At 65.9% G+C, this 44,404-nt stretch carries 35 protein-coding genes and 3 tRNA genes; 11 read left to right on the top strand and 27 right to left on the bottom strand.

Annotation, left to right across the window (positions count from 1 at the left end; genetic code table 11):
- Window positions 1-57: 57 nt before the first annotated feature.
- From VFW69_RS17830 to clpX, 6 genes are all read right to left on the bottom strand, one after another.
- Window positions 58-498 (bottom strand): transglycosylase family protein, encoded by a 441-nt coding sequence (locus VFW69_RS17830; protein ID WP_526502988.1) that lies wholly within the window; start codon window positions 496-498, stop codon window positions 58-60.
- 1,096 nt (window positions 499-1,594) lie between these two features.
- Window positions 1,595-2,212 (bottom strand): molybdenum cofactor guanylyltransferase, encoded by a 618-nt coding sequence (mobA, locus tag VFW69_RS17825; protein ID WP_526502986.1) that lies wholly within the window; start codon window positions 2,210-2,212, stop codon window positions 1,595-1,597.
- A gap of 1 nt (window position 2,213) precedes the next feature.
- Entirely contained in the window at window positions 2,214-3,293 is a 1,080-nt protein-coding gene (locus VFW69_RS17820; RefSeq protein ID WP_526502984.1) for a thiamine pyrophosphate-dependent enzyme, read from the bottom strand.
- On the bottom strand, window positions 3,290-5,251 hold the full coding sequence (locus VFW69_RS17815; RefSeq protein WP_526503000.1) for a 2-oxoacid:acceptor oxidoreductase subunit alpha: 1,962 nt from the start codon (window positions 5,249-5,251) through the stop codon (window positions 3,290-3,292). Before VFW69_RS17815 ends, VFW69_RS17820 begins: the two co-directional genes overlap by 4 nt.
- 245 nt (window positions 5,252-5,496) lie before the next feature.
- The gene (locus tag VFW69_RS17810; protein WP_526502998.1) at window positions 5,497-6,765 is read right to left on the bottom strand and encodes an MFS transporter; all 1,269 of its coding nucleotides are present in this window, start codon (window positions 6,763-6,765) and stop codon (window positions 5,497-5,499) included.
- 22 nt (window positions 6,766-6,787) lie between these two features.
- Window positions 6,788-8,068 (bottom strand): ATP-dependent Clp protease ATP-binding subunit ClpX, encoded by a 1,281-nt coding sequence (clpX, locus tag VFW69_RS17805; protein ID WP_526502982.1) that lies wholly within the window; start codon window positions 8,066-8,068, stop codon window positions 6,788-6,790.
- A 328-nt stretch (window positions 8,069-8,396) separates the two neighbouring features.
- Here clpX and mmuM point away from each other — a divergent pair, with 328 nt between their 5' ends.
- Window positions 8,397-9,287 carry a homocysteine S-methyltransferase gene (gene mmuM, locus VFW69_RS17800; protein WP_526502980.1) on the top strand — a complete coding sequence of 297 codons (891 nt, stop codon included), beginning with the start codon at window positions 8,397-8,399 and terminating at the stop codon, window positions 9,285-9,287.
- Here the strand turns inward: mmuM and clpP2 are convergent.
- From clpP2 to VFW69_RS17780, 4 genes are all read right to left on the bottom strand, one after another.
- Entirely contained in the window at window positions 9,284-9,919 is a 636-nt protein-coding gene (clpP2, locus tag VFW69_RS17795; RefSeq protein WP_526502978.1) for an ATP-dependent CLP protease proteolytic subunit ClpP2, read from the bottom strand. The genes mmuM and clpP2 overlap by 4 nt on opposite strands.
- A complete protein-coding gene (gene clpP1, locus VFW69_RS17790) occupies window positions 9,916-10,506 on the bottom strand; it encodes an ATP-dependent CLP protease proteolytic subunit ClpP1 (protein ID WP_293047785.1) in 591 nt (196 codons plus the stop codon). The genes clpP2 and clpP1 overlap by 4 nt, the downstream gene beginning before the upstream one ends.
- Before the next feature lie 125 nt (window positions 10,507-10,631).
- Window positions 10,632-12,026, bottom strand: a complete 1,395-nt coding sequence (gene tig, locus VFW69_RS17785) for a trigger factor (protein ID WP_526502976.1) — start codon at window positions 12,024-12,026, stop codon at window positions 10,632-10,634.
- 77 nt (window positions 12,027-12,103) lie between these two features.
- Window positions 12,104-12,180: transfer RNA gene (locus tag VFW69_RS17780), tRNA-Pro, on the bottom strand.
- 148 nt (window positions 12,181-12,328) lie between these two features.
- Here VFW69_RS17780 and VFW69_RS17775 point away from each other — a divergent pair.
- A tRNA-Gly gene (locus VFW69_RS17775) sits at window positions 12,329-12,399 on the top strand.
- Window positions 12,400-12,431: 32 nt separating this feature from the next.
- Entirely contained in the window at window positions 12,432-13,622 is a 1,191-nt protein-coding gene (locus VFW69_RS17770; RefSeq protein WP_526502974.1) for a serine hydrolase domain-containing protein, read from the top strand.
- A 74-nt stretch (window positions 13,623-13,696) separates the two neighbouring features.
- Here VFW69_RS17770 and VFW69_RS17765 read toward each other — a convergent pair whose 3' ends face one another.
- The 4 genes from VFW69_RS17765 to VFW69_RS17750 form a co-directional block, all read right to left on the bottom strand.
- Window positions 13,697-13,984 carry an Mtp family mycobacterial-type pilin gene (locus VFW69_RS17765; protein ID WP_526502972.1) on the bottom strand — a complete coding sequence of 96 codons (288 nt, stop codon included), beginning with the start codon at window positions 13,982-13,984 and terminating at the stop codon, window positions 13,697-13,699.
- A 164-nt stretch (window positions 13,985-14,148) separates the two neighbouring features.
- Window positions 14,149-14,955 carry an Fpg/Nei family DNA glycosylase gene (locus VFW69_RS17760; RefSeq protein WP_526502970.1) on the bottom strand — a complete coding sequence of 269 codons (807 nt, stop codon included), beginning with the start codon at window positions 14,953-14,955 and terminating at the stop codon, window positions 14,149-14,151.
- A gap of 18 nt (window positions 14,956-14,973) precedes the next feature.
- Entirely contained in the window at window positions 14,974-15,453 is a 480-nt protein-coding gene (locus VFW69_RS17755) for a ribose-5-phosphate isomerase (protein ID WP_526502968.1), read from the bottom strand.
- 71 nt (window positions 15,454-15,524) lie between these two features.
- On the bottom strand, window positions 15,525-16,148 hold the full coding sequence (locus VFW69_RS17750) for a mycothiol-dependent nitroreductase Rv2466c family protein (RefSeq protein WP_526502966.1): 624 nt from the start codon (window positions 16,146-16,148) through the stop codon (window positions 15,525-15,527).
- A 91-nt stretch (window positions 16,149-16,239) separates the two neighbouring features.
- Between VFW69_RS17750 and pepN the strand changes: the two genes are divergently transcribed.
- Window positions 16,240-18,846, top strand: a complete 2,607-nt coding sequence (gene pepN / locus VFW69_RS17745) for an aminopeptidase N (RefSeq protein ID WP_526502964.1) — start codon at window positions 16,240-16,242, stop codon at window positions 18,844-18,846.
- Window positions 18,847-18,952: 106 nt separating this feature from the next.
- Here the strand turns inward: pepN and VFW69_RS17740 are convergent, their stop codons facing one another.
- The 3 genes from VFW69_RS17740 to VFW69_RS17730 form a co-directional block, all read right to left on the bottom strand.
- Window positions 18,953-19,420 carry a DUF5130 family protein gene (locus VFW69_RS17740; RefSeq protein ID WP_526502962.1) on the bottom strand — a complete coding sequence of 156 codons (468 nt, stop codon included), beginning with the start codon at window positions 19,418-19,420 and terminating at the stop codon, window positions 18,953-18,955.
- Window positions 19,407-19,643, bottom strand: a complete 237-nt coding sequence (gene ctaJ / locus VFW69_RS17735) for an aa3-type cytochrome oxidase subunit CtaJ (protein WP_526502995.1) — start codon at window positions 19,641-19,643, stop codon at window positions 19,407-19,409. Before ctaJ ends, VFW69_RS17740 begins: the two co-directional genes overlap by 14 nt.
- Before the next feature lie 67 nt (window positions 19,644-19,710).
- On the bottom strand, window positions 19,711-20,358 hold the full coding sequence (locus VFW69_RS17730; protein WP_526502960.1) for an HNH endonuclease signature motif containing protein: 648 nt from the start codon (window positions 20,356-20,358) through the stop codon (window positions 19,711-19,713).
- Window positions 20,359-20,500: 142 nt separating this feature from the next.
- Between VFW69_RS17730 and VFW69_RS17725 the strand changes: the two genes are divergently transcribed.
- From VFW69_RS17725 to VFW69_RS17715, 3 genes are all read left to right on the top strand, one after another.
- Window positions 20,501-20,896 carry a globin gene (locus tag VFW69_RS17725; RefSeq protein WP_526502958.1) on the top strand — a complete coding sequence of 132 codons (396 nt, stop codon included), beginning with the start codon at window positions 20,501-20,503 and terminating at the stop codon, window positions 20,894-20,896.
- 25 nt (window positions 20,897-20,921) lie between these two features.
- Window positions 20,922-22,487, top strand: a complete 1,566-nt coding sequence (locus VFW69_RS17720) for a glycoside hydrolase family 13 protein (RefSeq protein WP_526502956.1) — start codon at window positions 20,922-20,924, stop codon at window positions 22,485-22,487.
- Between the two features lie 86 nt (window positions 22,488-22,573).
- Window positions 22,574-23,590 carry an NAD(P)/FAD-dependent oxidoreductase gene (locus tag VFW69_RS17715; RefSeq protein ID WP_526502993.1) on the top strand — a complete coding sequence of 339 codons (1,017 nt, stop codon included), beginning with the start codon at window positions 22,574-22,576 and terminating at the stop codon, window positions 23,588-23,590.
- Between the two features lie 78 nt (window positions 23,591-23,668).
- Here the strand turns inward: VFW69_RS17715 and VFW69_RS17710 are convergent, their stop codons facing one another.
- The 10 genes from VFW69_RS17710 to lipQ all read right to left on the bottom strand — a co-directional run bounded on the left by VFW69_RS17710 (window position 23,669) and on the right by lipQ (window position 41,209).
- The gene (locus VFW69_RS17710) at window positions 23,669-24,340 is read right to left on the bottom strand and encodes a DUF8185 domain-containing protein (protein ID WP_526502954.1); all 672 of its coding nucleotides are present in this window, start codon (window positions 24,338-24,340) and stop codon (window positions 23,669-23,671) included.
- Entirely contained in the window at window positions 24,328-24,741 is a 414-nt protein-coding gene (locus tag VFW69_RS17705) for an acyl-CoA thioesterase (protein ID WP_526502952.1), read from the bottom strand. Before VFW69_RS17705 ends, VFW69_RS17710 begins: the two co-directional genes overlap by 13 nt.
- Entirely contained in the window at window positions 24,738-29,588 is a 4,851-nt protein-coding gene (locus tag VFW69_RS17700) for an NAD-glutamate dehydrogenase (protein ID WP_526502950.1), read from the bottom strand. The genes VFW69_RS17705 and VFW69_RS17700 overlap by 4 nt, the downstream gene beginning before the upstream one ends.
- Window positions 29,589-29,666: 78 nt before the next feature.
- Window positions 29,667-31,343 (bottom strand): energy-dependent translational throttle protein EttA, encoded by a 1,677-nt coding sequence (gene ettA / locus VFW69_RS17695; RefSeq protein ID WP_526502948.1) that lies wholly within the window; start codon window positions 31,341-31,343, stop codon window positions 29,667-29,669.
- Between the two features lie 79 nt (window positions 31,344-31,422).
- Window positions 31,423-31,902 (bottom strand): single-stranded DNA-binding protein, encoded by a 480-nt coding sequence (locus VFW69_RS17690; protein ID WP_526502946.1) that lies wholly within the window; start codon window positions 31,900-31,902, stop codon window positions 31,423-31,425.
- A 130-nt stretch (window positions 31,903-32,032) separates the two neighbouring features.
- The gene (locus VFW69_RS17685; protein WP_526502944.1) at window positions 32,033-34,099 is read right to left on the bottom strand and encodes a bifunctional copper resistance protein CopD/cytochrome c oxidase assembly protein; all 2,067 of its coding nucleotides are present in this window, start codon (window positions 34,097-34,099) and stop codon (window positions 32,033-32,035) included.
- A gap of 28 nt (window positions 34,100-34,127) precedes the next feature.
- On the bottom strand, window positions 34,128-36,482 hold the full coding sequence (locus VFW69_RS17680) for a glycerol-3-phosphate 1-O-acyltransferase (RefSeq protein ID WP_526502942.1): 2,355 nt from the start codon (window positions 36,480-36,482) through the stop codon (window positions 34,128-34,130).
- Window positions 36,479-38,359: an HAD-IB family hydrolase gene (locus VFW69_RS17675; RefSeq protein ID WP_526502940.1), complete on the bottom strand. Its 1,881-nt coding sequence runs from the start codon at window positions 38,357-38,359 to the stop codon at window positions 36,479-36,481. Before VFW69_RS17675 ends, VFW69_RS17680 begins: the two co-directional genes overlap by 4 nt.
- On the bottom strand, window positions 38,356-39,825 hold the full coding sequence (locus VFW69_RS17670; RefSeq protein ID WP_526502990.1) for a WS/DGAT/MGAT family O-acyltransferase: 1,470 nt from the start codon (window positions 39,823-39,825) through the stop codon (window positions 38,356-38,358). Before VFW69_RS17670 ends, VFW69_RS17675 begins: the two co-directional genes overlap by 4 nt.
- A 136-nt stretch (window positions 39,826-39,961) precedes the next feature.
- Entirely contained in the window at window positions 39,962-41,209 is a 1,248-nt protein-coding gene (gene lipQ, locus VFW69_RS17665) for an esterase LipQ (protein ID WP_526502938.1), read from the bottom strand.
- Window positions 41,210-41,395: 186 nt separating this feature from the next.
- Here lipQ and VFW69_RS17660 point away from each other — a divergent pair.
- The 4 genes from VFW69_RS17660 to VFW69_RS17645 all read left to right on the top strand — a co-directional run.
- Window positions 41,396-41,469: transfer RNA gene (locus VFW69_RS17660), tRNA-Arg, on the top strand.
- A gap of 77 nt (window positions 41,470-41,546) precedes the next feature.
- On the top strand, window positions 41,547-42,230 hold the full coding sequence (locus VFW69_RS17655; RefSeq protein ID WP_526502936.1) for a cutinase family protein: 684 nt from the start codon (window positions 41,547-41,549) through the stop codon (window positions 42,228-42,230).
- Window positions 42,231-43,240: 1,010 nt separating this feature from the next.
- Window positions 43,241-43,651 carry a hypothetical protein gene (locus tag VFW69_RS17650; RefSeq protein WP_526502934.1) on the top strand — a complete coding sequence of 137 codons (411 nt, stop codon included), beginning with the start codon at window positions 43,241-43,243 and terminating at the stop codon, window positions 43,649-43,651.
- Between the two features lie 443 nt (window positions 43,652-44,094).
- On the top strand, window positions 44,095-44,404 hold a 310-nt coding region (locus VFW69_RS17645), incomplete at its 3' end, for an enoyl-CoA hydratase/isomerase family protein (protein WP_526502932.1).

The raw sequence follows: 44,404 nt of genomic DNA, 5'->3' as shown, positions 1-44,404 counted from the left end.
ACATGGCCCGGCACTTCTTATATGTATGACCGCGAAGCTGTCGATCGCGGTTGCGGCTCAGCCGCGGCGTCCGCAGACCGGCCAAGCGCCGATGCCCTGCGAATGCAGCACGTTCTCGGCGACCCGGATCTGCTCCTCGCGGCTCGCGCCGGACGGGGAGCCCGACCCACCGTTGGCGTGCCAGGTGCTCGGGGTGAACTGCAGGCCACCGGAGAAGCCGTTACCGGTGCTGATCCCCCAGTTGCCACCCGACTCGCACTGCGCGATGGCATCCCAGTTCACGCTGTACGCCCGGTGGACGGGAGGAGGCGGGACGTCCGGGCCAGGCGGCGAAGCGTCCGGAGCCGGCGGCGGCGGAGCGTCCGGAGCCGGGCCGGCGGCCGGCGCGTTCGGGTCGAAGCCCGCCGGTACCTCTTCCGCGTGAGCGGCGGCCGACGGGATGGTCACGAGCGTGCCCGTGACCGCGGCAAGAATGAGCGTCTTTCGGACGTTCTTCAAGTTTGTTCCTTTCGCGGTGCGCGCGCCAAAGCAAGCCCACGGATGTGGGCTGAAGCTGTCTGGTTGATGCCTGCTTTGAAACGTGCCGTCTGGGTCAGGCACGGCAGCGGCGGGCCAAGTCTGCCCGGCGGGTGTTACCCACCGACCACGGTCGGGCTTTCGCCGTCCGTGGCGCCGCTCGCACGCGGGTCCGTGGATTCAATTATCTGATTACTCTTCCGTAACCCGTTGTGGGCTAACAGGGACCGTAGAGAACCTTGGCGCGTTCGTCATCTTGAGGAATCGGCTATCTCGTTTCGGTAACGGGCCGATCACAGCGCAGCAGCGGGAACATTTACGCAGGTCATTGCGGCCTTTCTGGAATCAGCGCTCGGCTGGATCAGCCAAACAAATGGTGAGCCGAATCACTGGTGTTTTGTGAGCTGGCGCACGTTATTCGCGGCGCTGCGCCCGATTAGCCAGCGCTTCAACGGATCCGAATCCTTAACCGAGAGCCGGCACAGAGTACCGCATGTTCCGCACACTTCAAGATTCCCAAGCAACGCAGCGAACAAGAGGGCCGAGCGGTATCGCGATTCCGCTGTGCACCAGCATAATTCGCTAGCAAGCCATCGTGCGTCGCAGGATCTTTTATACGACAGCGGGCGCCCGATGTATTGCCCTGATCAGCAACGGTTCTCACTCAATCAGGCTCGGCTGCAACGGCTTTCAATCACATCCGCCGAAGTTGAGTATTTCCATGGGAGCGGCCTAGCACCGCCAATTTGGAGTGACCTATCTGCGTGGGCGAAACATGTTCGCCGCAACCGATTTTGCTGAAAAGGCAGATGTTTCCTTGGCAGAGCCCGACTGTAATGCGCCACCCGACTCGGTAGAGGCTCTGATACACGCTTCAAATCACTGCCGCCGCAACAGATCATGCCGCGGCCGTCGAGCTTTTGGACTGCTCGACGGCGCCTCGACATTGCGGAAACTGTGCAATGAATATTCCGGAAATAACCGAAGTGGCTGAAGCCGCATTTCCAGTGCGACTTATTAGTGGCGCCGAATTCCGACTAAGTAAAGCCCGCCGAGCCGACCGCCCAGCGCCCGGCCTTCAGCTCCGGGACTGCGCCAGAGCGAGCAGGTCGCTCTCCGTATTGACGTTGGCCAGGAAGCGCGATTCCGGCAGCACGATCTGCTGCGCGTCCGACGCGTCGATCAAGGCACGCATCGAGCGGGCGCCGCCGGAGACCAGGCCGTCGATCCGCTCGGCCAGATCGGTGCGGTACACCGCGGCCAGGTAGTGGCTGTGACCGTCCCACGGCAGCACAATCTCGGCGTTGGTCTCGGTCGCCAGGTGCACCAGGTCGTCGATCAATTCCGCAGACAGAAGCGGCATGTCGACGGCGCAGACGAACGCATACCGGGCACCCGCCTCCGCGGCCGCCCGCAGCCCACGTCCGGTCGCCGGAAGCGGGCCCTGGCCGCGCACCTCGTCGCGGATGACTTTCGCCCGCACGGCCGGCAACGGTTGCCCCGGCGCGGCCACCACGAAAACCGGCTCACAGCGCTGCGCTATCACCCCTGCGACGTATTCGAGGAGCGTGGCGGCACCTCCAGGACCGGGCAGGGTGGCCTTGTCGCGGCCCATGCGCCGCGATTCACCGCCGGCCAGCACTATCCCTGCTAGCGACCCGGCCTTCTCCACTGTGTTGGGTTTCGGATCGCCCACGTCAGTCGACGGTCCAGGTGTCGCGCCCGCGCAACAGCGATTGCAGCGCGGCGGAGTCGAACGGCTTCGCCGACTGGGCCGCCTGGACCTGCGAGCGTGCCGCGTCGTCGTAGGTGGGCCGGCTGATGTTGCGGAAGATCCCCAGCACGGTGTGTTCCAGGTTCTGGTCCGACAACCGCGACAGGGCGAAGGCGTAGGCCGAGTTATCGCTGTGCGCGTCGTGCACCACGATCTCGTCGACCGACACGTCGGCCGTCTTGGCCACATCCAGCCCGAAGCCCGACTTCACCACGCAGTATTCGCCGTTGGCGCCGAACACAATTGGCTCGCCGTGGCGGACGTTGATGACCCGCTCCTCGGCGCCTTCCTTGCGCAGCGCATCGAACGAGCCGTCGTTGAAGATCGGGCAGTCCTGCAGGATCTCGACCACCGCAGCGCCACGGTGCCCGGCGGCGGCGCGCAACACCTCGGTCAGCCCGGCGCGGTCGGAGTCCAGCGCGCGACCGACGAAGGTCGCCTCGGCGCCCAGCGCCAACGACACCGGGTTGAACGGCTGATCGAGCGATCCCATCGGTGTCGACTTGGTGACCTTACCGATCTCCGACGTCGGCGAGTACTGGCCCTTCGTCAGGCCGTAGATCCGGTTGTTGAACAGCAGGATGGTGATGTTGACGTTGCGGCGCAGCGCGTGGATCAGGTGGTTGCCGCCGATCGACAGCGCGTCGCCGTCGCCGGTGACCACCCACACCGAGAGGTCTTCGCGGGCCAGCGCCAGACCGGTCGCGATGGCCGGCGCGCGGCCGTGGATGGAGTGGAACCCGTAGGTCTCAAGGTAATAGGGGAACCGGCTCGAGCAGCCGATACCGCTGATGAAGACGATGTTCTCGCGGCGCAGTCCCAGTTCGGGCAGGAATTGGCGGATGGTGTTGAGGATGACGTAGTCACCGCATCCCGGGCACCAACGCACCTCCTGGTCGCTGGTGAAGTCCTTGGCCTTCTGCGGCTGGTCCGTACTCGGGACCCCGTCGTTTTTGGTCAGCCTCGGAGTCACCCCGAGGTCCGTGCCAACCAGGTCGGTCATTCGCTAGCTCCCGCCCCAACCGTTGCTGCCGCCATTCTGGCGACCATCGCCTTGTCTTGCTCGATTTCCGCCAGCGTGCCGCCCAGCGCGGCGCGGATGATGCGCCCGATCTCATCGGCGAGGAACGCGACACCCTGGACCTTGGTGACGGATTGCACGTCGACCAGATACTTGCCCCGCAGCACCAGCGCCAGCTGACCCAGGTTCATCTCCGGGCACACCACCATCGGGTAGCGCCGCAGCACGTCGCCGAGGTTCGGCGGGAAGGGGCTGAGGTGGCGCAGGTGCGCGTGGGCGACCTTGATCCCCTTGCGCCGCGCACGTCGGCAGGCCTCGCCGATCGGACCGTACGAGCTGCCCCACCCGAGCAGCAGCAGCTCGGCGTCCCCGGTCGGGTCGTCGACCTCCAGCTCGGGCACGGCGATGCCGTCGATCTTGGCCTGGCGGATGCGCACCATGAGGTCGTGATTGACCGGCTCGTAGGAGATGTTTCCCGAGCCGTTCGCCGCTTCCAGGCCACCGATGCGGTGCTCGAGCCCGGGCGTGCCCGGCACGGCGAATTGCCGGGCGAGCGTTTCCGGGTCGCGGTTGTACGGCTGGAAAGGTTCGTCGGGTTTGGCGAAGGTGTGCGTGATCGGCTGCAGCGACCCGACGTCCGGGATGCGCCACGGCTCCGAGCCGTTGGCGATTGCGCCGTCGGACAACACGATCACCGGCGTGTGATACGACACCGCGATCCGCACCGCCTCGATGGCGGTCTGGAAGCAGTCGGACGGCGACCGCGGCGCCACCACCGCCACCGGGGACTCCCCATTGCGGCCGTACAACGCCTGCAGCAGGTCGGCCTGCTCGGTCTTGGTGGGCAGCCCCGTCGACGGGCCGCCCCGCTGAACGTCGATCACCAGCAACGGCAGCTCGGTCATCACCGCGAGGCCCAACGCCTCCGACTTCAGCGAAATCCCCGGTCCCGACGTGCTGGTCACGCCGAGGGCACCGCCGTAGGAGGCGCCGATCGCCGCGCAGATGCCGCCGATCTCGTCCTCGGCCTGGAAGGTGATGACGTTGAAGTTCTTGTGCTTGGACAGCTCGTGCAGGATGTCGGACGCCGGCGTGATCGGGTAGCTGCCGAGCATGACCGGAATGTCCGCCAGCCGGCCGGCCGCCACGATGCCGTACGCCAGCGCGGTGTTGCCCGAGATCTGGCGGTATTCGCCCGACGGCAGGGTCGCCCGGGACACCTCGTAGGTGGTGCCGAAAGCCTCGGTCGTCTCGCCGTAGTTCCAGCCCGCCTTCAGCGCGAGCACGTTCGCCTCCGCGATGTCGGGCTTCCGGGCGAACTTCTCCCGGATGAATTTCTCGCTGGCCTCGATCGGCCGCCCGTACATCCACGACAACAGGCCAAGGGCGAACATGTTCTTGGCGCGCTGGCCGTCCTTCTTCGACGCTCCGATCGTCTCGACAGCCCCGAGCGTCAGCGTGGTCATCGCGACGGAATGCACCACGTAGTCCGATAACTCGTCGGTCTCGAGCGGGTTGGTTACGTAGCCCACCTTGGTCAGGTTCCGCTTGGTGAACTCGTCGGAGTTAGCGATCACCATTCCACCGCGGGGCAGGTCACCGATATTGGCTTTGAGTGCAGCGGGATTCATCGCGACGAGAACGTCGGGCCGGTCGCCGGCGGTCAGGATGTCGTAATCGGCGATCTGAATTTGGAAGGACGAGACGCCGGGCAGGGTGCCTGCAGGGGCACGGATCTCGGCGGGGTAGTTGGGCTGGGTTGCCAAGTCGTTGCCGAAAAGCGCTGCCTCGGATGTGAATCGGTCTCCGGTGAGCTGCATGCCGTCGCCGGAGTCCCCGGCGAAGCGAATGACGACTTGTTCGAGGCGCTGACGGGCGGATCCGTTGGGGGTAGCCCCATTGTGTGAGTCTGACCCGGCTCCGCTGCCGTTCGGATCCACGTCGTTGCCCTCCACTTTGTTCACCGGACACACACTCCGCCGACGTCCCAGGTTACGCGCCATTGGAGCGGTCTCAGCGCACACGCGCTTCATGTCACTGCTGGTATCAATTATGGCATTTCTTTGAGGGTTGCATGGCCGTCCCTTATACGTCCCATAAGGCCGTTTTGTCGGCAAAACACGAAGTCGCTGACGGCTACTGGCGAGTACGGAACCAAACTGTGTTGTTGGTCACGTCTTGCCCGTTAACTACCGTCGTCCATACCGTGTCCGCCTCCGGCTGCCGCGGTTCCGGCGCCGGATTTTGTCGGCGCCGTTTCCGGCATTGCGATCAGATAGAGCATGAAGCCGGCCGCGGCGAGAGCACCTAAGAAGACGAACGCGGCGTTGTAGCCGGCCGCGACAACGATCGAGCCCGCTACAAGGTTCGATACCGCGGCGCCGATGCCGGTCGCGGCCGTTACCGCCCCCAAACTGATGTTGAATCGACCGGTTCCGTGCGTCACATCCTGCACGACCAGGGGAAACAGAGCACCGAACACGCCGGCTCCGACGCCGTCGAACAGTTGCACACTGACCAGCCAGTAGGAGTTCTCGGAGCACGTGTAGAGGAATCCGCGGGCGGCCAGGACGGCGAATCCGGCCAGAAAGATCGGCTTTCGCCCCCACGAATCGGCCTTGGCCCCCGCGACGTACGCCACCGGAACCATTACGACCTGCGCGGCCACGATGCAGCCCGCCATCAGGGCGGTCCCGACGTCTTTGTTGTGCAGCGCCAGGCGCTGACCGACCAGCGGCAGCATGGCCGCATTGGCGAAATGGAACGCGATGACCGTCACGGCGAAGATCATCAGCCGCCGATTGCCCAGCAGCGCGGTCAGCCGGGACGGAGTTTGGTGCGGTTCCCCGGGAAGATGGTCCATGCCGCGGGCTACGTCGTGGTCGATCGCGTCACCCGGAACCCAAAGTGTCGCAACCACGCTGGCAGCCGCCATGCCGGCCAGCACCCAAAACACCACCACCGGTCCGCAAACATAGGCCAGGCCGCCGGTGATCGCTGCGGCGCAGGCGTTCCCGGCGTGATTGAACGACTCGTTGCGTCCGATCCGCCGCGAGAAGCGCCGGGAGCCGACAAGTCCCAGGGTGATGGCGGCCAATGCGGGAGCGAAAACGGATCCGGCGATTCCGGTGATTGCTTGCAGTACCGAGATCGAATAGAACCCGGGGAACAACGGCATCGCCAACGACGCCGCGGTGATCGTCAGCGCGCCGCCGATGATCAGCGCCCGCTTGGCCGTGCTCCTATCCACCAAGGCACCGGCCGGACCCTGGGCAACGATCGCCCCGATGCCGCCGACCGCCATGACGAACCCGATCGACTGCTGATCCCAGTGATGGGTCAGCAGCAGGTAGATGGACAGGTACGGACCCAAGCCGTCACGAACGTCGGCCAGCAGGAAATTCAGCAGGTCCAGGCCGTGCGCAAGACGCCGGGGAACGGCGTCGCTCGGGATGCCGGTGCGCTCCAGGATCTAGTTAGGCGCTCTTGTCCCGACGCTCCGAACGCGACGGCTTGCGCGGCACGATCGTCGGCAACACGTTGTCCTGGACGGTCTCCTTGGTCACCACAACCTTGGCGACGTCGTCGCGGCTCGGGATGTCATACATCACGGGCAGCAAGACCTCTTCCATGATGGCCCGCAGGCCACGAGCCCCGGTGCCGCGGTGGATCGCCTGGTCGGCGATCGCTTCCAGGGAGTCGTCGCTGAACTCGAGCTCCACATTGTCCATCTCGAAGAGCCGTGTGTACTGCTTGACCAGCGCGTTCTTCGGCTCGGACAAGATTTTGACCAACGACTCCCGGTCCAGGTTGGTGACCGAGGCGATCACCGGCAGTCGGCCGATGAACTCGGGGATCAGGCCGAACTTGATCAGGTCTTCGGGCATCACTTCGGCGAAATGATCGGTGGTGTCGATCTCGGCCTTGGAGCGCACCTCGGCGCCGAAGCCCAGACCGCGCTTGCCGACGCGCTCGTAGATGATCTTCTCCAGGCCCGCGAACGCCCCGGCGACGATGAACAGCACGTTGGTGGTGTCGATCTGGATGAACTCTTGGTGCGGATGCTTGCGGCCACCCTGCGGAGGGACCGAGGCCTGGGTCCCCTCCAGGATCTTCAGCAGGGCCTGCTGGACGCCTTCTCCGGAGACGTCGCGGGTGATCGACGGGTTCTCGCTCTTGCGGGCGATCTTGTCGACCTCGTCGATGTAGATGATGCCGGTCTCGGCGCGCTTGACGTCGTAGTCGGCGGCCTGGATCAGCTTGAGCAAGATGTTCTCGACGTCCTCACCCACGTAACCGGCTTCGGTCAGGGCGGTTGCGTCGGCGATGGCGAACGGGACGTTGAGCATTTTGGCGAGCGTTTGGGCCAGGTAGGTCTTGCCGCAACCCGTCGGTCCGAGCATCAGGATGTTGGACTTGGTCAGCTCCACCGGCTCGTGCCGCGAGTCCCGGCCCTTTTCACCGGCCTGAATCCGCTTGTAGTGGTTGTAAACGGCCACGGCCAGCGTCCGCTTGGCGGTGTCCTGGCCGATCACGTATCCCTCGAGGAACTCCCGGATCTCGATCGGCTTGGGGAGTTCATCAAGCTTCACGTCGTCGGCGTCGGCGAGCTCCTCTTCGATGATCTCGTTGCAGAGATCGATGCATTCGTCGCAGATGTACACGCCGGGGCCAGCAATGAGCTTCTTGACCTGCTTCTGGCTCTTCCCGCAAAACGAGCACTTCAGCAGGTCACCGCCGTCTCCGATGCGCGCCATGGTGCTGAGGGCCTACTTCCTATTCGCCGTTGGTCTTGCCTGTCGCCGCATGTATTTACCGACGCTACCCGTTTGATCGGGCCCGACGCGACCATAAGGGCCGAATCGCGTCGGTGGTATTCATGCATGTCCGTATGGATGAAACATATAGCCAGACTGTGCCCGTCACTCGCGTAAGACGCGCTTGCGTGTCTTTGGCGTGTCGCGGTCGTAACGCGGCCGAGGCCGACCGGCCTACGACCTCGCTTCCGGTGGAAGTGCCAACCCAACGCCAGATCATCACGCGAGGCCTGGGCGGACCCCCAAGAAATCACCCTACAGTGGCGACGTGGGTTTGGCTGTGGGCTTCGAATGGCCCAGCGGATCCGTGCTGCTCGACGGCGGTTTGGCCACCGAGCTCGAAGCGCGCGGCCATGACCTCTCCGATCCGTTGTGGTCGGCGAGGCTGCTCGCGGACGCTCCGCAAGACGTCACCGCCGTGCACGCCGCCTACTTTCGCGCCGGGGCCACGATCGCGACGACAGCCAGCTATCAGGCGTCGTTCGAGGGTTTCGCCACTCGCGGGTTCGATCGCCGAGAGACCGCCGGGCTGTTGCGCCGCAGCGTCGAGCTCGCGAAGGCGGCGCGGGACGAAGTCGGCGTCGACGGCCTCCTCGTCGCCGCCTCGATCGGTCCGTACGGCGCGGCGCTGGCCGACGGATCGGAATACCGCGGACGCTACGGCCTGTCGATAGCGGCCTTGGCGCGCTGGCATCGACCACGGTTGGAGGCCCTGGCCGACGCCGGCGCGGACGTGCTCGCGTGCGAAACCGTGCCCGACGTCGACGAAGCGCAGGCCCTCGTCGAGCTGGTGCGCTCGGTCGGGAGGCCGGCCTGGCTGAGCTACACCGTCGACGGGGAGCTGACCCGCGCCGGGCAACCGCTGGCCGACGCGTTCGCGGTGGCGGCCGGCGTCGATGAGATCGTCGCGATCGGGGTGAACTGCTGCGCGCCCGACGACGTGTTGCCCGCCATTGCGACCGCAGCGGCCGTCGGGAAGCCCGTCATCGTCTACCCGAACAGCGGCGAGCGCTGGGACGCGTTGGGGCGCAGCTGGATCGGTCCCTCGCGGTTCAGCGCGGACCTCGCGGCCCAATGGGCCGCGGCCGGGGCCCGGATCGTCGGCGGATGCTGCCGGGTCGGGCCCGCCGATATAGCTGAACTTCGCCGAGGACGCTAGGCGGATTGCGCCGAAAGCTTCCGGTACTCCAGCACGGTGTCGATGATCCCGTAATCCTTGGCCTCTTCGGCGGTCAGGATCTTGTCCCGGTCGGTGTCCTTGCGGACCGTCGTGGCGTCCTTGCCGGTGTGGCGGGCCAGCGTGGTCTCCATCAGCGTGCGCATCCGCTCGATCTCGGCGGCCTGAATCTCTAGGTCGGAGAACTGCCCCTGGATCACGCCCTGCAGCGACGGCTGGTGGATGAGCACCCGGGCGTTGGGCAGCGCCATGCGCTTGCCCGGCGTCCCGGCGGCCAGCAGCACCGCCGCCGCCGAGGCGGCCTGACCGAGGCAAACCGTCTGGATGTCGGCGCGCACGTACTGCATGGTGTCGTAAATCGCCATCAGCGAGGTGAATCCGCCACCGGGCGAGTTGATGTACATGGTGATGTCGCGGTCGGGGTCCAGCGACTCGAGCACCAACAGCTGCGCCATGATGTCGTTCGCCGACGCGTCGTCGACCTGGACCCCGAGGAAGATGATGCGCTCCTCGAACAGCTTGTTGTAGGGATTGGACTCCTTGATCCCAAAGCTGGAGTGCTCGACGAACGACGGCAGGATGTAGCGCGCCTGGGGCTGGGTTTCGGGGTTCACTGGGCTTCTCCATTGGTGATGTGGGCGGCGCGGGTGATGATGTGGTCGACGAAGCCGTATTCCAGGGCTTCCGGCGCGGTGAACCAGCGGTCGCGATCGGAATCGGCCTCGATGCGCTCGATCGACTGGCCGGTGAATTCGGCGTTGAGCCGGAACATCTCTTTCTTGATGACCGTGAACTGCTCGGCCTGGATGGCGATGTCGGCCGCGCTGCCGGTCACCCCGCCGAGCGGCTGGTGCATCAGGATGCGGGCGTGCGGCAGCGCGTAGCGCTTGCCCTTGGTGCCGGCGGCCAACAAGAACTCACCCATCGAGGCGGCCATGCCCATGGCATAGGTGGCGATGTCGCACGGCGCCAGCACCATGGTGTCGTAGATCGCCATTCCGGCGCTGATCGATCCGCCGGGTGAATTGATGTATAGCGAAATGTCCTTTGTGGCGTCCTCGGCGGCGAGCAGCAGAATCTGTGCGCACAGCCGATTGGCGATTTCGTCGCTCACCTCCGAACCCAGGAAGATGATGCGCTCGGACAGCAAGCGCTCATAGACCGAGTCCGTAAGGTTGAGACCCTGCGAGTTTGAACGCATGTCAGTCACGACTGGGTTACCTGCTTTCTCGAGATCTGTATTCACGACACTAACCAACCGAGCCCGCTGTTTCGCGGCCGCGCACCCCTGAAACGGGCGCGTTCGCTCACAGCTTCATAGCGCGGTCACTCCCCCGCGTCGGCCTCGTCGGATTCGCCGGCGTCAGCCTCGCCAACCGGCTCGGCCTCGTCGCCCGCTGAGCCCTTGCCGAAGAATTCACTGGTGTCGATGGCGTTTCCGGCGGTATCGGTGACGGTCGCCGCCCGGATCACCTCGGCGATGGCCAGCGCTCGGCGCACATCGGCGAACATGGCGGGCAGCTGGTTGTTCTCCTGGAGGTAGGCCAACAGCTGCTGGGGCTCGATGCCGTATTGCCGCGACGTAGCCACCAGGCGCTCGGTCAGGTCGTCCTGGCCAACCTGGACCTGTAGCTCGTCGGCCAGAGCGTCCAGCAGCAGCTGCCGTTTGACGTCCGTCTCGGCGGCGGTGCGCGTCTCGGTCTCGAACTCTTCGCGCGACTTGCCCTGCTGGGCCAGCACTTCTTCGAGCTTGGATTCGTCGTGGTCAAGGGTGTGTATCGCGTTGTGCAGGGCGCTATCGACCTGGGCCTTGACGATGGCTTCCGGCAGCGGCACCTCGACCTGCTCGAGCAGCTTGTCGAGGGCGGCCTCGCGAATGGTTTCGGCCTGCTGAGCGCGCTTGGTACGACCGACCTGCTCCCGCAGGTTGGACTTCAGCTCGTCGATGGTGTCGAACTCGCTGGCCAGTTGCGCGAACTCGTCGTCGGGCTCGGGCAGCTCACGTTCCTTGATCGACTTGACCGTGACGGTCACCTGCGCGTCCTTGCCCGCGTGCTCACCGGTCGCCAGCTGCGCGGTGAACTCCTTGGGTTCGTCGACCGACAAACCGATCAGGGCTTCGTCCAGGCCCGCGATGAGCCGGCCCGAGCCGACCTCGTGGGACAGGCCTTGCGCGGCGGCGCCCGGGATCTCTTCGCCGTCGATGGTGGCCGACAGGTCGATCGAGACGAAGTCACCGTCGGCGACGGGTCGGTCCACCCCGGTCAGGGTGCCGAATCGGGCACGCAGAGACTGCAGTTCGGCGTCCACGTCGTCGTCGCTGACCTCGATCGGGTCCACCGAGACCTGGAGCTCGCCGGGGTCCGGCAGGGTGAGCTTGGGGCGGACGTCGACCTCGGCGGTGAAGGCCAGCTCCTCGCCGTACTCCTTCTTGGTGACTTCGATCTCGGGCTGGCCCAACGGGTGCACCTCCGACTCGGCGACGGCCTGCCCGTAGCGCGCGGGCAGCGCCTCGTTGACGACCTGATCGAGCATCGCCTCGCGCCCGAACCTCGCCTCCAGCAACTTCGCCGGCGCTTTGCCCGGCCGGAAGCCGGGCAGTCGCACCTGCCGGGCCAGCTCCTTGTAGGCGCGCTGGAAGTCGGGTTCGAGTTCCGAGAAAGGGACCTCAACGTTGATGCGCACCCGGGTGGGGCTCAACTGCTCGATGGTGCTCTTCACGGGTGTGCTCCTCAGTGCTCGTTCTTTGCTCGTTAGTGGCGTCGGTGCGTCGTGCTCATGGCACGAGCCGGTCGTGCTGGTCGGGGTGACAGGATTTGAACCTGCGGCCTTCCGCTCCCAAAGCGGATGCGCTACCAAGCTGCGCTACACCCCGCGCTGACCTCGATGATCCTAAGGCCCCTCAACACCGGGTTGGCCACGGGCTTCGCAGCAACGTCGCAGACCTCACGGAGCGATCACAAAATCGAGTCGATTAGATTTGATCTTCGCCGCCAGCTACAGTCACGCTCGACTGAATACATGCGGGCGTAGCTCAATGGTAGAGCCCTAGTCTTCCAAACTAGCTACGCGGGTTCGATTCCCGTCGCCCGCTCGGGCTAACTATCTGCTCGATAGAAAGGCGCCATGAGCGACCTGAAGACCGACGCGTCAATCCACGGCTCATGCGCCTCGGACTTCGTCGGCGTTCGCGACGCGTTCGAGCGCAATTTCACGCTCGGCGATGAAGTCGGCGCGGCCGTCGCCGTGTGGGTCGACGGATCTCTGGTCGTCAACCTTTGGGGTGGCTGGGCCGACGCGGCCCGTACCCGCTCGTGGCAGCAGAACACCCTCACCACGGTGTTGTCCGGCACCAAGGGCTTGTCGGCCACCTGCGTGCACCAACTCGCCGACCGCGGGGAGCTGGACCTGGAGGCTCCCGTCGCGCACTACTGGCCCGAGTTCGCCCAGGCGGGCAAACAAGACATCACGCTGGCGATGGTGATGAGCCACCGATCCGGGGTGATCGGCCCGCGCACCCGGATGCGGTGGGAGCAGGTCGCCGACTGGGACTACATCTGCGAACAACTGGCCGCCGCCGAGCCGTGGTGGGTGCCGGGCACCGCGCAGGGCTACCACATGACCACCTTCGGTTTCATCATGGGCGAGGTGTTCCGCCGAGTGACGGGCCGGACCATCGGCCAGTACCTGCGCACCGAGATCGCCGAACCGTTCGGCGCCGACGTCCACATTGGGTTGCCGTTGAGCGAGCAATACCGCTGCGCCGAGCGGGTCAACAAGCCGCACGCCCGCGATCTGCTCGCCGACGCGCAAGCCCCCGGATACCCGACCAGCCTGGCTGAGCACCCGAAGGCGGCGCTGTCCATCTCGATGGGGTTCGCCCCCGATGACGAACTCGGCTCGCACGACCTGAATCTGTGGCGCGAACTCGAGTTCCCCGGCACCAACGGGCAGGTCTCGGCGCTGGGATTGGCGACGTTCTACAACGCGCTCGCTCAGGAGAAGGTGCTCAGCCGGGAGCACATGGACCTGGTGCGGGTCTGCCGCGGCGGGCTGGACACCGATCTGGTGCTGGGGCCGCGGGTCGCCGACCACGGATGGGGTCTGGGTTACATGCTCAACCAGCGGTGCGTCAACGGACCTAACCCCCGGATCTTCGGCCACGGCGGACTGGGCGGCTCGTTCGGATTCGTCGACCTGGAGCACCGCATCGGCTATGCCTACGTGGCGAATCACTTCGACCCCACCAAGGCCAACGCGGATCCGCGCAGCCTGGTCCTGTCCAACGCGGTCTACGCGGTACTCGGCATTACCTAAAGATCGCCTCGGCGGGATGCGTGGAGTGCGAGCCACTCCAACCTGGTTCGCACCCGATCAGTCGTCGAACGAGATCAGCGTTGCCAACCTTCGCCAGGTCCGTGATCGTAAGGACCCCGGTCGTATGGTCCGTGGTCGTACGGTCCGCGATCGTACGGTCCTCGGTCGTACCCCCCGGGCCCGCCAAAGTCACGATGGTGGTCGTCGCCGTCGATGTCGCGGTGGCGGTCGTCGTGGCAGTTGAACGCGTCCCAGTTCGGACCCCACCCCGGGTCATAGAACTGGCCGGGGCACCAGTGGTAGACCGGGAAAGGTGTGGGTTGTGCCTGCGCGATCGCGGCACCGGCTGCACCCAAGCCCATGGCAGCGGCGCCGGCAAAAATCATTGCGGCTAAACGCGGAAGGGTTCTCATCGCGACGGGGTACCCAGCCCACCTGAGTCGAAACTATAGACGCCAGCGTTCCTTGCTGACAGTTTCCTGTCAACTTGAGCCTGTCACTAACGAACTGCGAGTTTGGGGCTCAGTCATTTTTGGCATGTCGGGCACCAGAAGACATTTCGGCCCTCCAGCACCGTCGTGCGGATCGGATCGCCCGACACCCGGCAGGGTTCGCCGGTACGCCGATAGACGTAGGTACGGGGTCGATCCGGCCGATACGACGGCGCGCCGTGATCGTGTTCGGGCCGCACCACGATGATCTTGCCCCGACGCAATCCGACCTTCATCAGCGCGACCAGATCGGTCCAGGCCGCGTCAAACTCGTCCTCGCCGACGTCGCGGCCGGGCCGGAACGGGTCGATCTGATGGCGGAACAGTAACTCGCTGCGATAGACGTTGCCCACGCCGGCCATCACAGTCTGATCCATCAGCAGCGCACCAATGGGCCTGCGGGACTTGGCAATCCGTTTCCACGCCAACGACGGATCGGCGTCGCTGCGCAGCGGGTCGGGGCCCAGCCTGGCCAGGACGTCGCTGACCTGGCCTTCGTCGATGACTTCGCACACCGTCGGGCCACGCAGGTCGGTGCCGTGGTCGGCGCCGATCATGCGCATCCGCACCTGCCCGACCGCCTCGGGTAACAACCCGTCGCCGGGCCGTTCCCACTCCGTGAAGGCGCCGTACAGCCCGAGATGCACGTGCACGATCGGGCCGCCGGTGTAGTGGTGGAACAGGTGTTTGCCCCACGCGCTGGTGCGCTGCAGCACCCGCCCGTCGACCACCGCGGCCGAGTCAGCGAAGCGGCCCTGTGGGCTGGACACCGCGACGGGGGTGCCGGCGTAACGGCGTTGGTGCAGCCGGGCCAGCCGGTGCAGGGTATGCCCTTCGGGCACGCGCAGACCCTTCTGGCGTCAACCCGCCGCGCCGGGCACCGGCGGGGCTTGGTGGGTGCGTTCGTATTCGGCGAGTATGTCGATACGTCGTTGGTGGCGTTCGGCTTTCGACCACGGCGTGGTCAGGAAGGCGTCGACGAAGGCCAGCGCCTCGGCCACGGTGTGCATGCGACCGCCGATGCCGATCAGTTGGGCGTTGTTGTGTTCCCGGGCCAGCGTGGCCGTTTCGACGCTCCAGGCCAGCGCGCAGCGGGCTCCGGGCACCTTGTTAGCGGCGATCTGCTCGCCGTTGCCCGACCCGCCCAGCACGATGCCCAGGCTGTCCGGGTCGGCCACCGTGCGTGTCGCGGCGGCGATGCAGAAGGCCGGGTAGTCGTCTTCGGCGTCGTAGCTGAAGGCGCCGCAATCGATCGGCTCGTGCCCGGATTTGGTGAGGTGCTCGATGATCTGCTGCTTGAGCTCGAATCCGGCGTGGTCAGAGCCGAGGTAGACGCGCATGCCCGCAATCCTTACACAGCCACTCGCCAAGCCGGCGGCGACGATGGCATGCCCGGCAGCGCCCCACCGATCTAGTCGAATTCGGGCTTCTCGTTGCGGCTGCGCTTGAGCTCGAAGAAGTGCGGATAGGACGCGAATGCCACCGAGGCGTCCCACAGGGTGCCCGCTTCCTCACCGCGCGGGATCTTGGAGAGCACTGGCCCGAAGAACGCCACATCGTTGACGTGGATGGTCGGGGTGCCGACGTCGTCGCCCACCGCGTCCATGCCGGCGTGGTGGCTCTTGCGCAGCGCCTCGTCGTACTCGTCGCTGTTCGCGGCCTCCGCCAACTCGGACGGCAAGCCGACCTCGGCCAGCGACTGCTTGATGACGTCGTCCAGGTCTTTGTTGCCCTCGTTGTGAATCTGGGTGCCCATCGCGGTGTACAGCGGCGCGAGCACCTCCGCGCCGTGGGCCTGCTCGGCGGCGATCGCCACCCGCACCGGACCGAAGGCCTTCGACAACCGTTCGCGGTATTCGTCAGGCAGACCCTCGCGGTTTTCGTTGAGCACCGCCAGGCTCATCACGTGGAAGTTGACGTCGATGTCGCGAACCTTCTCCACCTCGAGGATCCAGCGCGAGGTGATCCACGCCCACGGACACAGCGGATCGAACCAGAAATCGGCTTTGTTCTTCGCGGCGGCGGTATCAGGCATGGTGGATCCTTTCGTCGTTTAAAAGTCTGATCTGCACAACCGTAGGCGTCTGCGTCCTGTTCCCGATTTGCGCGACCCGTAAGTTGGACATGTGGCTCTCCCCAACCTCACCCGCGAACAAGCCGTCGAGCGCGCCGCCCTGATCACCGTCGCCAGCTATCAGATCGACCTCGATCTCACCGACGGTTCCGGCGCTCCCGGCGAACGGACCTTCCGCTCCGTCACCACGGTGGTGTTCGACGCGCTTGCCGGCGCCGACTCGGTCATCGACATCGCCGCCGATACCATCCGCAGCGCCACGCTCAACGGGCGCGATCTGGACGTCTCCGGCTACGACGAGTCGACCGGTATCCCGCTGCGCGGGCTGGCCGATCGCAACGTCGTCGTGGTCGATGCGGACTGCCGCTACTCCAACACCGGTGAGGGTCTGCATCGATTCGTCGACCCGGTCGACAACGAGACCTACCTGTACTCGCAGTTCGAAACCGCCGACGCCAAGCGCATGTTCGCGTGCTTCGACCAGCCCGACCTGAAGGCGACGTTCGACGTGCGGGTGACAGCGCCCACGCATTGGAAGGTGATCTCCAACGGCATGACGGTGTCGGTGAACGACGGCCTGCACACCTTTGCCACCACGCCGCAGATGAGCACCTATCTGGTCGCCTTGATCGCCGGGCCATACGCCGAGTGGAACGACTCCTACACCGACGAGCACGGCGAGATCCCGCTGGGCATCTTCTGCCGGTCCTCGCTGGCCCAACACATGGACGCCGAGCGGCTGTTCACCCAGACCAAGCAGGGATTTGGCTTCTACCACAAGAACTTTGGCATGCCCTACGCATTCGGGAAATACGATCAGCTGTTCGTCCCCGAATTCAACGCCGGCGCAATGGAAAACGCCGGCGCGGTGACTTTCCTCGAGGACTACGTCTTTCGTAGCAAGGTCACCCGGGCCTCCTACGAGCGGCGCGCCGAGACCGTGCTGCACGAGATGGCGCACATGTGGTTCGGAGACCTGGTGACCATGGCGTGGTGGGACGATTTATGGCTGAACGAGTCGTTCGCAACCTTCGCATCGGTGCTGTGCCAAAGCGAGGCAACCGAATTCACCGAGGCCTGGACGACTTTCGCGACGGTCGAGAAGTCGTGGGCCTACCGCCAGGATCAGTTGCCCTCGACGCACCCGATCGCCGCCGACATCCCCGACCTGGCCGCGGTCGAGGTGAACTTCGACGGCATCACCTATGCCAAGGGCGCTTCGGTGCTCAAGCAGCTCGTCGCCTATGTCGGGCTGGAGCACTTCCTGGCCGGGCTGCGCGATTACTTCCGCGCCCACGCCTTCGGCAACGCCACGTTCGACGATCTGGTCGCCGCGCTGGAGCAGGCGTCCGGACGCGATCTGTCCGACTGGGGTCAGCAGTGGCTGAAAACGACCGGACTGAACACGTTGCGGCCGGAGTTCGATGTCGACAGCAACGGCAAGTTCACCCGGTTCGCCGTGACCCAGAGCGGTGCCGCCCCGGGTGCCGGCGAGACCCGCGTGCACCGGCTGGCGGTCGGGATCTACGACGACGACGGAACCGGGAAGCTGACGCGGGTGCACCGCGAGGAACTCGATGTCGAGGGCCCTGTCTCGGAAGTTCCCGCGCTGGTTGGTGTTTCGCGAGGCCAGCTGGTGCTGGTCAATGACGACGACCTGACGTATTGCTCGTTGCGGCTGGACGCCGAGTCGCTGCGCACCGCGCTGGAGCGCATCGCCGACATCGCCGACCCGCTGCCGCGGTCGCTGGTCTGGTCGGCGGCCTGGGAGATGACGCGCGAGGCCGAACTGCGGGCGCGCGACTTCGTGGCCCTGGTCACGGGCGGGGTGCACGCCGAGTCCGAGGTGGGAGTGGCACAGCGGCTGTTGCTGCAGGCGCAGACGGCGCTCACGTCGTACGCCGAGCAGGGCTGGGCGCGCGAGCACGGCTGGCCGCAGTTCGCCGACCGGCTGATGGAGTTGGCACGTGTCGCGCAGCCCGGCTCGGATCACCAGCTCGCCTTCGTGAACACCCTGTGCTCGTCGGTGCTGTCGGCCGGTCATGTTGCCACGCTGGCGGCCCTGCTCGACCGCGACCCCGCCGAATCGGGGCTGGCCGGCCTCGAAATCGACACGGACCTGCGGTGGCGGATCGTGACGGCGCTGGCCACCGCGGGCGAGGTCGACGCCGACGGGCCCGCGACACCGTTCATCGATGCCGAGATTCAGCGCGACCCGACCGCCGCCGGCAAGCGCCACGGCGCCCAGGCCGCGACGGCTCGACCCCAGTTGCAGGTCAAGGACGCAGCGTGGACGGCGGTGGTCGAGGACGACACCCTGGCGAACATCACCGCCCGTTCGATCATCGGGGGCATCGCTCCGCCCGGGCAGGCCGAGTTGCTCAAGCCGTTCACCGCGCGCTATTTCGAGGCGATTTCCGGAGTCTGGGCGCGCCGGTCCAGCGAAGTGGCCCAGACCGTCGTGATCGGCCTGTACCCGCACTGGGACATCAGCGACGACGGCGTCGCCGCCGCGGACAAGTTCCTGTCCGATCCACAGGTGCCGGCCGCGTTGCGACGCCTCGTGCTCGAGGGCCAGGCCGGGGTGAAGCGTTCGTTGCGGGCGCGCCGATTCGACGCCGGCGAGGGCTCGGCCCCAACGGCAGAGCTAACCGGCTAGGCCGATGGTGGCGACCCGCTGCGCCCGGCTACGCCCCGCTTGCGATCGCCACTCGGCCGATGGTGGCGACCCGCTGCGCCCGGCTACGCCCCGCTTGCGATCGCCACTAGGCCGGCGAAATCCCGGCGCTCAGCACACGAATCGCGCTGACCAGGCCGTCGACCAGGTCGCCCCGCTCGAACGCCGAAGACGCGGCGGCGACGCCAAGCGGTGCGGCCGACTCGGCGCCGCGGCCACGAACCTGCGTGCCGTAGACCACCTCGATGACCTTCTGGTCGGGCGAGACGGCCAGCAGCACCGCGTTGTCCGGCGTCGGCACGTCGGCCAGGATCTCGCGGGCCCGCGCGGCGGTGTCGGTGCCCAGGTCGCCCAGATAGATCGCGAAGCGCGTCTTGGACGCCCGGGAGCCGAACTTCAGCGCATCGTCCACGGCGACCAGGTCTTTGGTCGAAAACGGGAAATGCACCGACAGTTCGCCCGGCTCGGTGACGCCGGAGATCCGTCCGCTCGTGGTGATCACCGAGCCGTGGGGCAGCTCCGTGGGTTCCTTGGTCGCTACCTCACCACGTGCCACTGGCGCCACCTCCGACCGAGAATTCCGACGTACCGTGCCCACCATGTCCGCCGTGGGCGTGGCCGACGTCTTCGCCAGTCGCGGCCCACAGGATCGGCGGGTGCGTCCACTCCTCGCCCAACTTGTATGCCGCTGGGTGCGGTCCCTTGTGGGACCAGATCAGCACCGATAGCGCAATCACCAGCAACAGAGGTATTCCGACGATGAACAGGTGGACATGCATAGGACTCACGACGCAAACCGTATCCCACGAAGCGCGCTACCGGCGCGACCGGACACCAGATTGTCGATCAGGCCGCGCCCTCGCCGAGATACCGGGCCCAAGCCGGATCCAGCTCCTTGACCGTCGACAGCAGCCGCCAGTGCTGCCCGGTCGGCGGCAGCGGGGGACGGCGTAGCGCCCAGCCAAGCTCGCTGAGCAGCTTGTCGCCCTTGCGGTGGTTGCAGGTCGAGCAGCACGCGACGCAGTTCTCCCAGGAATGGTCACCGCCGCGGCTGCGGGGCAGCACGTGGTCGACGGTGTCCGCCTTCGCCCCGCAATAGGCGCAGCAGAACCGGTCGCGGTGCATCAGCGCGGCGCGGGTCATCGGGACGCGCGCCCGGTAAGGGACGCGGACGTAAGACCGCAGCTGGATCACGGAGGGCACCACGATCGAGCTGGTCGCCGAGTGGATGACGGGGCCGGCCGGATCGTGGTGGACCACGTCGGCCTTTCCGCAGATCACCATGACGATCGCGCGACGCATCGGCAGCGCGGTCAGCGGCTCATAGGTGGAATTGAGCAGCAGGACGCGCCGGCGACTCCAGATGGAAGCGCCCTCCGAGCGGACGGGCGGATGGATCTCAACACTATGCAGCGACGACACGGTTGTGGGTCCGGTTAACCCTGCCGCGGCTACCTGACTGCGGTGGCTGCGGCGTCTCTTGCCCTGCGCCATAGATCCTCCGCGAACAGTCCACCATGATTCATCGCCAATCGCACCCTATCGCAGGTGAACGCCGTGTCGACCCGGTGAATACCAGACATGGGGCCGGGCCGCCTCCGCTTAGCGCCGCAAGGATGCACCACAATGGACGGCGATGGATCAGGTAACAGAGTCCTTCTACGACGCGGTCGGCGGTGCCGAGACTTTCCACGCGATCGTGTCCCGCTTTTACGCGCAGGTTCCCGAAGACGAGATCCTGCGTGAGCTGTATCCGCTGGACGATCTCGAGGGCGCGGAGGAACGCTTGCGGATGTTCCTCGAGCAGTACTGGGGCGGCCCGCGCACCTACTCCAACCGGCGCGGACACCCCCGGTTGCGGATGCGTCACGTGCCCTTCCGGATCACTCCCCTGGCGCGTGACGCGTGGCTGCGGTGCATGCACACGGCGGTCGCGTCGATCGATTCGCAGACGCTCGACGACGAGCACCGTCGCGAGTTGCTCAACTACTTGGAAATGGCTGCCGACTCACTCGTCAATTCGCCGTTGTAGATACCTCGTAACCGAACGGAGCAGCATGAGCCCCACCGCATGGTGGTCGAACGCGGTCGTTTACCAGGTCTATCCGCGATCGTTCGCCGACAGCAACGGTGACGGCATCGGCGACATCGACGGAATTGTCGCCCATCTGGATCACCTGGAGCGGCTGGGATTCGATGCAATTTGGCTCAGCCCGGTCACCGTCTCACCGATGGCCGACCACGGTTATGACGTCGCCGATCCGCGCGACATCGACCCGCTGTTCGGCGGGATGCCCGCGATTGATCGGCTGATCGCGGCGGCGCACCAGCGGGGCATCAAGATCACCATGGACGTGGTGCCCAACCACACCAGCTCTGCGCACCCGTGGTTCCAGGCGGCACTGGCCGCCGGCCCAGGTGCCGACGCCCGGGAGCGCTACTACTTCCGCGACGGCAAGGGGCCCGACGGGGCGCTGCCGCCGAACAACTGGACGTCGGTCTTCGGCGGATCGGCGTGGACGCGGGTTGTCGATCCGGACGGCAACCTCGGGCAGTACTACCTGCATCTCTTCGACACCGAGCAGCCGGACCTGAACTGGGAGAACCCGGAGGTCTTCGAGGACTTCGCGACATCGCTGCGGTTCTGGCTGGATCGTGGCGTGGACGGCTTTCGCATCGACGTGGCGCATGGGATGGCCAAGCCGCCGGGCCTGCCCGACGCCAGGGCAGGCGTCAAGGTGTTGAGCCACACCGACGACGACCCGCGTTTCAACAACGCAGGCGTGCACGACATCCACCGCAAAATCCGCAAGGTCGTTGACGAGTATCCCGGGGCGGTGACCATCGGAGAGGTGTGGGTGATGGACAACCTGCTCTGGGCCGAGTACCTGCGGCCCGACGAATTGCACCTCGGCTTCAATTTCCGGTTGACCAAGATCGCGTTCGAAGCTGGCCAAATCCGTGACGCCATCGACAACTCACTGGCGGCCACGGCGATCTATGACGCCGTCCCGACCTGGACCTTGTCGAACCACGACGTGGAACGCGAGGTGACCCGCTACGGCGGCGGCGACATCGGGCTGCGCAGGGCTCGGGCCATGGCGATGGCAATGCTCGCCCTGCCGGGCACGGTGTTCATCTACAACGGCGAAGAATTGGGCCTGCCCGACGTGCTGGATCTGCCCGAGGAGGTGCTCCAGGACCCGACCTGGGAACGGTCCAGACATACCGAGCGGGGCCGCGACAAGTGCCGGGTGCCGATGCCATGGTCGGGCGAGGAGCCTCCGTTCGGGTTCTCGCTGTCGTCGGAGACATGGTTGCCGATGCCGACGCAATGGGCGGCGCTGACGGTCGAGAAGCAGAGCGGCGATCCCGATTCCACCTTGTCGTTCTTCCAGAGGGCACTCGAATTGCGAAAGCGCCGCGTGGAATTCGCTGGCGAAAGCGTCGAGTGGCTGGATGCGTCCGGCGATGCGGTGATCTTCCGGCGCCCCGGTGGGCTGATCTGCGCGCTCAACTGCGGCGAATTGCCGGCGCCCCTGCCGGCGGGCGAGCTGATGCTGGCGAGCGCACCGCTGCTGGAGGGGAAACTGCCACCCGATTCCGCGGCCTGGCTGGCATAGCCGGCTCGGGTCACGCCGCCCAAGTCAGGTGAGCATTTCGCGGCGGACTGCTCTATATCTTGTGCATGGCTTCCTACGAGTGGACCGTGATCGGTGCCGGGCCGGCGGGCATCGCCGCGGTGGCAAGGCTGCTGGATCACGGAGTCGCGGGCGAACGCATCGCGTGGATTGATCCGGCCTTCGCCGGCGGCGACATCGGCCAGAAGTGGCGGTCTGTTTCCAGCAACACCCATGTCGCGCTCTTTCTCGAATACTTCAACGGCTCCAAGGCATTTCGGTTTTCCGAAGCACCACCCATGCCGCTCAAGGAGATCGATCCGCAAGAGACCTGTGCGCTCGGTCTGGTCGCCGAACCCCTGGTGTGGATCACCGAGCAGCTGCGTGAGCAGGTTGACGCCGTGACGACGACCGCCACCGCGCTGTTTTTGGAGAACAGGCAATGGCGAGTCGAGACGGGACAACGCGACATCTACGCCAGGAATGTGATCCTGGCCGTCGGCGCAGATCCCATAAAACTTCGCCACCCCGACCTCACGGAGATCCCCGTCCAGGTCGCCCTGGATCCCGAAAAGCTGGCCGAAGAACCGCTCGAGGGCGCGACGGTCGCCGTGTTCGGCTCGTCGCACTCGTCGATGATCGTGCTGCCGAACCTGCTGCGCCACCCCGTCAAGCGCATCGTCAATTTTTATCAGAGCCCACTGAAATACGCTGTCTATTTTGAGGATTGGATCCTGTTTGACGACACCGGGCTGAAGGGCCAGGCGGCCGTCTGGGCGCGCGAGAACATCGACGGGGTGCTCCCCAACCGCCTCGAGCGGTGCTGGGTCTCGAGCCCGGAATTCCTCGGTAAACTGGCGCAGTGCGACCGCGTGGTATACACCGTAGGTTTCGAGCGCAGGAAGTTGCCCGAGACCCCGCAGTGGGGGCAGCTGGACTACAACCGCACCAACGGAATCCTGGCCCCCGGCCTGTTCGGGGTGGGCATCGCGTTCCCCCAGTACGCCGAAGACCCGTACGGGTACGGGCAGTTTCGGGTGGGCCTGAAGAAATTCATGGACCATCTCGACGCCGTTCTGCCGCTGTGGCTGCTCTACGGCCCCTGATCTCCGCGAGCGAATCCGGCCCGCGATCGCTTTAAAGTCAGCGTGATCCGTTTGAGAAATCGCCCACGGCCGGCCGCGTCAGCCCAGCAGCAGCGCGGGATCGCCGCGGCGGCGGTACACCGACCCGAACCGGGCGTCCAGACGCAACCATGTCGGCAGTATCCGGACCCGGATCAATTCGTCGGCGGCGACCGCGTCGGGTGACTGCGGCAGAAAACCCATCGCGGTCAACGCGAACACGCAGCGCATGGGCAGCCCGACCTGCACGTCGGCCGAGCTGACCTGGATGACCTCCTGATCGAGCAGCGAAACCGGCGGTCCATGAGAATTGCTGTGCTGCTTGGCAAGTTGCGCACCACGTTGCGCCAGGTCCAGCATCACCCGGGCCGGTATGTCCTCGAGGTGAGCGAAGCCGGATTCCGGCGGCAACGCGCCGCGCCACGCCGAGTCCATCGCGAAGCCGGGATCGACGTAACCCGCGGCGTCCATCGCGGACAGGCCGCGCGCCAGCGCGTCCGCGCCCACCGACAGATCGCCGGGCCGCACCTCGCCGACCACTACCCTGCTGGCCAGCACGTCGAAACCCGTTGCGACCCAGGCCGTCAGCAGCCCCGGGGATCGGGTTCGGAATCGGATGATCGCGGCGTCATCGAGTCGCAGCGCGCGGTCGACGAACGCGGCCAGATCCGTGCGGTGGGCGTCCCTAGAGTCGGCACCCAGCCATAGTCCTCGTTCGGCTACCTGATCCACCGTTGTAGATACTCCCGATGTTGTGGCGAAAGACGCACCAGCCGCTGCTCCTCGATATGGACGGCGGCCAGTTGAGACTCGGCGATGACGGCGGGCTTCGACTCCGCAGCCGCGCCGACCGAGCGCACCTCGTAGCCCAGCGTGAAGTCGACCGCCCGCAACCGCTTGGTCCACATCGTCACCTGCAGTGGTGAATCCACCAGCCGCAGCTGGTCTTTGTAGGTCACCTTGACTTCGGCGATGAGCAACCCGATGGTTCTGATGTCGACCTCGAACGCTTCGCGCAGGAATTGGACGCGCGCCTCCTCAAGGATCGTGACCATGGTGGCGTGGTTGATGTGCTGATACATGTCGATGTCCGACCAGCGCACTGGCACGGGCGCGACGAAGCCGACGCTCAACTTGATGATCCTCTTCCACTGGTGCGGGTCATGCGACGGATTTGCCGCGCGGCGACGGACAGTGTCGCGAGATCCTTATTACCGCCTTCCTGGATCTCGATAAGTGTTCGACGGGCCCGCTCGACCCTGGAGGCACTCAGGTGTTCCCACTCGGCGATCTTCTCTTCACCGCTTTCGTCCGGCTCCCCTACGGCGAGCACATCGAAGCACAGCGATCGCAACGAAGCATAGATGTCGTCACGAATCGCCAAGCGCGCCAAGGAGTGCCAGCGGTCCCGTCGGGGCAGTTCAGATACCGCCGTCAAGAGCCCGTCGGTGCCGAGCCGGTCCATGAGCGCGAAATAGGTGTCGGCGACCTCGGCGGCGTCGATGTCGCTGATGTCGCCGATGTCGATGATGTCGAGCAGGCTGAAGCGGTAGAGCCCGGCGGCCACCGAATAGGCGAGGTCTTCGGGTGTGCCCTGGGAGGCGAACTCCGCGGCTTCCTTGTCGACGATGGCCTTGTCGTCGCCGCGCAGCCACTCCGACATGCGGGGCGTCAGCGCCTGCACCTTGGCGGCGAACCGGTTGATCTCGGCGCCGACCGCCAGCGGCTGCGGCCGGTAGTTGAGCAGCCAGCGTCCGGCGCGGTCGATCAGCCGCCGGGTGTCCAGCGTGAGCCGATCCGACAGTGTGACCGGCAGATTCGCCGCGCGGATGTGCCGCCATGTCACCCCCACCCCGAAGATCGCGTCGGTGGCGACGTACGTGCGCACCGCGTCGACCGACCCGACGCCGACGTCTTCGACGATCCGGAAGGCGTAGCTGATCCCGGCTGCGTCCACCAGGTCGTTGATCAGCATGGTGGTGACGATTTCGCGGCGCAGCTGATGCGTGCGGATCTCCGGAGTGAACCGTTCCCGCAGAGGTTTTGGGAAGTACATGGGCAGCCGGGAGGCGAACACGTCCTGCTCGGTCAGCTCGGTCTCGAGCATCTCCTCCTTGAGCCCCAGCTTCACGTGTGCCATCAGGGTGCACATCTCCGGCGAGGTGAGCCCGATGCCGACCTCGGCCCGCCGCGCGATCTCCTTCTCGGATGGCAGCGCTTCCAGGTCGCGGTGGATGCCGCGCTGGTCGACCAGGTACTGAATCATCCTGGCGTGCACCGGCAGCAGGCTCGCCGCGTTCGTGCGGCTGGTGCCGATCAGGTCGTTCTGGTCGTCGTTGTCGGCGAGCACCAGCTGCGCGACCTCGTCGGTCATCGACTCCAGCAGCGGTTTGCGCTCCTCCGGCTTGATCTTGCCGGCAGTCACCAGCGAGTCGATCAAGATCTTGATGTTGACCTCGTGGTCCGAACAGTCCACACCGGCCGAGTTGTCCATGGCATCGGTGTTGATCCGGCCACCCGCCAAATCGAACTCGACGCGACCCAGCGCGGTCACCCCCAGGTTGCCGCCTTCGCCAATCACCTTGGCGCGCACCTGGCTTCCGTTGACTCGCACCGGATCGTTGGCACGGTCGCCGACGTCGGCATCGGATTCGGACTCCGCCTTGATGTAGGTGCCGATGCCGCCGTTGAAGAGCAGATCCACCGGCGCCTGCAAAATCGCCTTGATCAGATTGGGCGGCGTCATCTCGGTGACCCCCTCCTCCGAGCCCTCGATGCCCAACGCATCGCGGACCTGGGGGCTGACCGGAATCGCCTTGTGCTCACGGCTGTACACGCCGCCGCCCGCACTGATCAACGACGTGTCGTAGTCCTCCCAGCTGGACCGCGGCAGGTCGAACATCCGTTGGCGTTCCTCCCACGAGCCCGCGGCGTCGGGGTCGGGGTCTAGGAAGATGTGCCGGTGGTCGAAGGCGGCGAGCAGCCTGATGTGCTTGCTCAACAGCATGCCGTTGCCGAAGACGTCGCCGCTCATGTCGCCGATCCCCACCACAGTGAAGTCCTCGGCCTGCGTGTCGATGTCCATCTCCCGGAAGTGCCGTTTGACGGCCTCCCACGCGCCCTTGGCGGTGATACCCATGGCTTTGTGGTCGTAGCCGACCGACCCGCCGGACGCGAACGCGTCACCCAGCCAGAATCCGTATGACTTCGCGACGTCGTTGGCGATGTCGGAGAAGGTGGCGGTGCCTTTGTCCGCCGCCACCACCAGGTACGCGTCGTCGCCGTCGCGCCGGATGACTTCCTTTGGCGGGCTGACCTTTCCGGTTGCATGGTCGACGTTGTCGGTGACGTCGAGCAGGCCGGAGATGAACAGCTGGTAGCAGGCGACGCCCTCGGCGCGACTGGCGTCGCGGTCGGCAGCGGCATCGCCGGTGGGCAGCGGGGGCCGCTTGAGGACGAATCCGCCCTTGGCGCCCACCGGCACGATGACCGCGTTCTTGACGGCTTGCGCCTTGACCAGGCCCAGGATTTCGGTGCGGAAGTCGTCTCGACGGTCCGACCAGCGCAGGCCACCGCGGGCCACCGGTCCGAACCGCAGGTGCACGCCTTCAACGCGGGGCGAGTAGACGAAAATCTCGTATTTGGGCCGCGGCAGGGGTAGCTCGTCGACCAACTGGGCGTCCAGCTTGATCGCCAGCACGTTGCGCGCACGGGCCGAACCCCCGCTTGTGACAAAGTAATTGGTGCGCAACGTGGCCTGTACAAGCGATGCGAAGGCACGCAGAATGCGGTCGGTGTCCAGGCCCACCAGTGCGTCGATGTCGGAGGCGACCGCGCCGGCGGCGGCCTGCGCATCGCGGTTACCCGATGAATCGGGGGTGGGGTCGAACAGCGCCTCGAAGAGTGCGACCAGCGATCGTGCGGTCGAGGGGTGTTCGTTGAGCACCGACTCTATGTGGGACTGGCTGTAGGGAAAGTTCGCCTGCCGCAGATACTTTGCGTAGGCCCGCAACAGGACGACCTGCTGCCATCGAAGGGACGCGCGCATCACCAGCTCGTTGAATCGGTCGACTTCGAGGCGGCCCTGCCAAATTGCGGTGACCGCGTCAGCGAACCGCTCGGCCATCGCGTCGCGCCCGGATTGTGTCGAGGCCAGCTGGATGGTCGGGTGCGGCGAGATCTTGAACTGATAGATCCACACCGGCAGCCCGTCGGACCGGTTGACCGTGAAGGGACGCTCCTCGAGCACCACCACACCCATGCTCTGCAGCATCGGCAACAGCTGGCTCAGCGAGGCGGTGCGTCCGCCCAGGAACCAGGTCAGCTGCGCGGTCCCGTCGCCGGCTTCGGTGAACACCAGCTTGACCGAGTTGTCCCGCAGCTCATTGATGATGGCGATGTGGTCGATGGCATCGGCCGGGGCCACGGCTTGCTTGTAGACCTCGGGGAAGGCGGCCGCGTAGTACTCGGCTTCGGCGTGCCCCACCGAGCCTTCCGCGGCCGCGGCGACCAGCCGGTCGGTCCAGGTTCGTGCCGCTTCGCTCAGCAACGCCTGAATGCGGATCCGGTTGTCTTCGGAAACGTCGACCGGTGCCGCACCGGGCCCATCGGAAGGCAGGCGGACCATGAAATGCATTAGGGCCCAGGGTGATTCGCTGACTCGAGCGGTAAACTCCAGTCGGGTCCCGCCGAATTCGTGAACCAGGATGTCTTCGATCTGCAGCCGCACCGCCGTGGTGTAGCGGTCGCGGGGCAGATACACCAGGCAGGAGACAAAATACTGCAGGCGGTCGGCGCGCAGGAACAGCAACGCATTTCGTTGCGGTCCCAGATCCACCACCGCCTTTGCCATCGCCAGCAGTCGTTCGGCGCTGAGCGTGAACAGCTCCGAGCGGGGAACGGTCTGGATGACGTCGAGCAGCAGCTGGCCCGGGTGTATCGGGTCACTGTCGGCCATCGCCAACGCATCACGGACCCGGCGCGAAATCGTTGGAATCTCCAGGACATCGGCGTTCATCGCGGCCACTGTGAACAGCCCGACGAAACGGTGCTCGATCACGGCACCGTCTACATATTCGCGAACCGCGATGGCATACGGGTAGGCGCCGTAGCGCAGATAGCTGCCCACCACGGACTGCGCCAACACCAGCAATCTGTCGTCGTCGGTGAGCCGGGGGCGCGAGCCGGTGCGAGTGCGCAGGACGCCGAGGCCGGGTGTCCCGTCGCCGGAGACCTGCCCGTCGTGCACGTGGCAGCGCTGATAACCGAGCAGGAGGAAGTTGCCGTTGACCAGCCAGCGCAGCAGCGCCGCGACGTCGTCGCGGTCCGGCGCCGAGAAGTGGTCGTCGGCGTTGGCTTCGACTTGGGCGGCCAGATCGTTCAGCGCGGCGATCAAACTCGACGCGTCGCTGGCGACCTGTTGAACATCGGCCAGCACCTTCGGCAGCAGCCGTTCGACCTCGGTGAGTCCCTTGCTGTCGACCGACGGCAGCAGCTGCACGTGTATCCACGCCTCGCCTGCGTATTGCGATGCGCCTTCCGCTTTCGCCTCGACGCTCAGCAGATCGCCCTCGGGGCTGCGGTGCACTTCGAACACCGGCGTCATGATGGCCGTGTACGGGACACCGAGCCGGTGCAGCAGCACGGTGACGGAGTCCATCAGCATGCCGCCGTGATCGGTGACGACTTGCAGGGCAGGTCCGAACCCGGCGGGGTCTCCCACCGGGTACACCGCGACGCGGCTCTCTCCGTCGGGGCGGTGTAGGCCGAGGCGGTAGTGCGCGCTCAGCATGGACGGGGTGACGATCGCCGCCGGCACGGTCAGGTCGATGGGCCTGGTTTCCGCGCCCCCCGACTCGTCGCTATGTGGACCTCGATAGCTCTCGATGTAGGCTTTCGAGATCCACTCAGGAATGTCCTGCTGCTGGGTGAAGGTCGTCCACGGCTCGACACCTTGCCTGGCTCCGGGATCGATCGTCATGCCGATAGCTCCCAACTGGCGACGGTTGTCAGTGCGCTCGGTCGCCCCGTTCCGTGGCAATGCGGGGCAGAGCTGACACTAGTCGCGCGTCAGCTTGCGGTGGGTCACTCTGTGCGGCCGCGCCGCTTCGGCACCGAGCCGCTCGACTTTGTTCTCCTCGTATGCACCGAAGTTGCCCTCGAACCAGAACCACTTGGCCTCGTTGTCGTCGTCACCTTCCCAGGCCAGGATGTGCGTGCAGGTGCGGTCCAGGAACCATCGGTCGTGCGAAATCACCACCGCGCAGCCGGGAAATTGCTCGAGGGCGTTCTCCAGCGAACTCAGCGTTTCGACGTCGAGGTCGTTAGTGGGCTCGTCGAGCAGGATGAGGTTTCCGCCCTGCTTGAGCGTCAGTGCGAGGTTGAGCCTGTTGCGCTCGCCACCGGAGAGCACGCCGGCCGGCTTCTGCTGATCTGGTCCCTTGAACCCGAACGCCGACACGTAGGCTCGCGAGGGCACCTCGGTCTGTCCGACCACGATGTGATCCAGTCCGTCGGAAACGACTTCCCACACATTCTTTTTGGGATCGATTCCGGCGCGGGTCTGGTCGACGTAGCTGAGCTTGACGGTCTCGCCGACCTTGACCGTGCCGCTGTCCGGCTGCTCGAGGCCGACGATGGTTTTGAACAGGGTGGTCTTACCGACCCCGTTGGGGCCGATGACGCCGACGATGCCGTTGCGCGGCAGGCTGAAGGACAGGTCCTTGATGAGGGTGCGGCCGTCGTAGCCCTTGTCGAGATGGTCGACCTCGACCACGACACTGCCCAGCCGCGGACCGACCGGGATCTGGATCTCCTCGAAGTCGAGCTTGCGCGTCTTCTCGGCCTCGGCCGCCATCTCTTCGTAGCGCTGCAGCCGCGCCTTGCTCTTGGCCTGACGCGCCTTCGCCCCCGAGCGCACCCACGCCAGCTCCTCGGTCAACCGCTTCTGCAGCTTGGCGTCCTTGCGTCCCTGCACCGCCAGCCGCTCGGCCTTCTTCTCCAAGTACGTGGAGTAGTTGCCCTCGTACGGGTAGGCGCGGCCGCGGTCCAGTTCCAGGATCCATTCGGCGACATTGTCCAGGAAGTACCGGTCGTGGGTGACCGCCAAGATCGCGCCCGCGTAGGAGGCGAGGTGCTGCTCGAGCCACTGCACACTCTCGGCGTCCAGGTGGTTGGTGGGCTCGTCGAGGAGCAGCAGGTCGGGCTTGGACAACAGCAGTTTGCACAGCGCGACGCGGCGACGTTCACCACCGGACAGGTTGGTCACCGGCTCGTCGGGCGGGGGGCAGCGCAGCGCGTCCATCGCCTGCTCCAGCTGCGAATCGAGATCCCACGCGTCGGCGTGGTCGAGCTCCTCCTGCAGCCGGCCCATCTCATCCATCAACTCATCGGAGTAGTCGGTGGCCATCAACTCGGCGACCTCGTTGAAGCGGTCGAGCTTGACCTTGATCTCGCCCAGGCCTTCTTCGACGTTGCCGCGAACGGTCTTCTCCTCGTTCAGCGGGGGCTCCTGCAGCAGGATGCCGACGGTCGCGTCGTTGGCCAAGAAGGCATCGCCGTTGTTCGGCTTGTCCAGGCCCGCCATGATCCGCAAGACGCTCGACTTGCCGGCGCCGTTGGGGCCAACGACACCGATCTTGGCGCCTGGATAGAAGCTCAACGTGACGTCGTCCAGGATCACCTTGTCGCCGTGCGCCTTGCGGACCTTTTTCATCGTGTAGATGAACTCAGCCATGCCGCGGTTGTGCCTTTCTGATTTGCGAAGTGATCTCGCGGACCATCCTAGGCATCGCCCGGCAGCCGCCGCCCCGCCGCTAAGCGGTCAGCGGCAGCGGACCGGTGTCAGCTGACTCGACGTCATCGCCATCAGCGTCCTCACCAGCGGCGTCGGACGCATCCGCTGGCGGTGTGATGGCCTCGGTGGCCGTCGGACCGGTGTAGCCGGGCTTTTCGATGCGCACGATGACGCGGGACAGGTCCGGGCCGACCGCGGTTGCCCGCATCTCCACCGACGAGCGGCGGTTGCCATCGCGGTCCTCGTATTCGCTGGTGTACACGTGACCCACAACGATCACCGGCGCGCCCTTGCCCAACGCGGCACCCACTCCGGTCACCAGCTTGCCCCAGCAGTTGACCGTCACGAACAGCGAGTGCCCGTGCTCCCAGCCGCCGTCACCGCTGCGGCGGCGCGAGTTGCTGGCCACCCTGAACTTGAGGACCTCCTGGTCGCCGACCTTGCGGCGGGCGGGGTCGTTGACGATGTGACCGACGACAGTAAGCGGGGTTTCGAACATGGGCTGATCCCTTCTCGATTGCATTGGCTATGGCTGCCAGTAAGCGCGGCACTAGCGACATACGCCGTAAGAAACAGCGGCGAAAACCGAACCTGCCGGTCGTCCCTGTGGAAAAAACCGGGACTGGGGATCAGTCCGGATTAGCGGGGGCCCGGCCGGATCGCTTGGCCTGCTCGCCCTGCGCCAGCTGCGCCAGCATCGCGTTGTAGGCCACCAACTCGGCGTCGTCGTCACGCTCGGCGGCCCGGTCCAACCGCGTTGCGGTGCGGCGATCGCTGCGCGCCCACTGGATGAGCAGCGCGAGCATGACGATCACCAGCGGGAATTCCCCCGCCGCCCAGGCGATGCCCCCGCCCAGGCGCTGATCGCCCACCAGATCGGTATGCCAACTCAGGCCGAGCGAGCGGTAATAGTCCGCGGCGAGCACCTTCTTGGTGCCCATCAGCACCACCCCGAAGAAGGCGTGCAGCGGCAGCGATGCGAACACCACGGCCACCTTCGCCAGCGGCGGGATCGGCCGCGGCGTCGGATCCACCCCGATCACAACCCAATAGAACAGGTAGCCGCTCAGCAAAAAGTGCATGTTCATGGCTAGGTGTCCGGCGTGACTGCTCGCGGTGGTGTCGAAGAGGTCCGACAGGTACAGCCCGTAGAACCCGGCGACGAATAACACGGTGGCCACCACCGGGTTGGTGAGAAATCGGGAGACGCGGCTGTGCAGCGCGGCCAACAGCCATTCCCGCATGCCCGGCGGATCGTCACGGCCGGCCGCGGGCAGCGCCCGCAAGGCCAGGGTGACCGGGGCGCCCAGCACCAGCAGGATCGGGATCAGCATCGACAGGCACATGTGGACCACCATGTGCATGCTGAACATCGCCGGCATGTAGCGTCCGACGCCCGACGACGTGGCGAACAGCAACACCAGGCAGCCGAGCAGCCAGGAAAAGGTCCGCCCCGGCGGCCACTTGTCGCCGCGGCGGCCCAGCCGCACCAGCGCCGCCACATACGAGGCGGCGAAGACGAGGGCGGCGGAGCCGAAGATCAGGTCGAACCGCCAGTCGAACAGGATGCGCGCCACGGTGGGTGGTCCGTCGAAGTCGTAACCGATCTCGGCTTCGGGAATCGACGGCAGCCGCGACGGCGGTGGCGGCGGTGGGGTGCGGCCCAGCCCGACGGCGATGCCGAACGTGAGGCCGAAGATGGCGGCCTCGATCAGCGTCAGCCGCAGCAATGCACGACGTGCGCGCGCCGGACTCGGATCCGGTTGCAGCGCGGCCACACTCACGCGCCGCTGGCGCCAGCCGAGGCCGCCCAGGAGGCACAGCGCGACGAACTTGGCGATCACCAGCCGGCCATAGTCGGTGCTGAAAAGATCGGACGGCTGGACCCGGACCAGGGCGTTGACCAGCCCACTCACCGCCATCGCGACCCAACACCACAGCGCGATCATCGAGAAACGCCGGGCGGCCAGCCCGAGGTGACCACCGCCGCGCAGGGCGTGGGCAAGCAGGGCGAGCAGGCCACCGGCCCACAGGCTGGCGGCGACCAAGTGGATCAGCAGGCCGTTGGTGGCCAGGTCGTGCGAACCGCCGGCCGACGAGTGACCGGTCAGTCCCAGCGGAATCAACGCCATAACCGACGCGGCGGCCAGCACCGGCGTCCACGACCAGCGCAGCACCGACAGGCTCGCCAGTGTGATCACCGCGGCTAGGATCGCGGTCCAGCGCCAGGCTGAGGCGTTTGTGATCAGACCCGCCAATGACCACATCCGCATCGGGCTGATGTCGGCGACAGGATGGCCGGACACGTCGGAGATGGTCAGCGGGACCAGGAGGGCGGCGCACACCGCCCACACCCCCGACGCCAGCGTCCCGAGCCGAAGGGCCCGATAGCCGCCGGCGTCGAGGACACCGTTGCGCTGCGGCGGCACCAGAAATGCGGCGAATAGAAACGACCCGACCGCGAGCACCGCGGCGATCTCACCCGCCGCCCGAACGAACGGCAGCCCCAGCGTGGTCACCTGGCCCGGATCGGGTAGGCCCGTCACGGTCAGCGCGCTGGCAAGCGAGAGCGTCCCGATGCCGGCGGCCGTGCAGCCCGCCAGCACTGCCACCCCGACCAGGACCGGCCACACCAGCGCCCGGCGCTGTGTCGCGGCCTCGGTCGAGGCCTTGCCAGCGGGCGGGGCGACGGTCATATGTCCAGGGTATGGGCGGGCTCGCCGGCTACAGGGTCTGGCTGTCCAGAAGGTCCCGACGCGCCTTGTCCTCCCGGGCCACGAACTGATCGCGCGCGATCTGCCCGACGTAGTTGAAGTCTTGCAGGATGTCGCGCAGCCCTTGCAGGAAGGCGCCTCGCCTTTCCGCAAGGTCTGGGGCGGGCGCGATCAAGTTCTGATCGTCGACAACCTGACGGGCGGTGGCGAACAACAGCGTCGACACCGATTCGCTGCTGCGGATCCGGGTCTGCGCCACGTACTGTCGGCCGACGCCCAACGCCAAGTCGGTCAGTTCCTTGTGTCCGATGTCCGCCGGTGCGTCACGCAGTACGTCGGCGACGATCTCATAGGCCTCGAAGAACACCCGCAACATCGCTTCCGCCATCAGCGGGCGCTTGGCGAACAACAGCGAGTGGATCTCGTCGCCTCCAGCGGTGACATGAGCTTCCCAATTGTTGTGCCACGCCATCTCTTCGGCGATGTTGTCCCGGAACGTCGCCGAGTCCGCGAAATAGAAGTCGAACTTCAGCAGATCACGCAGCCGCATCGCCTGGGTCCAGAAGGCCTCCATGCGGTCGCCGTCGGCGTGGCGGGCGTGCGCCAGCGCGAGTTCGACGATCGAAGTCTCCAGGAAGGCGTGGATCACTGAGTTGCGGTAGAAGGCCGCGGCGTGCTGTTCCTCGGGCGCGATGCGCCACACCGGTTCCCGGCCGCCGTCGACCCGGGTAATGGGATGGCCGTGGGACAGTGCATCGACCGCCGCGCGCACCCCGTCGTGCGTGCGCAGCCGCAACGCGCTGGTGGACATCGGGTCTTGTTTGCGTTCCAGGTAATCCAACGAGTCCTGCAGGGTGTGGTGCAGCTGACCGAGCGTCAAAGCCGCACCGCGGGTGGTCAGCAGCAATGCGCAGACCAGGCCCGTTGCCGTCACCGGAGTCGCCTGCAGGATCCGCCAGGCGACCTCGAACGACATCTTTTGCAGCGCAAGACGTTTGGTATCCGGGTCTTGGGCCAGCGGGCCGTGCGGTGTACCGAGGTACTGACGCATCGACACGGCTTCGGGGAATCGGACGTAGATCTTGCCGTAGTTGCGTTCACCCTGCGCGCGGATGAAGTTGTACAACCAGCCCACGCCTTCGGGCGTCTTCTCACCGCCGCGGGCGTAGGCGGCGTATTCGGCGGTCTCGTGCAGCTGATCGAAGCTGATCGAGACCGGTTGCAGCAGAATGTCTTCGCTGCGGCCGTCCAGGTAGGCGTCGGCGACGTAGGCCAGCAGGCCGAGCTTTGGCGGCAGCATCTTTCCGGTGCGCGAGCGGGTGCCCTCGATGGACCAGCTCAGATTGAACCGCTTCTCGACGATGTAGCCGACGTATTCCCGCAGCACGTACTTGTAGAGCTGGTCGTTGCCGATGTTGCGGCGGATGAAGATGACACCGGAACGCCGTAGCAAGGGCCCCATCGCGCCGAACGACAAGTTGATGCCTGCGAACACGTGCACCGGCGGTAACCGGTTCTCCTGCATGGCAACCGGCACCACGGCGCCATCAATGTAGGACCGGTGGGAGAACAACAGCACCGCCGGGTGAGCTTCCAGGCCGGCCCGCATTGCCGCAACCTGATAGCCGTCATAGTCGATCTCAGGATCGAACCCGCGGCTGAGCATCCTGCCGAGAACCCCGACGAGGTCGACCGATGCCCTGCTCCACCCGGTGGCGAGTTCGTCGAGCATCTTTCCGGCTTCGTCGACGGTGGCGCCGGGAATTTTGGCCAGGCCGGCGCGAAACCGGTTGGAGGCCAGGATCTCCGGCTTCACCAGCCGTGGTGACTTGTACTGCGGTCCGAGGATTCGGTATTCGACGCGTTCCATCGCCAAGATGGCGCGACGAATCACGAATTGGGCGAAGTCGTTCTTGTCTTCTCCGACTGTGGTGTCGCGCCATTGCCGGCGCAGTTCGGACACGGTGGCCGCCTCGCCGGCCACCACCCGTGCGCGCTGGGGAGCGGCCCGTACGATCTGTTCTTGCTGACGGTGGTTGGGGTGGTAGGGATCCCGGCCGGGGAGCAGCCCGGCGAGCTTGGCGAATCGGCCGCGCTCCGGCTCCGGCAGCCAGAACACTCGCACCGGCACGATCGAACGGTCTTCCCCGGATTCGAGCTCTTCGGCCAAGGCTGTCAGCGCTTCCGGCGGCGCGTCGAGCGCCGGCAGTTTCACCAAGCCGAAATTCGCTCCCTGATGGTCGGTGCGCTGGTGATCCAGCCACGCCGTCACCAGTTCCATCTCGACCTGCGAGGCCATCGAGGCCAATACCAGCGAGTCTCTTCCGGTAAGAACCGCGCTGCTATCTGCGGCCGGTTCCGTCACGGATGCTCCGGCGATTCCGGTGGCTCGGCGCTGATGGCCGCCGCCTCGGGGACGGGTCGTTGCGCCTCGCCGTCGTTGAGGACGGCGTGGGATTCACGGGGGTTTACCTTGGGCGGCTTTGCTTTCGAAGCGGCTTTCTTCGCCGGCGTCTTCTTGGCGGCCGCCTTCTTGGCCGGCGCCTTCTTTGCCGGTGCCTTCTTGGCCGGTGCCTTCTTGGCCGGTGCCTTCTTGGCCGCCGCCTTCTTTGCCGTCTTCTTGGCCGGTGCCTTCTTGGCCGCCGCTTTCTTTGCCGATGTCTTCTTGGCCGGTGGCTTCTTTGCCGGTGCTTTGGCGGTCCGGCTCTGGGCCTTGTCTGCCGCGTTCTTCTCGGCGTACAGGTAGACCTCGGGAAGTTCGTCGACAGGCCAGTTGGCGAGCGTGTCCAGGTAAAGCTGGCGAACCTCGGCGATGCGCTCCGGCAGCGTGTCAAGCGTCCAGTCCTGCACCGAGATCGGCGGAAACACCGCGATGTCGACGGTGCCCGGGTTGATGACGGTGGAGTTCCTGGCGGCGACGAGCTCGGCGTTGCGGATCACGATCGGGACGATCGGGATTCCCGCAGCCATCGCGAGACGAAATGGCCCCTTTTTGAAGGGACCGACCTCGGTGGTATCCAGTCGGGTGCCTTCCGGCGCCATCACAATGGAAAGTCCGTTCTTGGCTCTCTCTTCGACCGTGCGCATCGTCTCCAGCGCTGAGACCGAATCGTCTCGGTCGATGAACACACCATCTAACGCCTTGCCCAGCAGGGCCATGATCGGATTCTTCTGCAGTTCCTTCTTGGCGACGGCGACCCAGTTGTCGTTCACCAGCGCACCGGCGATGACTGGGTCAACCTGATTGCGGTGGTTGTAGATAAAGACCGCCGGACGTTGCGCCGTCAGATTTTCTTTCCCGACGACATTGAGATGTACTCCCGTGGTCGCGAGCACCGTTTGGGAAAAAATGGAGGTAAAGAAATTGGCGCCCCGCCGCCGGCTACCGGTCAACACGCCCATCGCCAGTGCGCCGGCCCCGACGGGGACAATCGAGCCAAGTCCGGCAAGGGTGCGCACCTGCCGCCGCAAGCCCACGGGACCACGGCTGCTGAATCTCAGGATCGGCCAACCGCGGCGCTTGGCTACCGCGGCCATCTTGCCCTCGGGGTTGGTGGGCCGCGGGTTACCGACCAGGTACATCAGGGCGACGTCCTCGTCACCGTCGGCGTAGAAGTAGCTGTCCTTGAGATCGATGTCGTGCTCGGCGGCAAAGCGTTGTACCGCAGCGGCTTTGCCCGGGCCCCACAGGATCGGCTTCGTGACGCTACCGGTGAGCATGCCGTCCTCGGTGGTCTCGAACTTGTTGGTGAGCATGTTGGGAATGCCGAGGAAACGCGCGACGGGGTTGACCTGGATGGTCAGCGCCGACGAGCTGAGCACCACGGTATGACCGCGGGCCACGTGAGCACGCACCAGCTCGCGCATCTCCGGGTAGATCCGTGACTCGATCCGCTGGACGAACAGTCGCTCGCCGATCTCTTCCAAGTCGTCGAGCAGTCGCCCGGTGAGCGCGGCGGCAGCCTTGCCGATGAGGTCCTCGAACTCGATACGACCCAAGGTGTGGCTCAGGCCGGCCTGCACCATGCCGAGCAATTCGCCCACGCCCATGTCGCGGCGCAGCAGGCGCTCCTGGGTCAGGATGACCGCGGTGAAACCGGCGACCAATGTCCCGTCCAGGTCGAAAAACGCGCCGATCTTCGGCCCGGCGGGACTGGCCATGATCTCGGCCACCGAACCCGGTAGTCGCATGTCCGCGCCGGGGGTTTTGCCCTTGTCCCCCTGGTTTTTCGAGGCGCTCATGAACCCGCCACCGATCGAGGCGACACGGCCGGCTCGGTGAACGAGGCGGGCACCGCTTGCGGCGGTGGGTCACCGGCCAGTGCCAGGATCTCGTCGAAACCTTCGAGCAGGCATTGGGCGAACAACGCCTCGTTTCTCACCGAGGCCCTGTCGTAGCGCACGGTGATGGTGCACCACCCGCCGCGGGAAATCAGCACCACCATCATCGCCACTCCGGGCAGCGGACCGATACCGTACTGCCGCAAGACTTTTGCGCCGACGATGTAAGTGTCGCCCGGGAAGACCGGGACGTTGCTGGCCTGCACGTCGGATCCGATCACCGAGCCGGTGATCCCTTCGAGCACCGCGGTCGGCAAGACGCTGAGCACCGGAGCAATCGAACCGATGATGTTCATCGCGGGCTCGTCGCGGCGCTGCGTCATCTGAGCGCGGATCTTTTTCATTCGGGAGACGGGGTCGGCGGTACCGATCGGCGCCGCAAGGTTGACACCGGTGAATCGGTTGCCGCCGGCCGTGTCCGCTTCGGCCCGCAGGTTGACGGGCACCGCCATCGGCAGGGTGCTGATCGGCACGCCGAACGCCTGGTGGTAGCGGCGCAAGGCACCGCACAGTCCGGCGAGATAGGCGTCGTTGATGGACCCGCCGCCGGCTTTTGCAGCTTTGTGCAGGTCGGCGAGCGAGATGTCGATCGCCTCGCTGCGGGTGGCAAGGCTGCGCCGCCGCAGCAGCGGCGAGGGCTCTGCAGCCCGGTTGAGCACCCGCATGCCCGACATGGCGTACCCGACGATCCCCGAAACGGTGGCCGTCGGCTCCAGGACCGCCCGCCCGGCTGCCGATACCGCGCCGGACAGCGCGCTCATGACGCCGCCGACAACGGCGAAGGGCAGGTGGTTAATGCCCTGGCGCATCAAATCATTGGACGTCAAGTCCTGCGGGACAGGCAGTGGCAGCGCCGGCTTGGCGGGCGGATTGCGCTCGAGGTCATAGATCTCGGCGAACATTTGGACTCCGCCCACGCCGTCGGTGACGGCGTGGCTGACATGCAGCAGCGCCGCGGCCTTGCCGCCGGCCAGACCCTCGACCAGGGTGGCCGTCCACAGCGGCCGCGAAATGTCCATCGGCGACTGGAGGATGAGTTCGGCGAGGTCGAATACTTCACGCATCGTGCCGGGTTCGGACACCCGGACCCGGCGCACGTGGAAATCCAGATTGAAATCGGGATCGACCACCCAGCGCGGTGCCGCCGTCGGCAGGGAGGGCACAACGACCTTTTGTCGCAGCCGCAGCACCCGTCGCGATGCGCTTTCGAATCGGGTTCGGAACTGTTCCCAATCCGGCGTGGTGTCCAGTAGCTCCAGCGCCATGATCCCCGACCGGGTGCGGGGATTCGCCTCTCCCCTGTGCAGTAGGTAGTCGACCGGCCCGAGCTCGTCCGACAACTTCATCGCCTCGACGGACTCAGTCATGGTCATCAGTTCGACGCGCCAACCTTGTCACCGTCGATCAAGCCTCCTGCCTTGGACCCACCAACCCCAACGGTCTACCCAACGCTAGTCGGGTTGCAGCGCTGGTGAAAGGAGCGGCGAGTACCGGGGCGCGGGCTCAGCTGGCCGAAGTGGCCGCGAGGGGCAGCGAATCCAGCAGCGCGCTGACGCGCCGCCCGTAGACGACACCGAGGAAATCGGCGACGGCGTCAGCGGCCAGCCGCGACCGAACCGTCGGCGTGATATCGAAAGCGTGGTGGGCATTGCCGAGTTCGGCGTGGGCGACAGTGGCCGCGCCGGCCGCGCGCAGCGCCGCGCAGAACACGCGGGCCTGTCCGCTGGGCACCAATTCGTCCTTCTCGCCGTGCAGCACGAAGAACGGTGGCGCGTCACCGTGCACGTAGGAAATCGGCGACGCCGCAGTGAAGCGCTCCGGCTCGTCGGCGTAGCGGGCCTTCATCACGAATTGCTCGAGGAACGGCAGCATCAGTTCGTGCATGTTCTCGAAGTCGGTGAAGTCGTAGACGCCGTAATAGGGCGCCACCGCTTGCACGGTGGTGTCGGCGTCTTCGAAGCCGGGCTGCAAGGTGGGGTCGTTCGGGGTGAGCGCCGCCAGGGAGGCCAGGTGCCCGCCCGCTGAGCCGCCGGTGATCGCGATGAAGTCAGGGTCGCCGCCGTAGTCGGCGATGTTCTCCCGCACCCACGCGATCGCCCTTTTGACGTCGATGAGGTGCGCGGGGAAGGTGGCGCGCGGGCTCTTGCTGTAGTCGATCGAGACGCAGATCCAGCCGAGTTGGACCATTCGACTCATCAACGTGTATCCCTGCGGGCGCCGGCCGTTCAGCGCCCACGCGCCGCCCGGCACCTGGATCAGCACCGGCGCCCGGCAGCCGGGCGCCAGATCATCGCGCCGCCAGACGTCGAGCAGGTGGTCGCGTGGACTCGGACCGTAGGAGATGTCGGAAGTCTGCGCCGCGTAACGGCGGTGGGGCCCGGGCCTGCTCAACAGTCGGCCACGTGGGGCGCACAGGGCTCCGACGGTGGCGGGGTGGCATATCTGCTCGCGAAACTCGGGTCCGAAGGATTCCTCGAGCGCGGCGGTGAGGGTTCGATCCGCCCGCTGAGCGGCCAACGCCGTGCCGACGCGGCCGACGGACGGATGAGAAACCCGCGACAGCGCGTGCCCGGTCAGCACGTGCGGAGGAAACTCAGTGAAAAGCCAGCCGGCGAAGCAGCCCAGCGCGAACGGCCCGCCGCGCAGCACCAGATTGCCCAGCTGATAGACATCGCGGGCTTCGGCCGCCAGGCGTGCCGCCTGGGCGCCCGCCCACGAGCAGTGTGAAGTCAAAGTGCCGGCCACGCTCATTGCAACGCCACCCCTCGACGTTATGCACACGCCTCGTTGCGGTTAACGACCGATTGCCGGCCGATGTTGTACGTGTGTCGAGGGTCCCCACCATAACCGATAAACGCGGCGCCGGAAGGGCTTTCGCGCGCGTGGCGGCGTGGAATCGGGTCGGCGGGTGCGGTTGGATAGACTGACCTGCACATTGCCTCCGTAGCTCAGGTGGATCGCGCAAGGGCCTTCTAATCCCTAGGTCGCACGTTCGAGTCGTGCCGGGGGCACCGACCGAGCGGATAAGTTCGCCTGCGTGCCCCGGGCGCACTCCTTATTCGACAGCTTGTCAATTAGCATCTGGAGCATGAAGGCACGCCGATCGGCCCGTTTGCTGGGTGTCGCGGTGGTGACAACCTGGGCGGCGCTGCTGTGCCCACCGATTTCCACGTCCGCCGCGCCCTGCCCCGACGTCGAGGTGACGTTCGCCCGCGGCACCGCCGAGCCCCCCGGCGTTGGCGGGGTCGGACAAGCTTTCATTGACTCCTTGCGTTCCCAGGTCGGCAGCCGCTCCCTCGGGGTGTATGCGGTCCGCTACCCCGCCGACGAGGATTTCGCCCCGTCAGCGTCCGCGGGCGCCGGCGACGCTCACGCTCACGCTCAATCCATGGTGGCGAACTGCCCCAACACCAAGCTGGTGCTCGGCGGATACGGCCAGGGCGCGATGGTGATCGATCTGATCACCATCGCCCAGGCGTCGATCGGGGGCCTGATTCCTCAGATACTGACGGCGGACGAGGCGGACCATGTTGCCGCGCTCGCCCTGTTCGGGAATCCGTCGGACCGGTATCTGGGGGCACCGGTGAGCGTGGTCAGCCCGTGGTACGGGGCGAAGGCCATTGACTTGTGTGCGCCCGGCGATTCGGTGTGCACTCCGGGCGGCCCCCTGGCGCCGCCGTCGCACGACGAGTCGTTCTCGGCAGCGCACCTGTCGTACCAGGGGTCCGGAATGCCCGGTCAGGCCGCGACTTTCGTGGCCGGCCATCTCTAAGTCGCCTAACTGAGTTCTGCCACCCACCTGCGCTCGGCGCATGAGTTGTCGGGTGGTGGCGCCCGTCCATTCCTGCCGAACGGCATATCCCAGCGGCATTCGGCACGGCCGAAACCCGTTGTAACACCTGATTTATTGAGGCTACGACGCCGGGGCATACTGCCACACCGCCTCATGGTTTCCCGTCGACGCCGGGCTGCACGACAACGTGAGGCCGGTTGCGTCATGGATGGTCACGTTCGGGGCCGAACAATGCCGGCCGGCCAGCGGTCGATCGAGGCTGGCGAGGCCAACACCGAGGCCGATCAACCCGGCCGTGGTGATGGAGACCAGTATCAGCCGTAGGTATCCAATTCTTTGATCGCGCGCCCGTGCGTAGGTCCGGTACGCCGTAGCCCCGTAGCGCATCGTCCTATACCCCGTTGTCCGCATGAGGTGCTCCTAGCGTCGATGCCGATTGGGATGCTCTTTCGAGCTGACACGAGCTTGCGGAGCGCACCTTGGCGGATCCTCAAGGGATCCTTGGTTGCGGGCTCACCGCGCCGAGGCCGCGAGCTTGGCGCTTTAAGGGCTCGCACGACCACCCCGCCGCCGGGCTTGACCACTACCAGCTTTCCGAACCCGCTAGCGCATGTGCTATCGGATTCGGAAGTCAGCTCATGATGACCGGAAGGCGCTTGAGTGGGCGGATGTGCCTAGCGATCAGAGCGAACGTTCGGTGGTGAGGCCGGTGGCAAGCTCGGCGGGGCACCGGCCCCGGGCGAACGGCGCGTCCCACTGACGCAGGTCACGACATTTCGGCAGTCGCGATCAGTGCCGCAACGCGGTTACACGGACCGCCGGTAATGGCATTTGGGTCGGTTTTCTGAGCGTTTAGTAAATTTACAAAGATCGACGCCACTGTAAATAGATTGCGAGTTTAATCATTCCGGACAGCGTGTCAACGAGCAGAAGGCGCTTACGGCGAGATCACTGGCTCGAGCGTCTTCTCTTCGAGGGGGTTGGCGATTATGGCGGCGAATGAATGGCAGCCGGTGGTGCGCGTCGGGGAGCCGACGTTCATAGCCGGCGTTGGCAATCGAATCAAAGTCGAAATCAAGACGAGGGGTTGGTTGAGCCGCGACTGGCGTTATTACTTCGGGACGCAGGTCTCTCAGCAACGACTTGACGCCCGGTACTCTTCTTATCCCTGTTGGGACGAAGTCCAGCGCATCGAGGGCTCGTGTGCGGAGGATGACGCGGAGCACTACATCGAAATGATCGACGCCGCAATCCATTACGCCAACATCAAGTTGCGTAGTGATGGGCTGCCGAGGGTCATTCTGCACGGAGCGCGGGTCGAGCGACGGGGGTGTGCGGTGCGTGAGCGCCAAGCCGAACTCGATGAGCTAGCGAAGAAGTTAGCGAAACCCGAGCTGTAGCGGATCCCGCAGAATTCGACGGCTCCGCCGACCCGGCGTGCAGCGTTGAGCCCCCGGCCGGCGGGCCGGCGCCTTACCTCGCGTTTCGCCAGGTCGATGCGGGGATTTGGCCGAAACGGCAAAACGCGGCAGATAACGTTTTGATAAATACAGCGTTAGTTGTGGGTTCAGATATCCGCCGCCCACCCCGCAAAGGTTTTCTCGTTTGCGCGGGTCAAAGCCGCTGCAGGCACAGGCTGAAATGGTTCGGCCATCGATACGAGCTAATACGGTGGATCGTCGGTTTGCATGCCCGCTTACCCTGCTTGTCCTCGCTAATCACACTCACACCGGCCAACCCCGCGCGGACGGTGCGAAGTAGTCTTACCTCGCCCGTGACGCGGCCGCCGATGAACGGTGTGGCCGGGCGGATCCCTAGCCAAAAAGCGAGCCGGAGGTGCCCGATGGCCCAGTCCGAACCAATCCTTTTCAAGGTGACCAACCGCGTCGCGCTCATCACCGTCAACGATCCCGATCGGCGCAACGCGATAACCGCCGACTCGTCGGGGCGCCTGCGCGAGGCCGTCGAGCGGGCCGAAGCCGACCTCGATGTGCATGCCGTGGTAGTCACCGGCGCGGGCAAGGCGTTCTGCGCGGGCGCCGACCTCAGCGCCCTCGGCGCCGCCGGGGGTGGCGCGGCCGAGACGGGCCTGCAGCAGCTTTATGACGGCTTCATGGCCGTCGGTAGTTGCCGGCTGCCCACTATTGCCGCTG

Origin of the sequence: Mycobacterium sp., assembly GCF_036273375.1 — a bacterium.
Taxonomy (GTDB): domain Bacteria; phylum Actinomycetota; class Actinomycetes; order Mycobacteriales; family Mycobacteriaceae; genus Mycobacterium.
Note: the sequence above shows the minus strand (reverse complement) of the source record. Positions and strands in the feature narration are given on the sequence as shown.

Bases quoted from the DNA above. Each gene is read 5' to 3' on its own strand.
- VFW69_RS17655 (WP_526502936.1), top strand. From the start codon at position 41,547: ATGAAGGCACGCCGATCGGCCCGTTTGCTGGGTGTCGCGGTGGTGACA.
- clpP1 (WP_293047785.1), bottom strand. From the start codon at position 10,506: ATGCGTTCAAACTCGCAGGGTCTCAACCTTACGGACTCGGTCTATGAG.
- ctaJ (WP_526502995.1), bottom strand. From the start codon at position 19,643: ATGCATGTCCACCTGTTCATCGTCGGAATACCTCTGTTGCTGGTGATT.
- VFW69_RS17765 (WP_526502972.1), bottom strand. From the start codon at position 13,984: ATGGGCTTGGGTGCAGCCGGTGCCGCGATCGCGCAGGCACAACCCACA.
- VFW69_RS17720 (WP_526502956.1), top strand. From the start codon at position 20,922: ATGAGCCCCACCGCATGGTGGTCGAACGCGGTCGTTTACCAGGTCTAT.
- VFW69_RS17700 (WP_526502950.1), bottom strand. From the start codon at position 29,588: ATGACGATCGATCCCGGAGCCAGGCAAGGTGTCGAGCCGTGGACGACC.
- VFW69_RS17675 (WP_526502940.1), bottom strand. From the start codon at position 38,359: ATGAGCGCCTCGAAAAACCAGGGGGACAAGGGCAAAACCCCCGGCGCG.
- VFW69_RS17650 (WP_526502934.1), top strand. From the start codon at position 43,241: ATGGCGGCGAATGAATGGCAGCCGGTGGTGCGCGTCGGGGAGCCGACG.
- VFW69_RS17670 (WP_526502990.1), bottom strand. From the start codon at position 39,825: ATGACTGAGTCCGTCGAGGCGATGAAGTTGTCGGACGAGCTCGGGCCG.
- VFW69_RS17730 (WP_526502960.1), bottom strand. From the start codon at position 20,358: ATGGCGCAGGGCAAGAGACGCCGCAGCCACCGCAGTCAGGTAGCCGCG.
- lipQ (WP_526502938.1), bottom strand. From the start codon at position 41,209: ATGAGCGTGGCCGGCACTTTGACTTCACACTGCTCGTGGGCGGGCGCC.
- VFW69_RS17685 (WP_526502944.1), bottom strand. From the start codon at position 34,099: ATGACCGTCGCCCCGCCCGCTGGCAAGGCCTCGACCGAGGCCGCGACA.
- VFW69_RS17690 (WP_526502946.1), bottom strand. From the start codon at position 31,902: ATGTTCGAAACCCCGCTTACTGTCGTCGGTCACATCGTCAACGACCCC.
- VFW69_RS17750 (WP_526502966.1), bottom strand. From the start codon at position 16,148: ATGCCTGATACCGCCGCCGCGAAGAACAAAGCCGATTTCTGGTTCGAT.
- VFW69_RS17755 (WP_526502968.1), bottom strand. From the start codon at position 15,453: ATGCGCGTCTACCTCGGCTCTGACCACGCCGGATTCGAGCTCAAGCAG.
- VFW69_RS17770 (WP_526502974.1), top strand. From the start codon at position 12,432: ATGAGCGACCTGAAGACCGACGCGTCAATCCACGGCTCATGCGCCTCG.
- VFW69_RS17725 (WP_526502958.1), top strand. From the start codon at position 20,501: ATGGATCAGGTAACAGAGTCCTTCTACGACGCGGTCGGCGGTGCCGAG.
- VFW69_RS17820 (WP_526502984.1), bottom strand. From the start codon at position 3,293: ATGACCGACCTGGTTGGCACGGACCTCGGGGTGACTCCGAGGCTGACC.
- clpX (WP_526502982.1), bottom strand. From the start codon at position 8,068: ATGGCGCGCATCGGAGACGGCGGTGACCTGCTGAAGTGCTCGTTTTGC.
- ettA (WP_526502948.1), bottom strand. From the start codon at position 31,343: ATGGCTGAGTTCATCTACACGATGAAAAAGGTCCGCAAGGCGCACGGC.